Here is a 57,671-nt window from a genome sequence, read left to right on the forward strand (position 1 = left end):
CCGAAATGTCTTTAAGAGACCTTATTAAAGACAAAACCGGGAAAACCGGGACAGTTTCACCCGAAATGTCCTTCATCACCCTTATGAAGGACAATACCACTATAAAAACATCCTATACCAAATGAAAAGCGCACGTTCACCGGGCGCTTCTGCTTTTTTTACTATTATACCCCATTTTAATAAGAAAAAAGAAGGTCGCTGATTTTATCGGTTAGGCGTTTTTCGGTGAAGTAGGCGTGCAGGAGTTCGTTTTCATCTAATTGACCTTTTTCCCTGCCGCCAGCTTCGACAATAATCGGATGTTTGCAGCCGCGCTGGAATTTTTCCAAAACGTGGATGAGCAAATCCTGTTCATCGGCCTGAATCGGTTTCAGTGCTCGCAGGCCTGACTTCTTCCCATAATAGCGCTCCAATAAAAACCTCATAAAGATAAAGCGGCGCTGCTTCCATTCGTGGTAAAGCGAGAAATATAAGAAGGCAATCACGACCCAGACATTTATATGCGTTGGTGCGGCCAGTAAAATAATCAGTGAAAAAAGAAGCAGGCTAAAAAACGAAATGATCAGTGTCAGCCGGTGTGCATTCGGAAAGGAATTTTTTAATGAGAGCAGTAAGAAAACCAGTTTGCCGCCATCAAGCGGCCACACCGGAAAAAGATTAAATACAAAAATCATCACGTTATAGCTTATAAATAATCGAAATAAATCTTCCGGGATCAAGTGAAGGGAAAATAAGCCGTATGCTAACGACACCATCCACACATGCTGGAGCGGCCCGGCAATAACGACAATCGTTTCCTCCCTTAAGGGGCGATTGCCGTGCTCATCCATTTCAGCAACGCCGCCAAATGGCAGAAGGGTAATTTTTTTGATTCTCCATGAAAAAAAAGAAGCCGCAGCAGCATGCCCCATTTCATGAATAAAAATAATGCCAAGTAATAAACTTACTTCAAGAAAATGTGCGGTTGCAATCGACAGTGCCATGATGATCCACAGCAAAGGATGAATAGAAATGAGTCTAAGTAACTGGATAGCTCTATTCAAAGCGAATCACCTGAATCGGATCGATGAAATTATCGTCTTTTTTAATCGCAAAATAATACTTGCCTTTCGTCTTATCATCACCTGTAGACGTGGAAACCGTGCCGACTACTGTTCTTTTTTCAATATATTCCCATAATTTGACCTTAATTTCATCCAAATTTCCGTACCACGTTTCCGTTGAATCGGAATGCTGAACGATGACGGTTTTCCCCAAGCCCTCCTTAACCCCGGCAAAGCTGACATTTCCGCCATTAATCGCCTGGACCGCAGCCCCTTTACTCGTCTCAATCATGATGCCTTGACCGTTTTTCTCAAAATTTTCAAGAATTTTCCCCATTGCCGGTACAGAAAAATTCGGCTTTTCGACCGTCGCTTTTTTTCCTGTTTTATCCTCTTCCGAAAACGGAAGCAACGCCAATGGTTTACCAAACTTGCCTTCGTACCATTCTGAAACGACAGTAAACTTAAAATCCTTGTTCATTGTGCCCGTGATGAAATCCCTTGCCGGTTTCAAGGTCGCAGAATGATTACGAAACAACAGAGCCACCATTAAAAACAACAGAACCGAAGCCAATATTTTGAAAAAGAAGACCTCTTTTTTAAATAATGGATGTCCCTCATCCCCGCCAGAGTTTCCGGAAGGAGCAATATAATTATAGCCGTATTTTTCATCATCACCAGGCCAAGCAATCTGCTTTTCTGGTGTTTTTGCTGCCGAACCCGGACCCTGCTCTTTTTTCCGCTTTGCGATTCGTCGCCGTATTTCCTCCGGTGTAGACCGCGCCATCCCCATCAACCCTTTTCCCACTTTTTGTACAAGTTTATGAAGGGGGTTCAAAGAGTATGCCTTTAAAATAAAAACAGCCTGTCCACGAATCAGTGGGCAGGCTAATCAATTAACGAACACCAAAAAACTTTTTAATTTTAGCAAAGACGTTCTTGTTTGTGTCTTCTAGCGGTTGAAGGGGGATGGATTCACCGAGAATCCTTCGGGCAATATTGCGATAAGCAATGGATGCTTTACTGTTTGGATTTAAGGCAATCGGTTCGCCGTGGTTGGAGGCTTTAATGACCTCTTCATCATCAGCAACAATGCCAACCAGTTCAATTGATAAATGCTGGGTTATTTCATCAATTTCAAGCATGTCGCCGCTTTTCATCATATGATTGCGAATTCGGTTGACAACCAATTTAGGGGCTTCCATATTCCTTTGTTTTTCAAGCAGGCCAATGATTCGGTCTGCATCGCGAACAGCAGAAACCTCCGGCGTTGTCACGACAATCGCCCGATCGGCGCCGGCCACCGCGTTCTGAAATCCTTGCTCGATACCAGCGGGGCAATCAATAATGATATAATCATAGTCTTGTTTCAATTCCGTGATTAATTCCTTCATTTGCTCCGGCTTCACAGCTGATTTATCAACGGTTTGGGCAGCTGGCAGTAAGTATAATAAACCATCAAAACGTTTGTCCTTAACCAAGGCTTGATGAATTTTGCATCTTTTTTCAATTACGTCAACAAGGTCATAAATAATTCTATTTTCGAGTCCCATTACAACATCTAAGTTTCGAAGGCCGATGTCTGTATCCACTAAGCAGACTTTTTTCCCTTGGAGGGCCAGCGACGTACCAATATTAGCGGAAGTTGTGGTTTTCCCAACGCCGCCCTTCCCAGATGTAATTACGATTGCTTCTCCCACCTTATTGTCCCCCTTCTAATCTTGTCAAATTAGGCCTTAATCGAATTAAAACTTGCAATCTATCAATGACGATGTGACGGTTCTCATCTATGTAAGCACATTCCATTTCTTGTTTTTCATTGCTTTGAACGGATTCTGGCTCTCTATTTAAGTAATCACTAATCCGCAGTTGGGACGGTTTCATACTGGAAGCAGCAATTACAGCCTGTTCATTCCCAAAGCAGCCGGCATGGGCCATTCCCTTTAACACGCCCATAATAAAAATGTTTCCACCGGCAATCACTGTTCCACCCGGATTGACATCGCCTATTAACAGGATATCACCAGGAACTTCAAGCACCTGGCCCGAACGAACGATTCTCGAAACCGTGATCACTTCCGTATCAGCCCTTAATGCCTTCGCTTCTTCCTTTGTGATGACATTCGAGATAATTTCATCAACAACTAAATTTTTCTTTTGTCGAATTAAGCTTTTTAGCTCTTCCTGCAAATTCACGGGTAAATAACGATTGCCGATTTCCACTTTAACAGAGATGATATGGTGCTCATCCTGCGTCTTTAAGTCGGCTGAAAGCTTTTGATCCAATTCCCTTTTTAGTTCCTCATAAGAACATCTATCATCAAGATGAAGGACAAGACCTTCCTTCGTTCCTTTTATTGTAACATTTTGCCGTTTTTTCATGGAGAAAATTCACCTCATAATTAAGCAAGCAAGTTCGGAACAACCAAACCTACTAGAAATTGCATGCCCTCATGCTCCCTTCCGAATCGGAAGTACAAACTATTCTTTTTAAAAAATTCGACACGATGCGTCCATTCTCCTCTTTTTTTAAAAAAATCTCATTCTACTCTAAGTGCCTCGGCATGTTTTTCAAATAGCCTTTTTAATGGGTAGCCGGCAATGATGATAAAGGCTGCGTTTAAGATCAAGGTTGGGTAAAACCGCAAATTAATAAAGCTCATGAAATCAACGTTTGTAACATGTATTAAATGATTCATTTCATAAACACCCACCTCTAATAGGGCAATGCCAAAAATGGAGACGAGAAAGGCAATGATCATATTTGTCTGCAAGATTTGCATGATTTTCGAAACAAGATAGGAAATAAATGGATAAACAAATAGGTAAATGCCAATAATTTCGACATAAACAATGTCAAATAATAGTCCGAAAATGGCCGCATAAATTATTCCCTGCTTCTTGCCGACAAAAATCGTAAGAAAGAGAATCGCAGCAAATAGAAAGTGCGGCACTAAGATTCGATTGCGGCCAAAAACATTTTCGGGTAAATATTGCACAAAAAGACTTTCTAATAAAAACAAGAATAGAAACAAAAGAGGAAGAAGGAACTTTTTCACGATCCCTCCTCCTTCCCATCCGTTAAATCTGTTATATCCGGATCCCGCATGATTTTTTTCGTGACCATTACATTTTTAATATCATAAAAATCTGCCCCGGGTTTGATAAGTGCCGTCAGATTCAACCCATACTGGTCCGGTTTAACCTCGACCACTTTTCCAATTAATAATCCTTCAGGAAAAATACCGCCTAACCCTGAGGTTATCACCGTTTGTCCCTTTTCAATTTCCGCACCTGCTGGAATTGCCTTGACCATTAGTAATTTTTTCTCTTTATCATAGCCCTCAACAAGACCATACACTTTGGTTTTGCCTTGGACAATGGCGGAAATCCGATTCTTCGGGTCGGTTGCGCTTAGAAGCTGCACGGTTGAGCTGAATTTATTTACACTTTTTACTTTTCCAATTAGGCCGTTTGCTGTCACAACCGCCATATTTTTCTTTAGTCCGTTTAAACTGCCTTTGTCGATAATAATCATTTCATGCCAACGATCAGGATTCCTGCCAATTACGGTAGCTGGCAGTGGTTCAAAATCTCTCAGGGTCTTTTCTTCATCGAGAACCGCACGCAATTCTTCATTGTCTTTTTTCAGCGCTTGAACCTGTGATTCAAGACTGACCAGATTGTCAAGCCGCGATTTTAATTCCTTATTCTCATTATATGTATTTTGCAAGTCCTGGAGATTTTCAAAAAAGCCTGCAATATAGTTAGAAGGCTTTGAAACCAGGGATTGAACCCAGCCGGTCGTATCTTTAACAAATTGCTCCGGCCAGGATAGTTTACTTCTCTCCCTTAAAGAAAACCCAATCAATGCCACGAGAACAATAATGCTGACAAGCAAAATAATCAGACGTTTATTCAAAAAGAACTGTGGCATGATTATACACCTCTATTTTTTCTAATCTATAAGATTGTTTTGGATAATGTTCTTTTCTTATTATCGCGAATCCTTCGCTTTGTTTTTAAATAAATGAATATGGTCGAGTGCCTTGCCGGTTCCGATTGCTACGCAATCAAGCGGATTTTCGGCAATTAGTACAGGCATTCTTGTTTCTTCGCTTATCACCTTGTCCAAATTGCGCAGTAGCGCGCCTCCGCCTGTTAAGACAATACCACGGTCCATAATATCGGCGGCAAGTTCCGGTGGTGTCTTTTCCAAGGTATTCTTAACGGCTTCAACAATTGCATAGACGGTGTCATTTAAGGCGGTCGAAATCTCTTTTGCCGTTATTTCAATCGTTTTTGGCAGACCTGTTAATAAATCACGGCCGCGAATTTCCATATTTTCGATGCCATCAGGTGTACCGGCAGATCCAACTTCCACTTTAATGGTTTCTGCCGTCCGCTCACCAATCATCAAATTATAATTTTTACGAATATATGAAATAATGGAATCATCCATCTCATCGCCAGCTACACGAATGGATTGGCTTGTGACAATTCCCCCTAAGGAAATAATCGCCACTTCAGTCGTTCCGCCGCCGACATCAACGACCATACTGCCGGTTGGCTCCCAGACTGGAAGGTTGGCGCCGATAGCTGCTGCAAATGGCTCTTCAATCGTATAGGCATCTTTCGCCCCCGCTTGCCTTGTAGCATCAATTACGGCTCGTTCCTCTACCGCCGTTATCCCAGATGGCACACAAACCATGACATATGGCTTTCCAGAAAATGGGTTATTACTTCGTTGAGCTTGGCGGATATGGTGCTTCATCATCAATGCCGTCGTTTCAAAGTCAGCAATGACGCCATCCTTCATTGGCCGCATCGCGACAACATTCCCCGGGGTCCGTCCAATCATATTTTTTGCGTCGTTCCCAACAGCGACGATACTCTTAGTATCAGTCTGCATTGCCACAACCGATGGCTCTCGTAAAACAATGCCTTTTCCTTTAACATAAACGAGGGTATTTGCTGTCCCCAAGTCAATCCCGAGATCTCTAGATCTAATTCCAAACATAGTGTTGTATCTCCCTTTCTTTCTGATACGAAATGCAAAAACTCCATTAGTCAGGTCATTTACCTTTTATATCATGTCTGTTTTCCTATTATTTATATAGCAATTTCAAAAACAATCCTAAAAAATCATAACTAATATTATATAGAAACGTCAAATAAAAACATAGTGTCATAAATACCCTTTTTCCTTCAAGCTGACAAACTTATTTTCGCCGATTATCAGATGGTCGAGCAGATCGATGCCAATTATTTTCCCGCATTCTACCAAGCGCTTGGTAACCTCAATATCTTCCCTGCTCGGTGCAGGGTCGCCGCTTGGATGATTATGCACCGCGATAACGGAGGCCGCTGAGCGTTTCAATGCTTCGCGGAATACCTCCCTTGGGTGGACAATCGAGGCGTTCAGGCTCCCAATGAAAACCGTTTGTTTATGAATGACCTGGTTCTTCGTGTTTAAATAGAGGCAGACAAAATGCTCCTGCGATAAAAAACGCATATCGTTCATGAGATACTTCGCTCCGTCTTCAGGGGAGCGGATAACATAACGGTCATTATAGGAAAGATTAGAAATCCTGCGGCCAATTTCGACAGCAGCAAGAATTTGAATCGCCTTAGCCGAGCCAATTCCTTTAATCTCAGTCATTTCTTCTAACGTAGCCGCCTTTAACATCCTTAGCCCTTCAAAATGGGTCAGCAGACGATTCGATAATTGCAGGACCGATTCGTCTTTTGTACCTGTTCGCAGCAGGATGGCAACCAGTTCATGATTCGATAAGCTTTGCGGACCATTCTGGATAAATCGTTCTCTCGGCCTTTCGTCTTGAGGGAAATCACGGATCATTAATGTATTTGTGGACACTCTTTTTCCTCCCTTATTAGCTGGGAGCTAATGAACTTTGAAAAAATGTTAATACGGCAACTGGTAACCCGCCTGTCTCAATTCCCTAATGGTCCTTGCAACCGGCAGACCGACAACCGCAAAATAGTCTCCATTTATTTTTTTGACAAGCATACTGCCAAGCTGTTGAATCCCATATGCCCCAGCTTTATCAAACGGTTCGCCGCTTTTCACATATGCACGTATCTCTTCGTCCGTCAACTCCCAAAACCAAACTTCAGTTTTTTCGTAAAACGTAGTCGAACTAGTTGGAGACACAATTGAAACACCTGTGAACACATCGTGCTGACTTCCTGAAAGAGTTGTTAACATCCTAATGGCTTCGGCCTCATCGCTTGGCTTTCCTAAGATTTGGTTATTCGCAACGACAATCGTGTCTGAACCAATCACAAAGGCATTCCTGTTGTCTTTAAAAACCGCCTGTGCTTTCCGATTGGCTAACTCCATCACTACTTCCTCGGGGGAGAGAGCGGGATCAAAACTTTCATCAACTTCACTGCTAATCATCGCGAATGTTAAGTGGAGATTTTCTAGAAGTTCTTTGCGCCGTGGAGATGAAGAGGCTAAAATGAGGTTCTGCATTCAATCACCTTACCTTTATTCTTATCATTTGGGAGATACAAGTTAATCGTATCAGAAATTGTAGAATCAAACAATTTTTATATGATTAAAGTTTGATGAAATTTGTAAATTTATGCGGTAATTACCTTTTAATACCCGTGTAAAAAGCCTGCCTCGTTTTCAGGCAGGCCTTATTTCCCAGAAAATATCGAGTTATGTCGTTTAAACCGAAAAGTAAAAGGACAGGAAGTTTAATAAGTGCTGCTGGGCTTCTGTTAGGTTTTTGATGTCTTTAGATTTTTGGAACTCCTTGAGCTTTGCATCCGCATTTGTTAATTCTGCCTGAAGCGTCTTAACCTTCTCGTTTTTAATCGTGCTACCCTTCAATTGTTCCTTTAAGGGTGCTAGTGCTTTGATGGATTCTTCAGAGATTTCCTTGCTGACAAGAGCGTTTGCTGCAGCAGCGGATAACGTCTGATAGATGCCAGGTACCGCTTCGAGAAAACTCTTTTCCTTTTCAGTGATATCTGAAAATTTCTTTTCGTCTAATAATAACGGCTTGGCAAATGCACCCTCAACGCCATTTTCTTTATTTTGGCTAGCCAGCGTTTTGGCTGCTTCAATCGAATCGGCGACACCAAGAAATATATATTGTTTTCCAGTTATTTCAATTACCTGTGACGGAATCCCTTTTGAAACCAGCCCATCAGAAACATCCTTGGCACCCTCTTTTGAGGTATAGTAACCCCCTTGGATAACAAAGGTAGTTAATTGATTGATGGTCAATGAGGTTGTCTTACCGGCGGCTATTTTGTTGTCGTTGCCGTTTGCTTCAACTGACTTCGGTGGTTCAGTTGCTGCCTTTTCGCTTGGTCCCATTAGCTTTAGCATAATACCGCCTAGCGTAAGACCAATAAGGATGGCAAAAATTGCCGAGATCAAAATCGACCCAACTGGCTGTCGATCCTTCTTTTTAAAATTTGATGAAAAGGATGTCAGTTTTTTGGAGCCGCTTTTTTTCGTCTTTTTTGCGCTGCCAATGTTAAATTCCTCGATATCTTTTTCTGCGGATTCCGGAATAATCCAGTCAAAGCTTTCATCGACAGGTTCCTGGGCAGCTGCTGTCTCCAAAAATCCATCCGTTTCCGGCCGCTCCGGATTTATTTTTATTACTTTCGTAAATGGTTCACTGATGGCTTCCGGCTCACTCTTTTGCAGTTCTTTCTGAATTATTTTGTCTTCAACATTCAATTTGATTTTAATTGTATGGCCTTTTTTAGGCTTGTCCACTAATCGTACCCCTTTCCCAAACGATGCGTAATTGGTTTCATCCTAACATAATCGCAAAAAAAAATAACAAGACTTTTGTCGTCTTGTTATCGAATGCTTTCGTCAAATTATTTGTTCCTTCGCCATGAACGCAAACTAAGGCTGTGTCTGTGCCGTTGGTGCAAACTGCGATAATGGATTCGCTTTACCTGCTGGTGCCGGGGCATCGATTTTCGGCAGCTCGGCCTTCAGGTCAGCTAATTCTGGTAAATAGTATGCAGAAATAGTAAGGCTGTAGCTAATCGGCTGATCTTCTTGATCAAGGCTAGTAATTTCTTGGCCGCCTGAATAAGTGATCGCCTCAACCACGACAATCCGTTTTAACGATTCCAGGGTTTCGATGAATTTCTCCAAATCCTCATAGGTCGGCGATTCCACACTCAACTGAACGGTTAGCTTTTTCATACCAACAGGTGCCGTTGGTGCCGGTTGCTGATCCCCGTTGCTTTCATTTGCTGCATTTGGGTCTGCAGAAGTGTTTTGGGCAGCATTTGCGTCTGCTGTGGGGTTTTGAGCTCCATCTGAGTTTTGCGGATTAGCTTGATCCCCTGAAGCTGCTTCAGCATCCTTACTAAAACTGATTGATTTAATTGCACTATTAGAGACGTTTTCTGCCTTTTCTAAGTCTAAAATAAACTGTTCCTGAAGCGGTTCAACAGGAACCTTTTTCTGTAGTTCTCTTGTATCTTCAGCAGAAGCGGTTGTGTTGTCTGCCTTTTTTTGACTAATAATATCTAACAGCTTTTGTTCCGACGATAATTCTTGCTGTTTAATGGCCAGGTCTGATTTCAATGGAGTTAGGAAAAAGAACTGAGCATAGACGATGAGTACCACTAACAAAAGAATGCAGGCTCCAACAATAAGTTGGTCTCTCTTGGAGAAACGAAGCTTCATGATCCCTTCACTCCTTCCCCATCCTTCTTGCCCTGTTGTAAAATTTTCTTAACTTCTTCCTTGTTAAAGTTAATTTCAAATTGCCCTGTATAACGAGGTAGATAGTTACTTGTTTGACTTTTTGAGGCAGCCGCTGAACTATTGCTTACCGTGTTTTGATTGGTAGTCGTACTCGTTGTGTTATTCTGATTCAATGCTGTATCTGTTGCTGAATTGTTTTGATTATCAACAGTTGTTGTTGAATCTGTTGTTGGCGGATTAGTAGCACTTGTTGTTGGACTGGATGTATTATCTTGGCTATTTGAAGCTGCTGTGTTGCTAGCAGCATTAGTGTCAGTTTCAGTATTCGTTTCTGCGGCTGCTAATGAATTCAGGCTTGCTTCCTCAATCCATTTCGAGTGATTAAGGCTATTTAAGAAGTAGGCTGCCTCTCGGGCACTGTCAAATTGAACGGTAAGGGTAACAGCTCCTGATTCTGTATAGCCAAAGGATTGGATAAAACCGCGCTCAGGCAGCAATGAGGTTAGATGCTGCATGACCGGCACTGTTTGGATGGGATCATTTGCCCATTCAATCGCGCCCTTTAGTTGGCTGACAGAGCTTGAAGATATAACCGTTTCGTTATTTTGCTGTTCTTTCTCGGCAATCTTTTTTGTCGTCGAAATTTGCCGATCTAAAGAAGTCAACTCATCTTTAACAGATTGAGTCTGCCAAAAATAGAAACCGCCTATTACTAAAAATACGGCTAGCAAACTGGATAACGTAATGATAAAGGCAAATTTTTTCGGTTCTTTTTGCGGAAGCAGGTTAATTTCTACTAACATCATTGCACCTCTTTTAAAGCGAGACCTAAAGATAGCAATAAATTAGCCGGTACGCTTCCTGTTTTTCCTTGTAAATCTGAATGAAGTGAAAGCAATTCAATCGGAACCTCAAAGCGCTCATTCATTTCTTCAGCAACGGCTTTGAGCATTGGATGGTCCCCAGTTAATAAAAACTTGGTAATATCATGTTTCTCATTGCTCAATGAATAACGATAAAAATCCAGTAATTTCGTTAATTCTTTAAAAATTTCTTCAAACTGAATCACCAATTCATCTGTTTCACCTTTATATTTACAGACCATCATTCCCGAACTATCCCGCCCTATTTCCCATTGATTTAGCTCAAACGGTAAGGCAAACGGACGCATGACAACAGGGACAACTCCCTCAAAAATACACAAATTCACGCTGGTCAAATCAAATTGAATCGTAAACAGATTTTCATTTGCATCGCCTTGACCGAGCGTATGGTATAAACGATAGAGTGCCAGCGGAGAAATATCCGCAGCCACTGGATGCAGCTTCAGACTCGAAAATAAATCCGCATATTCCATGACAAATTGCTCTGGAGCAGCAAATAGTAGCAGCTCCTTTGTCTTTCCATTATCCGTTAGTGGATAAAAATCAAATATCGGTTCTTCAAATGGTAAATGAATGCTGGCACCAAGCTCCAAATAAAGATAGCCCTTCATTTCATCATCCTGGATTTCAGTTGGAACAGATACCTTTCGGATAATGACTAATTGATCGGGTACGACAAAGCGAATCGAGCGCCGCTGAATCTTCCACTCGTCAATACACTCATCCAAGATATTCGCTAAGGAATCGATATCAGCAATTTTGCCGTCAACAATGATTCCAGGCGGCAAAAAGCGTTCGCCCCATTTTTGTGCCTGTGGCGGGTTTGCCTGCTTTAATTCAACACAACGAATCGAGTGGTCATTTAGCACTAGGTTGATTATTCGGTTTTTAGAGTTAAAGAGGGAAAAAGCCATTTAAATAACCCCTTAGTTAAAATCCGTGATTAAGAAAACGTACGTATAGGTCGATGAGTTCCGGTCCCCAATAATATGCTGACAAGGTTCCCGCGGCAATAAATGGTCCAAATGGAATCGGCTGCCGCTTTTTAACGATTCTAAAAAGCTGTGCCAGTCCGCCAAGTACGGCGCCGTATAGGGTTGATAAGAAGAACGATAATAACACTAGCTTAAATCCTAAGACAAAGCCGAGTAAGCCATAAAGTTTAACATCCCCGCCACCCATGCCGCCTTTACTGACAATAGCAATGAGTAATAGCAGTGTGAAACCTGTTGCTGCCCCTACAAGGCTGTCCCACCAGGGGTTCAGCGGCCAAACAATACGCTCCAATAAAAAAATCCCTGCAAACCAAATCAGAATTTTATCAGGGATGAGCATATAGTGAATATCCGAAACAACGATAATCATAAACATCGAAACTAGCGTTAATGCTACAACTAACTCCCCTGACCAGCCAACTACATAGGATGATGTTACAAAAAGTATACCAGTAAGCAATTCCATAATTGGATAGATAGGAGAAATCCGCGACTTACAGCCGCGGCATTTTCCCCTTTGAAACATATATGAAACCACTGGGATGAGTTCTATTGGTGTTAATTGATGCCCGCAGGATGGACAAGCGGATCTTGGTGAAACAATTGATTTCTTTAAAGGGACCCGGAGGCCTACAACGTTGAAAAAGGAACCTAAAGTAATTCCATATAAAAATAGTATAATATACACCATCAGTTTTACTTATTTATTACACTATCTCTATTTAAATCCTTTATTGCAACTGCTTCATGATTAGCATCTTGTACTCCTCTATCAGCATTAATGAGTTTTACTTTAGTTGCTTTACCATCTGTAACTTCAACAAATGAACCTGCTGGTGCACCTTTAAGTGCAAGAACTTGAGTTAAACTTTTAGCATTTCCTCTTGTATATCCCTTGGTAGTTTTATCAGGGTCTTTAACATCATCAAGAAAATTTGCTGCTTCTAAATATTCTAATGTTAAATAAACTGTTCCAGTCTGAAGTTGTGGTTCGGTAGTAACAGCAAGTTTTGCGGAATTTACCATTTGTTCTGCATTTGCAACATGAGCATCCTTTTTTGAGTTATCAATAATTTTTCCAATACTAGGAATTGCAATTGCTGCAATAATCCCCAAAATAACAATAACTGCGAGCAATTCAATCAAAGTTAACCCGCGTTGATCTTTAAGTTTCTTTTTTAACATTTGAAACATAATTCCATCTCCTCAATGGTTCTATGAACCTAGTAATATTTTCTCTTTTAGTATACAGTAATTTACAAGGTAAATAAAAGTGTATTTTAGGTATATTGTCACTTTTCATCAACTTTTTTGTTTTTTTGCCGTTTTATTGGTTATGTTGTTGAAATTGGTTGAACATATCGAACATAGGTACCATAATTGCTGTAACTATTGTACCAACAAGTCCTGCTAAAACAACAATCATTAATGGTTCAATCAATGATTTTAGTCTATCAGTTCCTGTTTCGACTTCTTTTTCATAGAACTCGGCAATTTTTGAAAGCATTGCGTCAAGTGCGCCTGTTTCCTCCCCAATCGCAATCATTTGTGTAACAAGCGGTGGGAAGGCCCAGTGTTTTTGCATCGGTTCCGTCATTGAACGTCCTTTTTCAAGGGAATCTCGTGATTCTCGTATCACTCGGGCGAGAACTTCATTTTCGACTACCTTTTCGACAATCGCCATTGCTTGAAGAATCGGGACAGAGCTGGAAAATAAAGAACTAAGGGTTCGCATCATTCGAGCCAGGGCTGCTTTTTGCAGTAAGTTTCCAAAAATAGGCATCCTTAATAACATATAATCTAAATAGTATTTAGATTGACTGTTACTCTTAAGATAAGTAATGAACACTACAATTGCAATAATAAATATAGCGACAAGCCACCAAAATGATTGCATAAAACCACTTGCTGCAAGGACAAACCTTGTAATTGCCGGCAGTTGACCGCCCAAATCAGCAAACATCGTGACAAATGTTGGAACAACGGCAACTAACAAAAAGATAACAACCGCGATTGCTATAATTCCCACTACAGTAGGATATGCCAGGGCAGATACGATTTTTTGTTTAGTATAATGCTGTTTTTCAAAGTGTTCAGCCAAGCGGTCAAGTGTCTCATCTAAATTACCGCTGACTTCTCCTGCTTTGACCATATTAATAAACATCGGTGTGAATATTTTCTTATGCTTAGCCACTGCATCAGAAAGAGGATTACCTTCCCGTAATTCTTGTTCAACGTCAAGTAATGCCTTCTTCAACGCTTTACTATCTGTTTGAACTGCAAGAATCGCTGTTGCTTCGACAACCGTTACTCCTGCTTTGATTAACGTCGAAAATTGTCTTAAATAAATGACAAAATGCTGCAGCTTCACTGGATTTCCTAGTGAGATATCCTTAGTCATCAAGGTCTCAGGAATCTCCGTCATTTCAATTACACGAATTCCTTCTTCCTTAAGCTTGACCATTGCTTCTCGCTTAGAACCTGCATTTACGGTGCCCTGCCGTTTTCCTTTTCGGTCTCTTCCAGCATATTTAAATCTAGCCATTCATCAACATCTTTTCTTGTAAATATTGCACTGCCGATTCCTTTTGAATGATATTTCGATCAATAAGATCTCGAATACTCATTTCAAGCGTATGCATCCCTTGGGCTCGGGACGTTTGCATCGTACTCTGAATTTGGTGGACTTTTTCATTTCTTATCAAGTTAGCGATTGCAGCATTGTTTACCAAAATTTCTGTGGCTGCTTTTCTGCCTTTTTTATCAGCAGTTGGAAATAAACGTTGCGAAATAACCCCAACTAGGACTGAGGCCAACTGGATACGAATTTGCGGCTGTTGACCCGATGGGAAGACATCGATTATTCGGTTAATAGTTGTTGGTGCACTAGATGTATGAAGTGTTCCTAGAACAAGGTGCCCTGTTTCAGCTGCTGTAATTGCAATCGACATCGTTTCTAAATCGCGCATCTCACCGACAAGAATAACATCAGGGTCCTGTCGAAGTGCCGCCTTTAAGCCGCTTGCATAATTATTTGTATCAAATCCAACTTCCCTTTGATCAATTACCGAGTGACCGTGTCGGTGGAGATATTCGATTGGATCTTCTAAGGTAATAATATGCTTCCTCATCGTTCGATTCATATAATCAATCATCGACGCGAGTGTAGTTGATTTCCCGCTACCCGTTGGGCCTGTGACAAGAATTAGACCCTGCGGCTTCTCCACAAGCTTGGAGACGATGTCAGGCAAATCTAGGTCCTCAATAGATGGAACTTTTGAAGCAACTACCCTAAGGGCTATTGAAACGCTTTTCCGTTGATGGTACGAATTGACACGGAAGCGCGAACTACCCGGTACACCATATGAAAAGTCAAGTTCGCCTTTTTCCTTAAATAAATCCCACATACTTTCTGGAATAATTGCTTTTGCCATTTCTTCAGTATCGGTTGGCAATAGTTTATCAGTTCCATACCTTCGTAAATCACCGTTTATGCGTAGGACCGGAGGAACTCCAACAGTTAAATGTACATCCGAAGCTTTATATTCAATAGCTGCTTTCAAAATTGCATCAATTTTTTCTTTCATACCCTAATACTCCTACTCCAGAGTCGCTACTCTTAATACTTCTTCAGTGGTTGTTAACCCTTGTTTTATTTTCAATAATCCATCGTCAATTAAAAAGATGGTTTTATTTTTAGTTGCTATTTCCTTTAGTTTTTGAAAAGATTCGTCATTCATCAATGCTCGGCTCATCTCATCATTGATAACGAGCACTTCATGAAGGGCAATCCTGCCTTTATAGCCCGACATGTTACAGGAAGAACAGCCCTTCCCCCGTGAAATTTGTTCAATTTTCATTCCACGCCTAGCAAAAATTTCTAGCTCTCGTTTTGATGGTTCTTGAATCTCTAGACAATCACGGCACACTTTTCGAACAAGCCGCTGTGACACAATACCGCTTAAGGAGGCTGCTAGTAAAAACGGTTCTACTCCCATATCAATCAGCCTTGTAACAGTCCCAATTGAATCATTTGTATGAAGGGTGCTTAATACTAGGTGGCCGGTTAAGGAAGCGCGGATTGCCACTTCAGCCGTTTCTTTATCGCGTATTTCTCCGACCATAATAATATTCGGATCTTGACGGAGAATTGACCTTAATCCAGCGGCAAAGGTCATCCCGACATTCGTATTCACTTGAATTTGATTAATCCCTTCCAATTGGTATTCGACAGGATCTTCAATTGTTATGATATTGACGGCTTCATTATTTAACTTGTTAAGTGCTGCATAAAGGGTTGAAGATTTACCTGAACCTGTTGGCCCGGTAATAAGCAAAATGCCCGTTGGCTTTTCAATCATTTCATTAAAACGTTTCATATTAAGGGCATTAAATCCAAGTTTACTTAAATCATTTAATGTTGATCCCATATCAAGAAGACGCATTACGATCTTTTCCCCGTAAACAGTCGGCAGCGTGGAGACACGGAGATCAACTGGGTGAAATTCAAGATTTAGTTTAATCCGTCCATCCTGTGGAATTCTGTGCTCGGTAATATCGAGATTAGACATGATTTTAATTCTTGCTGTTAGAACGCCTTGCATGTGGCTGGGCAGAATACGCTCAACACGTAGAACTCCATCCACTCGGTACCGGACGACAACTTTCGTTTCCTGCGGATCAATATGAATATCGCTGGCCCTTTGAATGACAGCATTTGACAAAATCTGATTCACAAGGCGGACAATCGGTGAATCTAGATCAGTTACATCGTCTGTCCGCCCCTTTTCATTTTTCTGTAATTCATCAAGCAGCTCAGCAAAACCATCATCGACATCATAGTATTTATTAATCGATCGCAGGATATCATCTTTTGTAGCAATTGCCGGTTCAATTTGAAATCCCGTTGATAAACGAAGATCATCAATGACAATGAAATCCATCGGATTAGCCATTGCGACGAATAGCTTATTGCCCTCTTTTTTCAACGGAATAATTAGGTTTCTTCTCGCTGCTTCTTTAGAGATGAGTGAAAAAAGATTCGTTTCAAATGGATAATGAAAAAGACTGATATGTGGGACTCCAAGCTGATGTTCCAGCACTTCAATCAACTGATGTTCGGTAATGTATCCACGGTCCAATAGAGCTTCACCAAGTTTTTGATTCGTACTCTTCTTTTCAAGTGTTGCTTGAAGCTGTTCAACTGTTATGAGACCCTCTTCAATTAACAAATCTCCAAGTTTTTTTCGCATTTGCTTCATTCTACACTCCTACCATTATTTTGGTTGTTCATTTGGTTTTCCCCAAAGATTGCTATCATCCTGTTGAACCTCATCAGAATTTGTTGATGTTTTGTTTCCAATTGAATTGGAATCATCATTGGACTGACTATTATTTTCAGTATCGACTATACTACCGGACGTATCAGAAGTTTGCGGCGTCCCCTGTTCGTATCTCGCTAGGGCCTGAACTATCACTTGGTATATTGGTGGATAATAGTCCTCTGAGATTAATTCACTTTTAATGAACTGGTTTCCTTGATATATTTCCCTGTAAACCTTGACAATTTGACCGTCTGCACCTTTTGCCTGGATTTTTGTTTTTCCAGGGAGAAGCTGTGGACTATATTGTACAATCGTCTTAGGCTTTAATGATTGTTCATCTTTTTTGTTGATTTTATAATTATTTAGAAACTCTTCACCCTTTAAGATAACCCTTAACTTGTCGTTCTCTAATTGAAGTTCAAGAAAATATTTCGCCTTTTTTGGATTTGCTATGACAAAATCGACTTGTTCATTTTGGTTAACTTTTGCTTCAAAGCCCAATGGCGCATAATCCGGGAGCGAACTACTAATGTTTCTTTCTACAATCGAAAAGTCAGAAGGTAAAATGGCTTGATATATTCCAGTAGCAATAATATTTAATGAAGATGAATCCCCGACCTTGTGTTTTTTTGCAAAATCTAGCAATGAAAAGGTGGATTCTTCTTTGATTTCAATTGTTGGATTATTCTCAATGATAGTTGCTAAATCATCTGGAACTTCCTTCATTGTTACAATTGCATCACTTATAATAGTATCCTTCTTTGTTTGATTTGTAAGTAAGAAATCATTATAAAGGTTAAATGATTGTTCACCAGATTCGAAAAGTGAAGCTTGTGTATTTAAACTAGTCGTAAGCTTTTCTAAATCAAAAGTACTGGTTTCTAGTTGCGGGAAGAGAATTTGTAATTGTTCTTTTACCTGTGATTTAGTAACAATAATACTAACAGGACTTTTTTGTCCTTCCTTTAAGGAATCAATCGTTTGCTTTGAATCTAAATGGAAATGGTTTAAATCGAGTGGAGAAGTGATTTCTCCATATTTTAGTTCAATCGAGGTATTCTTAAGCCAGTCAACATACTTTTCCTCCAACATACTAATGGCTTCACCTTTTGTTTTCCCAGAAACATCTAATGGACCGATTGTTGTTCCAACTGAGTACTTTCCATCAACATTTGTTATTTTTTCAAATGCTTTTGCCCCAAAGTGGGAGAAACTAAATATTAATGCCGTACTTACAAAAATAACAATAAATAACTTTATGATTTGTTGATTTTTGCCCAAATGATCTGCCTCCCTTCAAATTACTTTTGTAAGGTTATCATTTTCTTCGATTTATTTTCTTCTTGAACATCATCATGACCCGTCGCCACTTCTTTTGGTGCAAAGAGAAAATCGAAAGTAGGATCAGATAACTGCGCATTTTCCTTTGTACTAATATCGTCAAATGATTGCTCTTCTTCATCTATTGATGAAAAAACATCGATTTCTTCAAGCCAATCGATATCCACCTTTTCTTCATCTAGCAAACTCTTAATGTCAGTTGAATGACCAATTTCAGGCTTTAAAACTTCCTTCTGTTCTTCTAAATCATTTTCTAGATCCCGTTCTAATAAAAATGAAATATCCTGATCAGTATCTGCAAATTGTTCCCTTTCTAGGCTTATACCAAGTTGACTATTTTCTATCACATTTGTGACAGATGGTTGAACTAATTCTAATTCAGTTAATTCTAGTGACTTATTACTTTTTTCTATGACTACTTTGGAATCGTAAACGGGAATATCAAATTTATTGGTTAGCTCATCTTCAAACGAAGGAATTTCTTTAAAGATCAGTTTTCCCAATTGCTTTTCCATAAAGTATGCAGTAAAGAAAATGAGTGCAACCAGCATTATGACGGTTTCCCACAACGGGATAGCTATAACCGCTGCAAGTCCTCCTAGTGCAAGCACAAAACTAGCCAAAACGATGAATAACTTCCCTTTTACAGTCATTCCTAGAGGTAAAAAGGAAACAATCAAAATAAGAACAAGCATAGAACTAATGGCCAATATTATCGGTAGCATCCATTCACTCCCTCTCTAATTCGTTCATTTATACTATTAAACTACATTATTTTTACTTTATATTATTTTTTGCTCTTTTCTACAAAAATTAGACAAAATCCTCCTACTAAATATTGTATAATACTATTAAGTAATTTAAAAGAAGATGAACATGAAAATTTGGGAGATTCTCTACAATAAAATTGATAACAGCGATAAAATCAGAATTTATTATGTCCTAAACCTAAAACAATGACAAATCTTATTCCCTTACTACACCTTATTTAGATTGACATTTTTCAATCATTAGAAATTTATTATATTTTGAAAGAAGGCGAAGAAAAGATTATGTGTAAATTACTAAAAAATCAACAAGGTCTAACTTTAATAGAGGTTTTAGTGTCTATCACTCTATTAGGAATAGTCCTGACTACTTTCTTATCTTTCTTTAATCAAGCTTACTCTTATACAAAAAAAAATCAGGATAAAACTGTGGGAATAAATGTAGCAAGGAATGTTTTATATTATATGGAACAGCAGGATTACAATCGTTTTCAGGCACAATACTTTCCAGGTAAAAATCCTCCCAAAAAAGTACAACTAACAACTGAAAATTGTAAGGATTCTGCTTTTGAATCCGTAGCAGTTTGCGAAGGGTTCTTTTCATCCACTATCAATAATGTAAACTATTCCGCTATCGTAACGTTAACAAGCGATGTTAAATTGGATAATAATCAAGTATCGCATGATTTAACCATGTATTTAACCGGTGTTGAAGTTGAAGTAAAATGGGGAAATCAAACTGCTACAGTAAGGGGTTTAATAAAAAAATGATGAAGCTAATTTCTTCTAATAGAGGAATGACCCTGGTTGAAGTTTTAGCCACTCTAGTAATTATGAGCATTTTATCTGGTATCATCTATAGCGTTTTTGTAACAGGCTTAAAGCTCTATCAAAAAATTGGAATCGAAGGCCATTTAAGGGATGATGCTGATTATGTAGCAACAATGATTCTTAATGAAATGTACAACAGCCCACCGAATTATATATTACCATATGAAAATAATGATACCGGGGCAAAGGGCATCCAAATGGTAAGATACAAGCCAAAAAATGTCGAAGGTTTTATTGTAGAGGATTCTACTGAAATTGAAGATAATACATTAATTTATCAAGAAAACCAAAAATTTTTTATTGAGAAACTAAATGAAAAAAATCAATCGATAGAAAAAACAGAAATACAAACAGTAAGAGTTAAAAACACTACCGTTACAGATGGAGTCAATTCTGAAACTTCTTCCATTTCAATTGGTTCGTGCAGTTTACCAGATTCAAGCGGAAAATGCAGGCATGGCAGAATTTCATTAAATTTAGTCATTGAAGATAGTAATCAAGGTCCCAATAGTGTCATAAAAACAAAACCCTTAATCTTAAATAGTACATTTGGCTTCTAAAAGGAGTGATTAGATGATAAAAAATGAAAAAGGCTCTACTCTTCTAGTTGTTCTGTTGATGATTTTAGTCTTCACAATATTAGGATTGACAATCTTATCCGCTAGTATTGGTGGGGCTAAACGAACGGAGATTAGAAAAGAAAGTATTGTCGAAAATCTAGACGCCATAAGAACTCTCAATGAGGCAGCCGCCTACATTAAAAAAACAATTAAACTTGAATATACACCTGAGATGTCTATTGAAGACTACAACCAAATGATAACAGATAAAATTCTAAATAATCCATTAGATTATCAAATAACAAATGATAGACCAGATTTAAAGGATTTCACAAGAGTACTATTGGTTAGTAGCAAAGCTCCAAACGGTCAAAGTTACAGTCAAACAGTCTATATTACACCGATGCCAAGCTTTCTAAAATATGCGATTGGATCACGGGATGTTTTAACCATCAACGGTTCTCTTTATTTAAAAGAAGGAAATATTTATGCGAATAATAAAATTGAAATTAGTAATCAAGCAAGATATGTATATAATAACGTTTCAAAAACAGTGAATACTACCTTTCCTTCAGTATTTAATAAAGACAGTAATTTTCTTTTTCTTGAAAACGAGAATATCAATTTTTGCAATAATAAATGCTATGATGGATCAACTAAAAATACTTTTTTACCACTGGAAATAAGTAAGATAAATCAAGTTTTTGATCCAACGGCTCCCACCTATTCAAAGGAAAATACAGAGTTTGTTGAGGTAGATATTATCAAAACCTTTATTGAAAAGCTGAAAAACAGTGGTATTATTGATCCTAGCCTTAATACCTCCAATATGTCGAACAAAAAATTATTAGAACTAGTAGCTTCTTCTATAGGTACTTTTAATGAAGGGAATAATGCTGTACAGATTCTCAAATCTTTTAATAAGATTGAAGGTAACTCATCTGCAAAGAGTTACTTATATAATAGTAATGCCTTTATAGATACAAACAACCTAACCATTGATAAATCAAAATGGCTGGTCATTAATGGAGATGCCTATTTTGAAAATATCGGAAATGAAAAAATGAACGTTTCTGCTAATATACTTGTCACTGGTAATGTAAGCATAAAAGGAAAGATTGCTTTTAATTCAACCATGTATGTATTGGGCAATACAGAAATCAATAATGTTGATATATCTGGATTAGATTCTGGCGAGCTAATATTAATGACTCAGAGAAACTTAGAAATTGCCAGATTGAATAAATTTCAGAATCCGGATAGTTCCAATCTTGACCATGTAGATTCCATTAAAGCATTTCTATATACAAATTCAGATGCTGTGGTTTATGCAATAGGATCTTATATTAATATTGATGGTGGACTTTTTGCACATGGAAATTTAGAGGTGAATGCGTTTCGTGGAACGGTACCGGGTGCTGACAGTACGGATTTAACATTTGTATCAAAGAGTGATGAAAAGGCTTCCCGACTAATAATTAAAAATAATAAAAAGCTTTTTATTAATCAAGCACAAGGTCTTCCAAAAGTAGATCAACTGGAAGTATTAACTGATTTAATGAAAAAAAACTAAGCTAAAGCCGATAAGGAATCATCCTTATCGGCTATTTTAGTAACTTGATAATTTCTTCATGATTCCAGTGCAAGGCATATTCTAATGCCGTTTTTCCTTCACTACTTTTCAATGATGGATCAGCCCCGTTATTTAGCAACATTTTTACTATGTCTGTATATCCATATTCTGCTGCTATAATCAAGGCAGTTTTACCCACGGCATTTTTATCATTAAGCCCTTCTTTACTTTCAAGAAGAAGATTGTCAACGATGTCTTTTCTTCCATTCATCGCTGCACTGTAGAATATATTATTTCCCTCATTGTCTTTATCTAAATTTTCATTATGATATTGATATAAAAGTTGGACTGCCTCTAAATTTCCAGCCTTTGCAGCAATCAATAACGGTGTTTCTTTTGCCTTATTTCTTCCTGTTGGCTCACTTCCAAGACCGATAATATACTTTATTATTTCTGGGTGACCTTTCAATGCAGCTATATGTAATGTCGTGTTACCTAATTCATTAGTGGCATTGATGTTATTTAATTTATTCTTGCTTGCGATTTTTAATAATGTCTTATAAGAATTTAGTTCCTTTTGATATTCTGGACCTTCTTCAGATACTTGGTAATCATACATATTGGCGACAATTTGCACAAATAAGGGTGTGGAAGATTTATCGTTAATTTTGGCACCATTTTCCAATAGAAGAATAGCTGATTCTAGTGAACGATCATTCAACGCTGTTTCAAACGGTGTAAAGCCTTCGTTTGAGATAAAATTAAGTGGGTATTTATTTTTGATAAATTTGTTGATTTTATTTGTATCATTATTATCAATCGCACTGATGATATCATTTTGCTTCTCTTCCTCTGATTTTCCTTGAAACCATCCAGCTTTATTGATGAGCAGAATGGCGAACACGATCACTAATATGATTCCGATAAGAACTAGCCATTTTGTCTTTTTCACTTTGAGGGCTCCTTTTTAGGGGTGGAATGCTGAGAAGCCATAACAACTGTTATGGCTTCTCACTATTCAATTAATATTTGTCATTATCTCCAGCACCAGTACCTGGTTCAATAACATTTACCTTTAATATTGCTGAATACGGTTTACCGTTTTCATCTTGAACCGTGATAGTAATACTAGCCTTCCCTATACGTTTCGCTAAAATATTTCCATTTGAATCAACATCCAGAATATACGTATCGGATGAATCAAGTGTAATTCCATCTTTTATATTCGTTGCATCTCCAGGATGGTATACGAGGAAGTTTTTAATATTTTTACTATTATCACCCTTGGTAATATCGATTTCAGGTGGGCTTGTCTCAATACCAGTCAATGGAGAGCCAACAACAACTGTGACTGTTGTTTTTGCTCTGCCGTCATCCGCCGCTGAAATTTCAATAGTAGCTGTACCTGTTGATTTCCCGATGACCTTACCATTTTCTAACATTTGAACGATAGAAGGATTAAGTGATCTCCAAATTAAATTTTTATTAGTAGCATTCTCAGGCTCTATTTTTACTCCAAAAATAAATTCTTCAAATTTATTTAACTTTTTGAAGCTTGGATCAACGATAATTTCGCTAACAAGAATATTATTAACCGTTAATCTAGCACTTTTGCTGATAACATCCCCATTGGAATTTATTCCACTAACCCTTAGTTTCGTTGTACCAGGTTTAAGAGCTGTAAGTTTAAATTTATCTTTATCAATGGAGGCTAAGCTTGGTTCATCAAGGACAATGGAGAGACCATATTTAGCATCAGCAGGCGTGATGGTTATTGGCAAGTCCTTCGTGTCCCCAACATTCATCGTGATATCATTTACGAGAATATTTTCAACAGCAATCCTAACTGTAACATATGTGGAAGCAACTTTTACATTACCAAAGACATCTGTTACTCTAACATTAACGTACCCATCTCCTAAATCCTTTGCAGTAACTACTCCCGAATCTGCGTCAATGGTAAATATTGAATTATTTGTTACCGACCACTTAATTTCCTTTATTCCAACGTTTTCCGGAAGAACTTTCAAATCAAGGGCAAAGTTTTTTGGCATCCCTTTATTTAATACCACATTTTCAGGCATTTGAATACTAGTGACTTCATAATCTGATCGTACTGTAACAGTATTAAATTGAAGTTCTTTCGTACTATTATCAATATCCTTATAAGTAAGTTTTGCATTATTAAAGATAAACTGACCTTTGGTTTTTGGAATTACAGAAATCGCAAAATTTACCGGCGAAGCTATATACTTATCACCAATCTTTTTATAGGTGATCGAAGCTAGATTGCCAGTGACTGTGTATCCAGTTGATAAATTACCTGTTTTAGTAAAGTCACTTGATAATGGTAATACAAGCTCAATATTTGGAGGAAATGTTTCGGTATAGGTTACATTTGATAATATTGCATTGGAACCTAACGTTTGCGCAGCGACACCACTTATTTCCTTAGGGTTAATAGCATAATTTAGCTTAATATCCTTATTTACAGGAATAATTTCATTTGTCGATGCACTTCTACTTACCTCAAGATTTGCGTTGATCTTGACCATGGCAAGGTTCAACACTTTTTCTGATTTTGCTCCACTTTTATCTGTCGCTTCAATTCTTAAAATTGCATTTCCACCGTTTGGCATACCATGGTCAATTGATTGAACAATTGTAGAGCCATTTGTCACATTATCCTGTGAATACACCTGTTTTTCATTTAAAAAAACCTTTGTTGAAACAAATTTGTCCTTTAAATCAAAATCCTGGATATTATAAGACAATTCAATTTTTTGATGTGCAGGAATTTTATCGCCGTTTCCTGGTGTATTGACTGTAATTACAGGAGCGTGATTGGATCCTAAGAAAGCTCGATACATGGTGTTAACAAATAGTCGTTGTTCGTCATCAGGGAAATTACTATTGGTATGTCCTGTCCCTGAATATGTGATGTTCCCCTTAGAATAAGTATAATAGTGATTCCAACTATCGTTTATATCACGACTACTTCCAGTTATATTATACCAAGGTGTAACATCAGAGTCTTCTAAATCTAAGGTATAGTACTGATTATGAGTAGTATTTATCGCAATATTTGAGCCCAATTGATAGGGGTATTTTGTTATTAATCCTTCATTAACCTTAATCGTTGTTTTGGAAGTATTGGGCGCATTTAAGCCAAGATTCGTTTGCGGGGGCTTCTGACCCGTATCATTCATAAAATTAGTTACCCAATTGTTACCTGAATCATATATCGTATCATGTGTGAATAATATACTTTGCTTCGTATCTATAAATTTTCTTACTGATCCAACAGCATTCACATTAATAGCCGCTTTGTTGTACTCGTCTTTAAATCCAAAAACAAGCATATCGTATTTTCCATTAATGTTTTCATGTGAATATGTAGCATTCGCTTCTGTTTTGCTCTTATTGAATTGTGCCATATCCGTCACATCAATGTTAATTTGATACTTATCAGTACTTAGATACTTTTGATTCATATTAGTTTCGGTTTTTAGACTACTTCCGTCATTACTTCCACTTTGGACCTGTAGAACATTAACCACTACCTGTTGATCTGTAAAATTGATTGTTCCCTTTTGATAATCCTTCAGATTTGTTCCTATATCAGTAACTTCAAGCTTCCAATTTCGAATCCCACTATAGCCTCTTGGCAATACATAACTAATCGAATCGGTGGTATTCGTTATTTGCTTTTCAAGAACTATTTCTGACGGATCATATCTATCATTGAAATCCGAATCAATAAATAAACTAGCAAGCAAATTCTTAGACTGGATATTGGTAAGCATTTTTATAGTAAATTGAAGATTGTCACCTGGCTTATATTCTTGGCTTAATTCTGATGGTTTAGCAGTTAAATCAAATCTTGGGCGCAATAAGTACTTATTCCCGTTAATAAAACTGTTTAATGCTGTTGCTGCGTTTGCATGATTGCTAGTATAAAATAGCACATTTTCTTTCGCAGAAAACTTACCATTAAATTGTGTCTGAAGGTTTCCACCATTTTTTATACTGGTATTTCCAAGTATAACTGGCTGTCCCTTATTAATAAAATCTTTTATAATTTCGTCTGCTTTTAACTTAGAAATATCATTCATTATATTCGTTGTGGCATGGGCGGATGTACGGTTATTCCCATTTTCTGCAAGCAATTGAGGTACAGTCTTAGTAGAGTAGGCACCTCCATCTGGGATCGCTATGATATCATATTTCCCAGCAAGTTCCTCTCTAGAAGCGACAAATTTCTTCATCGTTACCGTTTCAACAGAATAATTGTTGTTCCCGCTATCTAATATGGTTTTAGTTAATTTTGAAGAACCAACATCCACAATCTCTAACACTTTGAGATTAGGTTTTGGTGGAGTATCTGCTTTCACATAGGACGTCTGAATTACAGAACCGAATAAAAGAAATACCACTGAAATTGTTGAAAAAAAACGTTTCATTTATTATCCCCCCTCTTACTTCCTCATTAATCTATCTTATCTGTCAATTTTCTATGTCTTTTTTACTATTATAGCAAATTTCCTAGCAATAACTACAGAATAAATTATGAAATTAATATTCTTCCTTATTAAAAAAGGACAATAAAAAGGCAAAAACCCTATTCCAGATTTTTGCCTTTTATTTTACATATTCCGCGACCCGATTCCTCCCAGCCCTTTTCGCCCCCACATAAAGAGCTCGATCGGCGTGGCGAATCAATGCAAGTGCATCTTCGGCGTCCTCTGGTGCGGTTGCGACTCCAATCGAAGCGGTAATCCTCACCTGCTGCTGTTTTTGATCTAACGACTGCTGAAGGGTAAACGGCCAGTTCGCAACTGACTGCCTAATGTGCTCAGCCATTTGATAGGCTTCTTCCTTTGAGGTATCGGGTAATAGCACGACGAATTCCTCGCCTCCGTATCGAGCCACAGTCCCGCGGGCGCCTACCAGCTTACTCACTCTGTTTGCTAGCTCGATAAGGATTTCATTACCGCTTTGGTGGCCATAGGTGTCGTTTACCTCTTTAAAATGGTCGATATCAAGGATGATTAATGAGAGCGTCTCGCGTTCGAAGCCAGTCATTTTCTCAAACTCTTCAGTTAACATGTTCTCAAAATAGCGGTAATTATATAATTTTGTTAACGCGCAGCGTTCACTTTGCCTTTTGGTTTGTTCATAATGCCTGGCGTTTTCCATAGCAACGGCAAAATGGGAGCAGAGGATATCGATTATCATATGCTGAAATTTTTCATAGGCCCGCTTCTTCTTTGACGCCAGTAATAATACGCCAGTTACTTTTTTACTGCTTACGATTGGGACGCAAAGAATACTTTCGACATCGCTCGGGATATAGCCGCTGACAAGACCTCGCCACTCCATCTTTGCAGAGAATAGAAAAGCTTTCCGTTTCGCCCAAACCATACCGCTAATACCTTCGTTCTTTTTCAATGGTTTGACGTCATTGGCCATTACAGTACCGCTTTCAATCCGGCGAATTAATTTAAGCTCGTCTCCTGAGACTTCAAGGATATAGGCATAATCAACAGGCAGCATTTCACTAAGCTTCTGAATAAACAAGTGAATGACATCGTTAACATTCAGGCGTTCGGCTAATTGATGACCAATTTCCGCGGCCTTTTGTAAGTATGCGTTTATCTTTTGACTTGAATAGTAAAGATTAAACACTATGGACAAACTTACAAATGGAATTCCGACAAACACGATAGCTAGTATTCCCACCTGTTTGTATAAAATGTACAGCATAATCCCAATCGGCAACGTGATTAACGTGGTAATCGTTTCGACAAAGAAGTCCTTGCCAAAATAGGACTCTTTCCTTTTATAAATAAAAAAGAGATTAAAAGAAATGATGATTTGATTTAATAGATAACTTAACACGGCATAGACAACAGCCAGCATAAGTGCATGCCTATCGTGAGACAAGCTAGAACCCGTTTCGCCGCCAATTAAGAAATAAATAATCCCGCTGACAAAAGAAACAATAAAGAACATAATTAAATTCAGCGGCAGACGAAATAGTTGACCATTTTTCAGGATCCTAAGTCGTACAAGTAAACTAATAACCGCTGCCTGGGCAAAGAGGATTTCGACGAATAAGCCGAATTTTAAAAAGGTCGCAAGTGCCACCCATTGAATGAGAAAGATAAACATATCATTGATGACAATTGGCATCGACGCAACAGCTAGTGTTAACAGTAAAAACGCCAAAATATCTACCCAATTGCCGGTGAAGTGAGGGGGATAATGGATATAGGTATACCATAAACCGGCTGGAACCAGCAAAAACCAAACTAGAAAAATTGTTTTTTGCACTTGTGGCTTGACAGGCATTTGACTCTCCCCCTCCTTCTAATCCGTTGTGGCGGCGCTCCGCCCTTTTTCGAAATCATTTATCGTTAATTCAAGATAATCTAATATTATCAAAAAATAGGCGGCTTGTCATAGAGAAATCGTCTTATTTTTCAAATATTTACATAAATGAGGTTTAACCTCCGAAATAAAATAGAGAGAACCGGTAATTACTACCATGTCTTTCGTATCTATGTTATAAATTTCTTCTAACAAATAGCTCTTCCAGTTGTCGACCGCCAGTTTGTTCGCTGATTGGCTGATTTGCAGCAAATCCTCGGCATTTGCGGCGCGGGGAAAATCAAAGCTGACAAACGTGATTTGATGAGCAATTTTGTCGAGCTTGGCGATCATTTTGTCGAGCTTTTTGTCCTTTAAGGCCGCAAACACAATCTGGATGTGACGATCCGGGTAACGGGTTGATAGTTCTTGGACTAGGGCTGTAACGCCTTCGTCATTATGGGCCCCATCAATGATGACCAGCGGGTCTTGCGAGAGAATTTCAAATCGCCCCGGCCAGTAGGCCTTTTTTAACCCATCTCGGATTGCTTGGCTGCTAATCGTGAACAAGCCTTTTTGATCTAAAAATTGGGCTGCATTAACCGCGAGTGCCGCATTTTCTGTTTGATGCTGGCCCATCATTCTGATTTCAAGCTCGCTCATGGTTTGTGTTTCCGTTTGTAATGTGAATGCTTCCCCTTTTTCAAGCGATTCATGAGCACTAATGGAAAACTCCTGATTTAAGCGGAAAATAGGTGCGGTCTTTTGAGCCGCCTGCTCGATAATTACGTTTAGTGCACCAGGATGTTTGACGGCGGTAAAAACGGGGGTATTATCCTTAATGATTCCCGCTTTTTCAAAAGCGATTTCCTCGTAGGTGTTACCGAGGATGTTCGTGTGATCAAGACCAATATTGGTGATAATCGAAGCTAGCGGATGAAGGATATTGGTGGAATCGAACCGCCCGCCTAAACCTACCTCAAAAATAACGATGTCGACCTTGCTGTTGTTGGCAAAATAATCGAAGGCCATCGCGGTAATGACTTCGAATTCAGTTGGACCGCCAAGCTCTGTTTCCTCCAATTCATCCGCCAATGGACGAATGACATTGGCAAGCTTTAGCAACTCCTCATCTGTAATCGGTTTTCCGTTGACACTTATACGCTCGTTAAACTGCTCGATATATGGCGAGGTAAAGGTTCCAACTGTATAGCCTGACGCTTCGAGAATCGAACGTAGAAAAGTAACCGTTGAGCCTTTTCCATTTGTTCCGCCGATATGGACGGTTTTTATCTTTGTTTCTGGATTGCCAAGCCTGGACATCATCCATTCCATTCGTTTTAATCCTGGTTTAATGCCTAGTCGTAAGCGAGCATGAATCCATTCCAGGGCTTCTTTATAGGTTGAAAACATTTAGTACCGCCCCTTCCGTATTATTTATTGATTCGCTGATAAAAGTTGTAAATTCGCTAATAAATTTCAAAATTCGCTGATAAAATATGCATATTCGCTAATAAACTTCAGAAATTCGCTGATAAAAGTTGTAGATTTCCCGATAAACTACAGAAAACCGCCGAAAAATGACAGTCACCTGTGAAAATGAACCGTCCCGACGGAGTTTTGATCGTTTTTTCAAAAGATTTTCATAAAGGCGAGACGAATCCATGTTGGATTCGCCTCAAACTTTCTGTTTATCCTCTTAATTCGTTAATCCGTGCTTCCACAATGCTTCTTTTTTCGGAATAGTCCTTTTCCTTTGCACGTTCTTCAGCAACAACACTCTCCGGTGCTTTCTTCATGAAGCCTTGATTGCTTAATTTCTTTTGAACCCTGTCTACTTCTTTATTTAATCGTTCGTATTCTTTTTCAAGACGGGCAATTTCTTCATCGATGTTGATCAAGCCTTCGAGTGGAAGGAAGATTTCTAAGCCGGTTAAAACGGCGGTCATCGCTTTTTCCGGCGATTGAATGTCTGTCCCCATTTGTAATTCTTCCGGGTTACAGAAACGTTCGATATAGCTGCGGTTGTTCTCGACAGCTTTCAGAACCTGTTCATCCTTCGCTTTCACGAGCATTTTGATTTTCTTGCTCATTGGTGTGTTTACTTCAGCACGAATATTTCGTACAGACCGGATCATCTCCATGAGCAGCTTCATTTCACCGGCTGCTTCGTCATCTGAAAACGCAGGATTTACTTCCGGCCATTTCGCTTCGGTAATCGACACGCCATCGTGCGGCAGGTTTTGCCAAATTTCCTCAGTGATGAATGGCATGAACGGATGTAATAAACGCATCGTATTGTCTAACACGTAAGCAAGAATCGAACGAGTCGTTTTCTTTGCCGCTTCATCTTCACCGTATAACGGCAGCTTCGCCATTTCGATATACCAATCACAGAAATCATCCCAGATAAAGTTGTAAAGGGCACGGCCTACTTCGCCGAATTCATAGCGCTCAGAAAGTTTCGTCACATGCTCAATTGTTTCATTTAAGCGTGTTAAAATCCACTTATCGGCGACAGACTTTTCACCGCTGAAATCAATTTCCTCGTACGTCATCCCATCCATATTCATTAACGCGAAACGGGAGGCATTCCAAATTTTATTGGCAAAATTCCAGGTTGCTTCTACCTTTTCGGTGCTAAAACGTAAATCCTGACCTGGTGAGCTTCCTGTTGATAGGAAATATCGTAAGGCATCGGCCCCATATTTGTCGATGACATCCATTGGGTCAACACCATTGCCAAGTGATTTACTCATCTTGCGCCCTTGCTCGTCACGAACGAGACCATGGATTAGAACATCTTTAAATGGACGTTCGCCTGTAAACTCAATGCTTTGGAAAATCATTCTCGATACCCAGAAGAAAATGATATCGTAGCCAGTAACAAGTGCGCCTATTGGGAAGTAGCGTTTAAAATCTGCTGCTTCTTTGTTTGGCCAGCCCATTGTTGAAAAAGGCCAAAGTGCTGAACTGAACCATGTATCTAACACATCATTGTCCTGCTCCCAATTTTCAATGTCTGCAGGCGGCTCGTGATCAACGTGTACTTCACCTGTTTCTTTGTGGTACCATGCCGGGATGCGATGGCCCCACCAAAGCTGTCTCGAAATACACCAATCACGGATATTTTCCATCCAGCGCAAGTAGGTTTTTTCAAAACGATCTGGAACGAAATTTACCTTATTTTCTTTTGCTTGAAGGGCAATGGCTTCATTGGCAAGCGGCTGCATTTTTACGAACCATTGGGTTGAAAGGTACGGTTCAACAACAGCGCCGCTTCGTTCAGAGTGGCCAACAGAATGCAAATGGTCTTCAATTTTGAATAGAACGCCTAATTCTTGCAGGTCTTTGACAATTTGCTTACGGCACTCAAAACGGTCTAAGCCTTGGTATTTACCTGCCTTTTCATTCATCGAGCCGTCTTCGTTCATCACGAGAATGCGCTCAAGGTTATGACGGTTGCCGATTTCAAAATCGTTCGGGTCATGGGCTGGCGTGATTTTAACAGCACCTGAACCAAATTCCATATCAACATAATCGTCGCCAACGATTGTGATTTCCCGGCCAACGATTGGCAGAATTACCGTTTTGCCGATTAAATGCTTGTAACGGTCATCTTCCGGATGAACAGCAACAGCTGAATCACCAAGCATTGTTTCTGGACGGGTTGTCGCGATTTCAATGAAACCAGAGCCATCTGCCAGCGGATATTTCATATGATAAAAAGCACCTTGAACGTCTTTGTAGATTACTTCGATATCGGATAGAGCTGTTTTTGTCGACGGATCCCAGTTAATAATATACTCGCCGCGGTATATCAGACCTTTTTTATAAAGGGTTACAAAAACCTCGCGAACGGCATCAGATAAGCCTTCGTCAAGGGTGAAACGCTCACGGCTGTAGTCGAGCCCTAAACCCAGCTTTGACCACTGCGCCCGGATGTGGGAAGCATATTCTTCCTTCCACTTCCACGTTTCCTCGACGAATTTCTCTCTGCCTAGGTCGTAGCGGCTTTTGCCTTCACTGCGCAGTTTTCCTTCAACCTTTGCCTGGGTAGCGATTCCGGCGTGATCCATTCCCGGGAGCCAAAGAACGTCATAGCCCTGCATCCGTTTCATCCTTGTGATAATATCCTGCAAGGTTGTATCCCACGCATGACCTAAATGAAGTTTTCCGGTTACATTCGGCGGCGGGATTACGATGGTGTACGGCTGTTTGCCCTCATCGTCTTTTGCTTCAAAAAACTTACCTTGGAGCCACCAATCATAACGTCCTTTTTCAATCGATTGCGGATCGTATTTAGTTGGCATCGTTAGTTCTTTTGTTTCCATTTACTATTCCTCCTTTTTTCTCCATTAAAAAAACCCCACTCGTCATAAAAGGACGAATGGAGTTTGCTTCGCGGTACCACCTTTTTTCCAATCAAGAAAGATGATTGGCTCTTAAAAAAGGATAACGGATTTGATCCGTCTTCAACTAATAGGATTTGTGACATCCGTTCGCAGAAGAAGCTCATGGGTGACCTTCCGACCGTTCCTCTTAGGAAATCTTTCAGCTATTGATTTCCCTCTCTTGAAGCAGGCTGACATCGTACTCTTCCCTGTCTTTGCTTACGCTAATTAAATTATATAGTTATACTACGAAAAATAAGGCTTGACGTCAATCATGATTACCAAATTTCTTTTAATTTATACGATATGTTATTTTTCAGGGGAATTTATAAATGTTTCGAATATATATAAACAAATGCCAGATTTGAATGGGGAGGTTTTTTAAGTGAGGGGAAATTTCCAAAAATACAAACACCGTCCCTGGTTTAGAACGTTTCGGAGATTTTGCGGACAATTGATTCTGCCTTTTATTATTTTTCAATTCATTCGAACGATGTTTTTACCAACCGTCTTTGATGTTTTATTATTGTCATTCTTTATCGTTATCGCCATTACGATCTATTTCGAAATTATTTAAGGAGCCCATTATGCAGTTAATCACTCTGCTGCTGGGCTCCTTCTTTTGCATACTGCTGCTGAGCTTCGATTTCCGTCATGCGCATAACGACATACTCCGAATTTTTTAAATGCCAATAGTGCTGCTGGAGTTTGCGGACAAATTTCAGCTCATTTCTTGGACGTTGTTTTCGAAAGTAGCTTTCTGCGACTTGGATCACTGGAATCGGATAGGCTAAATAGCTGTAGAATAATAATTTCTCATCTTCTTTAAATGGAAAGTATTTATAGTAATGATAGACCCAGTCAAGGGCCGTATCACTTCGTTTTAGGCTCGTATTTAAGGCGCGTGATAAATACGGGAGGAGATCATGAATAGGTGAACCGTAACGGGCATTTTCGAAATTGATAAAAAAACCGTACCCGCGATCATCAAAGAGAAAATGCTCAGACGATAATTTCCCGTGGGTAATAACCATGCGGGCCTTTTCAAGTTCTTTCGTTTTCTCATACCAGTCTTCAAATTTAGCCTTCGAATAGCGCAGTGCCTGGCTTATTTCGGTATAATACATGCAGTATAACAACTCGAATGGCGACATATACGTCTTTTTTTCACATTCATCGATGAAGCCATCGAGGAATTCCTGATGTTTATCCATTTGCTCTATCGTCTTTTCATAGTGCTCTGTTCGTTCTTCGTTGCTCACCGTGATTTCTTTGGCGGAAAGCGTATGAAGCCGGGCTAATTCCCGGAATAACTGCTGGTTTTTATGCTCGCGGTCTTCCTTATAATCATTCGACATCCATGGCATCAGATAATAGAGATTATTCTCGTGTAAGACTGCATACCTGCCGTCCATTGTCGGATAAATTGGGACAATCCGATTAAAGCCCTTCTGGTAAAGCAGATGAACGTGGCGAATGAAATCCGTACCAATTGTCGGCGCGATTTTTTTCAGGGCAAACGTTCCTTTATTGGAATAGATCTTTTGGACACCACCGTAATCTTCGACAAAATAGGGCTCAACAAGATAATCTTTTAAAATAGGATGAATTGCTTCTAGTCGATTCATTTCACTCATCAGATTTCTACTCTCCTTAAACAGGCCAGAAGTGTGATTAAAAAGGAAGGTGAGCAGGTCAAAGAAACCCGCTCATCTTCTTTTCTAAAAAGTTATTTTTTTGCAAGCGTCGCTGGAATGTATAAAACCTGACCCTCAAAAACATCCTGATTGAGTTCCAGATTATTAACCCTGAGGAGATTTGGAACCGTTACATCATAACGGTCGGCCAGTCCATCAAGGGTATCACCCTTTTGAACGATACATACCTTTACTTTCACTTGGCCTGAGCTTTCATCCTTGCGAGCAAAAAACTCTGTCAACGACATGCTCTTCTTTTTAGTCAGCTTCTTCTTTACCTTTTTAATGATGTCATCAGATGAGGATGAGCTTTCTTCCACAATTGTAACGTCATCTTCGAAGTGCGTATTTGGGATGGACTCTTGTTCAAAGGTTACTTCCTGGTCATGATGGCTGCTTTCACTTCTCGCCTCCTGAAGGTTCCATAATGGCTCGAAGTCTTCTTCCTCATTCACTTCCTGAGGCTGATAGTTGAAGGTTGGGAACTTAGGTAAAACCTCCACACTCTCTTCTTCCTGTTGCTTTCTCGCCTCGACCTCAAATAAGAAGTTTTCTTCATAGGCGCTTTGAACTGTTTCTTGTTCAACAAAGACTTCTTCCTCAGCCGCAAGCGTTTCGGTGCGGTGAAGAACCTCGTATTCCGGCTCCTCTTCTTCTTGTTGCTGCTGTTGTTCAGTTCCGTAAAGGCCGCTGATTGTCAGCTCTGCTGAAAGCTTCAAACAGCTGCGCTCCGGCAGGGAATAATCAAAGGATTCAACGAGGACATCGATATCGTAAATACTTTGAATCCGATTATTCGGAATCGTAATGTCGACTGGGAAACGGTGGGAAAATTCACAGCTTCCTTCCTCTCGTTCTGCCACCCTTTCAACAAACTTTTGCGAGGCAAAGCCTTCATCCTCGCTTTCATCGCTAGCTTCGTAACTTTTATATTCGCCGGTGAGTTCCAGCGAACCACGTATGGTTACGTACTGATCGTTTTCTTGGATGGTGATGTCCGGGTCTAGGGAAATCGAAACAAGTTCTTCGACTTCCTGTCCTTTTCTAAACCACAACGACTCCTCCAAAGAAAATCGCAGGCACGATTGATTCTCCTGGGACAAAGCGACTCCTCCTTTCGTTTCCTTCACGCAAAATCACTATGTCACTTACACTCTATGTGGAACTATTTTTATTTATGATAAAAAAGTGTATGGGGATGGGTGATTCTTCTGATTCGGGGTGGATTCCGCCAAACTGCTTTTCACCCCCGCAAACTAGGTAAATTTAAAAGCCAGTCCGCGGACTGGCTTAGGTCAAATTGTATTTTGATTTATAGGGCACCATCCATGTTGGATGATAGCGGTGAATCCAAGACCATTTGGTATATATCCCTCATAATATTTCCTATTTCAGTAGTCTTAGATCGTGAATTCATTAAGATAACAATTTGCGTTTGATCTTTATCTTTATAATAGGCGTGCATCGAATACCATCCACCCAATACCCCGATACTGAAATAATAATTTTTATCAAAATCATTATAAACACCAAGCGCATACTTGGAGTGCGTCCCTGAAGGGGTAGTCATTTGCACAAGACTATTTTTTGAAATAAGTTCACCATTTAGCAATGCTTGATCAAATTGTGCCATGTCATAAGCGGTTGTATAAATATCCCCACATCCAAATAAGACATAGGGATTAAGAGAATTAGTCGGCTTGTCTTTATCATCTTGTTTCATATAGCCCACCGATGAATAGGGAACAGGATTTTCATGTGTAAAAAATCCTGTTTCCTTTAGAGAAATCTTATTAAAAATATTTTCCTGGATAAATTGATGAAGTGAAATCTCAGAAGTTTTTTCCACGATATATCCTAGAATCATATAGTTTGCATCGAGGTAATCCCATTTTTCACCTGGTTGGAATTTTATTGGTGCTTTTTCAATTTCCTGAACTAAATTTAACGGTGTTTTATCACTTTTCTGCCAGTTTGGTGACCGTATTCCCGAAGTATGAGTTAATAGATGATACAATTTTATTTTATCCCCATTTGGAAAGTTAGCAATATATTTTGAGACCGGATCCTGAATATTTAATAGCTGCCTTTCTTGAAGCATCATAATACTAGTTGAAACGAAGATTTTGGTAATCGATCCGATTGGATAGGTGGTTGAAGCTGTATTCAATGACTTTTCCTCGATATTTGCATACCCTGCACCTTCGTTAAAAAGGATATGTTTTCCCCTTACAACAGCGAAAGTACCGCTTAAGCTATTGGTATTTAAATACTCTCTAATTTTCTGCTGCAGCATTTCTTCATTCTTTTGCGCAAGAGCCGCCTTCTCTTTTTCGCTTTCTTCTTTAATTATACTGGGATCCTTTTTTCCAATCGGTATTTTGTCTTTATTTTTCGGGCTTTCATTTATATTATGAAAATCTTTAGTTGCACTTTCTTTATTTGGAGGGGTGGAATTTTCACAACCGCCCATATAAAAAACAAGAACAACAACTAATAAGAAAACAACGAGATTTTTAACTTTCATCTAGCCTTCCACTCCATCTTCCATTTATCGACAATTTCCATTTCTCCCGTATTTTATAGCATATTGGTATACTTTACAACTATAATTTTTGTAAATAAAAAGCACACTCGAGGAGTGTGCTTTTTTGCTTATTTTAATTTTGAGAAGGCAACTTCTGCTGCCTGAATTGTTTTTTCAATATCTGCATCAGAGTGCTCAGTTGATAAGAACAATCCCTCAAACTGGGATGGCGGCAAGAATACTCCTTGGTTAGCCATTTCCCGATAGTACGCAGCAAAGAATTCCAAATTAGAGTGCTTCGCAATGTCATAGTTGATAACTTCCTCATTAGTAAAGAAGAAGCCAATCATCGAACCAGCACGGTTAAAGGTAATTGGAATCCCATATTTTTTAGCTGCTGCCTCAAACCCTTTTTGAAGCAAGTCGCCTTTACGGATAAATTCCTCGTAGTGCTCTGGAGTTAATTGACCTAATGTTTCAAGGCCTGCCGTCATCGCTAATGGGTTTCCTGAAAGGGTACCCGCTTGATAAATCGGACCGCTTGGAGCGATTTGCTGCATGATTTCCGCTTTACCGCCGTATGCACCAACAGGAAGTCCGCCGCCGATTACTTTACCGAGGCAGGTAATGTCAGGTGTAACATTGAAATAGCCTTGTGCACAATTGTAGCCGACACGGAAGCCAGTCATAACTTCATCAAAAATCAGCAAAGATCCGTTTGCCGAAGTTAGCTCACGCAGGCCTTCTAAGAAGCCTGGAAGCGGTGGGACAAGTCCCATATTACCGGCAACAGGTTCAACAATGATACAAGCGATATCTTCGCCAAATTGTTCGAAGGCAAATTTTACACTCTCAAGGTTATTGTAAGGAACCGTTATCGTATTTGAGGCTACCCCCTCTGGCACCCCAGGGCTGTCAGGCAAGCCAAGTGTAGCCACGCCAGAACCGGCCTTAATCAATAAGGAATCGCCGTGGCCATGGTAGCAGCCTTCGAATTTCAAAATCTTGTTACGGCCGGTATAGCCGCGGGCTAAACGGAGTGCGCTCATTGTTGCTTCGGTTCCGGAGTTGACCATCCGTACTACTTCAATCGACGGCACGCGTTCAATGACAAGCTGGGCTAATTTATTTTCTAATAAGGTTGGAGCTCCAAAGCTTGTCCCTTGTTCTGCTGTTTTTTTCAACGCTTCGACAACACGGTCGTTAGAGTGGCCTAAAATGAGCGGACCCCATGAAAGGACATAATCAATATATTCGTTGCCATCGATATCATAGATTTTTGACCCTTTGCCTCTTTCCATAAAAATCGGACTCATATCAACGGATTTAAAGGCACGAACTGGGCTGTTCACGCCGCCGGGCATTAGGTTTTGGGCTTCTTTAAATGCTTCAATCGATTTTGTATACGAACGCATTCTATTCCCTCTTTTCAAATAAAGTTTATTCGTCTTCTTTTAACCAGCGAATGGCATCTTTTGCCGCGTAGGTAATGATTAAATCTGCACCGGCGCGCTTCATACCGATAAGCATTTCAAGCACGGTCTTTTTCTCATCAATCCAGCCGTTTAGTGCAGCTGCTTTAACCATTGAATATTCACCACTGACGTTGTAGACAACGACTGGTAAATTGAAGTTATTTTTCACATCACGAACAATATCAAGATAAGGCATTCCAGGCTTAATGATTAAAAAATCTGCCCCTTCTGCGACATCGGATTCTGCTTCTCTGAATGCTTCCATGCGGTTTGCCGGATCCATTTGATAGGTCTTGCGATCGCCAAACTGCGGTGCGCCCTCTGCAGCTTCACGGAAAGGTCCGTAAAATGCTGATGCGTATTTTACAGCATAAGACATAATCGGTATTTCGGTAAACCCAGCTTCATCTAATCCGGCGCGAATTGCCGCCACGAAGCCATCCATCATGTTAGATGGTGCGATAATGTCTGCTCCAGCTTTCGCCTGTGCCACTGCTGTTTTTACGAGTAGTTCTAGCGATTGGTCGTTGAGGATCTGCTCACCCTTCACCACTCCGCAGTGACCGTGGTCTGTATACTCACAGAGGCATGTATCGGCAACAATGATGATTTCCGGAAATTTTTCTTTAATGAAACGGGTCGCTTCCTGAACGATGCCATGATCATGATATGCCTGCTCGCCGCATGCATCCTTTGTTTTCGGAATGCCAAACAGCAGGACCGACTTAATCCCATGTGCGACGATATCTTCCATCTCCGCTTGAAGGTGATCCAGCGATACTTGGAAAACGCCAGGCATCGACGAAACTTCGTTACGGACGTTTTCACCTTCATAGATAAATAGCGGATAAATGAAATCCTCCGCTCTTAAATGATTCTCTCTGACAAGTGCGCGCATATTGGCACTTGAACGCAGTTTGCGATGACGTGAAAATTGAAGTTCCATTATATAAATACCCCCCGAAAAAAATTACCTTATTTGTTGAGCGCCGTTTTACTGGCGATAACGCAACTTACTGGCGGATAACACACGTTTACTGGCGGTTACCACCGTTTTACTAGCTTAATTGCACCACAAAACTTGCGGCAACGCCACTCAAACCCCAGTTTCCTCTAAATAACCTATCAAGCTGTTAATCATTTCTGCCACGGTGTATTCCTCAGGAGAAGCATGAACCGACAATCCATACGCATGTAATTTCTTCTCCGTCACAGGTCCGATGCAGCCGATTACACAGTTTCGCAACTGCTCGTCCAATCGATACTCCTTCACAACTTCCATGAGATGATCGACCGTTGATGGACTTGTAAACGTCAGGATATCAAGCTGTTTGTCAGCCAGCATCCCCGCGAGCTTCACTCGGCTCTCTTCCGGCATGTACGTTTCATATATGACGACCTCATCAACTACGGCACCAACAGAAGACAAGGAGCTGGCGATATATTCGCGGGCTAGATTCCCCTTCGGAAGAAAAACCCGGGTACCGCTTTCCACAAACGGCAAAAACTCCTCAACAAATACTTCCGCTACATATGCCGATGGGACAAACTCTGCATGAAGCCCCCGTTCCTGCAAGACCTCTGCCGTCTTTTTCCCGATCACAGCAATTTTTGGAAAATCCAGACCTGCCTCTTCATAAAAAGAAAAGAAGGTTTCAACCGTGACATTGCTCGTAAAAATAATCCAGTCATATGTATCAAGGACCTTCAGTATTTCTTGAAGACGCTCGTTTTTCTCAAGCGGACGAAAGGCAATCAAAGGGATTTCAATCGGAATCCCTCCAAACCTTTCAACAAGCTTGGAGAAGGATCCCGCTTGACCTTCCCCTCTCGGAACAAGAACCTTTTTATCAAGCAAGGGCAAGGGTTTTAGCATTAACCCTCGAGCTCCCGTTTGACCTTGTCAATCAGATCCTTGGCTCCCCTTTTAATTAAAAGTTCTGCAGCCTGGACGCCGAGCTCTTCCGGATTTTGACCTCTTAGTTCTTCCTTGAAGATTTCATGGCCTTCAGGCGAAGCAACTAAAACATTTAAGACCACATCATCGTTATCTTCAACACGGGCAAAACCAGCTATTGGTACCTGGCAGCCGCCCTCCATTTTTTGCAGGAAGGCGCGCTCGGCACGAACGGCTCTTTCTGTTTTTTTGCAGGTGAATTTTTCAAACAGCTCTAGTAGTTCTTTATCGTCTTCACGGCATTCAATCGATAACGCCCCTTGGCCAACGGCAGGAATACAAAGTTCGGCATCCAAAAATTCAGTTACCACTTCAGACGCCCAGCCAAGGCGAGAAAGACCTGCGGCTGCTAAAATAATGGCATCGTATTCCTCAGACTCTAATTTTGCTAATCTTGTATCGACATTGCCGCGGATCCATTTAATCTCTAAATCCGGGCGCTGCGCTAACAGCTGGGCACTGCGGCGCAGGCTGCTCGTACCGATAATCGCACCTGGTTTCAAATCGTTTAATTTCACATGACCTCTTGAAATAAGGGCATCGCGGTGGTCTTCGCGGAAAGGAATACAGCCGATAGTAAGACCCTCCGGCAATACGGCCGGCATATCTTTCATACTATGAACAGCCATATCAATCTCTTTATTAAGCATCGCCTGCTCAATTTCCTTTACAAACAAACCTTTACCACCCACCTTCGATAGGGTAACATCCAGGATTTGGTCGCCTTTTGTAACAATTTCTTTCACTTCAAATTCGAAGGATGGATCAAGCTTCCTCAGCTGGTCCATTACCCAATTTGTTTGTGTTAATGCCAACTTGCTTCGTCTGGAACCTACAATAATTTTTCGCATGATTGCCTCCTAGGTTTTATGCGTACCATAAATGAAATGATGATAATTGACCAAATAAGAAAAAGTTAATGATTACGATTAAAAAAGACGCTGTGTTCCAAATCGCTAATTTTCTGCCAGGCAGGTTTTTCACAATGCGCAGATATAGGAAAATGCTATAAGCCGTCAGCAATAGAAACGAGCCGATGATTTTCATATCATACCAAGGCATTCCCGGCACCATTAGAAACGCCCACTGCAGACCGAGAATAAGGCTCAGGAGCAGCATGGGAACGCCGATAACCGCCAATATGTAGGATAATCTTTCTAACTTCTCTAAATCGGCGAGCCTTATTAGCCTGGTTCCCCATTTTTTTCTCTTTAATAAATCGTACTGAAGCAGATATAATGTCGAAAAGACAAACGACAATGAAAAGGCTCCGTAAGAGAGAATCGCCATGGTGATATGGATTAACAGCAGTTCAGACACAAGCTGTTTCGCCATGACATGCGAATGGTATTGCATTGGAGCAAAGGTATGAATCGCCATAACGATAAAGCCGAGTATATTCGTAAAAAAAACGATAAAATCGACCCGCAATAACCGATTTATCCCAAGTGACAATGTGACCAATACCCAAGCATAAAAATAGAGTCCCTCAAAGATTGTTAACACAGGGAATCTGCCTGTTCTTATCATATAGGAAGATAGAAAAACGGTTTGCAGAATCCATACAAATGCAAGTAACCAGAAGGCAATGCGGTTTGCCTTCCGGTTATGGTGTAGGAAATCAAAGAAATAAAGCAATACACTGAAGGCGTATACGACTACTGTTAATTCATGAATTCTTGTCATGAAGACTTCGAACATAGACGGGCCCCCCTCTATGACCGAAAGGAAGCCTGAACTTCTTGAACCGGCATGTGATAGGTTTCGGCTGCTTTCGAATGTTGTTCCTGGGCCTGCTCTTCAATATTAAATATTTTCATAAATAAACCCATCACCTGATCGGCATCAGGTCTCGCAGCCAACTCTTTCGCCTGTAAAATCGGATCCTTCAAGAGCTGGTTGATGATGCTCTTTGTATGTTTATTTAACACTTTCATATCCCGGTCCGTTAAGTTTGGCAGTTTGCGCTCCAAGCTATCCATTGTTTCCGCCTGAATGGCCAAAGCCTTTTCCCTAAGAGCGGAAATAACCGGAACCACACCGAGCATTCCAAGCCACTGGTTAAAGTCCACGATTTCTTTTTCAATCATGAGCCCGATTTTTTCAGCTGCTTTCTTCCGCTCTTGCAGATTGGCCTGGACAATTCCTTCTAAATCGTCAATATCGTATAAAAAGACGTTTTCAAGCTCGGCTATTCTTGGATCCAAGTCGCGCGGTACGGCAATATCGACCATAAATAACGGTTTGCCCTTGCGCTTCTTTTCAACCTTTGCCATCATTTCTTTTGAAATGACAAAGTCCTTTGCACCAGTTGAGCTGATTAAGATATCGGCTTCTACCAATGACTTTTCCAATTCAGCTGCTGTTCTTGCTTCACCATTAAAACGGCTCGCCAGCACCTTTGCCTTATCATACGTCCGATTGATGACTGTTACTTTTTTCACGCCATTACCGTGCAAGTTTTGGGCTGCGAGTTCACCCATTTTTCCCGCTCCAAAAATCAACACATGCTTTCCAGCAAGGGAACCGAAGATTTTCTTCGCCAGTTCCACAGCCGCATAGCTGACAGAAACGGCATTTGCGCCAATCTCTGTTTCCGAGTGACCTCTTTTCGCCAGGGTGATGGCTTGTTTAAACAAGTGGTTAAACACAGAACCAGTGGTTTCTTCCTTTTGAGCTGACATAAAGCTCGTCCGTACCTGTCCAAGGATTTGCGTTTCCCCTAAAACCATGGAGTTCAAGCCGCAAGTCACATTGAATAAATGTTCTACCGCACCATCGTCTTCGTAAACAAATAAAAATGGCGAAAACTCTTGCTGTTCTATTCCGAACCATTCGGACAGAAATTCTTTCATATAATAGCGGCCAGTGTGGAGCTGGTCGACAACCGCATAAATTTCCGTTCGATTACACGTAGACAAGATGATATTTTCCAGGATGCTTTTTTTGGAGTTTAACTTCTTAATGGCATCCACAAGATCGGCTTCATTAAAGGTCAACCGCTCACGGATTTCTACAGGGGCAGTTTTATAATTAAGACCGAGTACTAATATGTGCATATGTTTTGGACACCCCCACTAAATAATACAGTTTCAACTAGTAAGATTATATCACGAGCTATTTCTACTTTTACCCGTTAAATGTGAACAGAAAACGAATCTATTGTGGTAATATTAGAAATTGAATAGGATATGTTTAAATACTTCCCTATGTACAGTAACAAAAAAACAGATATGATTCAAGTGAACCTTACTGGAAGCGGTGTTTAGCGATGAAAAACCAGCGAATATTCCCTGGAATTATCCTGATTGGATTTGGTGGATATTTTTTATTACAGCAAGCAGGAATAAATTTTTTTCAACAAATTTCGACGTGGCCGACCCTGATCATCATTATTGGCGCCGCTTTTTTAGGGCAGGGGTATTTGGCCAAGGATTACGAGGCCATTCTTCCCGGGGTCATCATGGCTGGTTTTGGCCTTCAATACGATCTTGCCGACCGTGTGTCGTTTTGGCCGACTAATCATATCGGTATGTTAATCTTGATTATTTCAATCGGATGTTTTCTTCGGTTTCAAAAGACCGGCACTGGCTTGTTTCAGGCTTTTCTCTTTCTCATTCTATCAGTCATGCTGCTATTTTATGATAAAATTGCCGGATACTTTGGTTTGCTCCAAAACGGAATGAGCTTCATCTGGAAATTTTGGCCCGCGCTGTTAATCGTTGTTGGTATCTATTTTCTACTAAAAAAGAAAAAATAACCGCCGAGCGCATGCGCCCGGCGTTTTTTTTTACATATAGCTTTCTAGAATCGACCACGCCTTATCTTTTCCTTCACCTGTTTCAGAGGAGAAGACGATAATATGGTCGCCCGCATCAAAGTCTAATGTCTCTTTTGTTACCTTTAAATGTTTTTGCCACTTTCCCTTAGGAATCTTATCCGCCTTCGTTGCAATGATGATGCAGGGGATGTCGTAATGCTTTAAAAATTCATACATCATCACATCGTCTGCGCTCGGCGGATGGCGCAAATCAACAATCAAAACAGCGGCTTTTAACTGCTCGCGAGTCGTAAAATAAGTCTCTATCATCTTTCCCCATGCGGCCCGCTCCGTCTTTGAAACCTTTGCATATCCATACCCCGGGACATCAACAAAGTGAAGCACTTCATTAATAAGAAAGAAGTTTAACGTTTGTGTTTTACCGGGCTTGGAAGAAATCCGCGCTAAGCCTTTCCGGTTAAGCATCTTATTGATAAAAGAAGACTTGCCGACATTTGAGCGCCCAGCAAGCGCAAATTCGGGCAACGCTGTTTCCGGGTACTGTTCCGGTTTAACCGCACTTATTACAATATCTGAACTAACTACCTTCATTCTGTTCCACCTTCTAAAAGCGCATGCTTTAAAACTTCATCTAAATGGGTTACCGGGACAAATTCCAATTCGTTACGGACACTTTCCGGTATGTCATCAATGTCCATTTCATTGTCTTTCGGAAGAATAACCTTCGTCAGACCTGCTCGATGGGCACTAAGTGTTTTCTCTTTTAAGCCGCCAATTGGGAGCACTCTGCCTCGTAACGTAATCTCGCCTGTCATTCCTACCTCGCGCCGGATTGGTCTGCCTGTTAAAGCTGAAACCAGTGCCGTAGCCATGGTAATACCGGCTGAAGGACCGTCCTTCGGAACTGCACCTTCGGGGACGTGAATATGGATATCATATTTTTCATGAAAATTTTCTTCAATCCCCAATTCTTTAGCCTTCGAACGAATGTAGCTAAAAGCTGCCTGCGCTGATTCTTTCATAACATCACCGAGTTTACCGGTTAGAACAAGCTTCCCTTTGCCCGGTGAGAGCGATACCTCAATTTGAAGGGTGTCACCGCCAACGGTTGTATAAGCTAGACCTGTTGCAACCCCAACTTGGTCTTCCGCCTCCGCCATTCCATAGCGGAACCTCGGTTTCCCTAAAAACTCTTCCAGATTCTTTTCAGTGATGATGACACGTTTCTTCTCACCTGCGACAATGATTTTTGCCGTTTTCCGGCAGATGGTTGCCATTTGACGTTCTAAGCTTCGAACACCGGCTTCCCGTGTGTAATAGCGGACGACTTTTAAGATGGCATCATCGCGGACTTGTAGAATTCCTTTTGTAAGTCCATTTTCTGCGATTTGCTTTGGAAGCAAATGATCGCGGCAAATATGAACTTTCTCAAGCTCCGTATAGCCGGCGATGGTGATGATTTCCATTCTGTCTAACAGCGGAGCAGGGATGGTCGCCAGATTATTAGCGGTCGCAATGAACATGACTTTTGATAAATCATATGTTTCTTCTATATAATGGTCGCTAAAATTACGATTCTGTTCGGGGTCCAGGACCTCAAGCATAGCACTTGATGGATCCCCGCGGAAATCGCTCGACATTTTATCGATTTCGTCTAACAAAAAGACGGGGTTAATCGTTCCCGCTTTTTTCATTCCTTGAATGATGCGGCCGGGCATTGCCCCGACATAGGTTCTGCGATGACCACGAATTTCGGACTCATCGCGAACACCGCCAAGTGAAATCCGGACAAAGTGGCGGTTTAACGATGTGGCGATCGAACGCGCAAGGCTTGTTTTCCCAACACCTGGAGGTCCGGCAAGACAAAGAATCGGCCCTTTTAGGGAATTGGTCAGCTTTTGAACAGCTAAATATTCAAGTACCCGTTCCTTTACTTTTTCAAGGCCGTAATGATCTTGATTTAAAATCTTTTCTGCACGGTTAATATTAATATCATCCTCAGTCTTTTTTGACCACGGAATGGAAATCAGCCATTCAATATAGTTGCGAATGACAGCACTTTCTGCGGAACTTGTCGGCACCTTTTCATAGCGGTCGAGCTCCTTAAGTGCTGCTTGAAGAGCATGTTCAGGCATCCCTGTCTGCCCAATTTTTTTCGTGAGTTCAGCGATTTCGCCTGTTTTGCCTTCTTTATCGCCTAATTCCTTCTGGATCGCCTTCATTTGTTCACGCAAATAATATTCTTTTTGTGTTCTTTCCATTGAGCGCTTGACACGCTGACCAATTTTCTTTTCCAGATTAAGAACTTCTTTTTCGTTGTGAATCGTGTCAATTACACGGTTTACCCTTTGTTTGACATCAATTGTCTCAAGGATTTCTTGCTTTTCCTTTAGCTTGATAGGCAGGTGGGAAGCGATAATATCCGCCATTCTGCCTGGTTCCTCAATGTCGGTAACGGAGGCATACGTTTCTGCCGAGATTTTTTTCGATAATTTTATGTATTGTTCGAAATAATCAAGCATTGTTCTCATCAAGGCTTGGTCTTCGACATCCTTTGTATCCGAATCCTCAAAGGTGACAATCCGGACGGAGTAATAATCTTCTCCATCATAAATTGAGACAATTTCCGCTCTGTTTAGACCTTCAACTAGTACTCTAATCGTGCCGTTTGGCAGTTTTAGCATTTGCTTAACCTTAGTTAACGTTCCCAGCTTGTATAAGTCCTCTTCAGTCGGCTCATCAATTGAGACATCTTTTTGAGTTGTTAAGAATATTAAATGGTCACCTACCATTGCTTTTTCGAGTGCCTGCACCGATCTTTCACGACCAACATCTAAATGAAGCACCATTGTCGGATAGACAAGCAATCCCCGAAGCGGCAGGAGGGGGACGGTCAATTCGTTTTTATTCGCCAAAATACTGCACCTCCATCTACAAATCAATTTCTACTTTCGTTGTTGATTAGTCTTTGTACAATTCTATCTTATTTGTTTTTAAGTGTCTATTTTTAGGGTGAATCGCATTCACTTTTTCAATATAACTTTATTTTCCCCAACTAATCAGATTTCTTCCTTGGCACGAAAAAACTCCGGTTTGTTTGTATGAAAACAAACCGAAGTTTTTGATTAAATCGTTTCTTTTTTTGAAAAATCAATTGAGGCGGTAATCGCTTCTTTTTTCGCGAAGTCAATCGAGGCCGGGATGGCTTCTTTTTTCGGATAGGCATTCACCAGCGCCAGTTCAAATACTTCATGTAAACGGGTAACTGGAACTATCTGGATGCCATCAATTTCATTCAAGATGGTTTGCATATTTTCTTCCGGAATGATCACTATTTTGGCGCCTGCCTTTCGTGCCGCCTTCACCTTCGGATAAACGCCGCCGATTGGTTTGACATTTCCATGGATACTGATTTCCCCCGTCATTGCTACCGTGTTATCAATTGGGATTTTATAAATGGCCGAATAAATCCCTGTCGCCATCGCAATTCCCGCTGATGGGCCGTCTATCGGAACCCCGCCTGGAAAATTAACGTGGATATCATAATCGTTTGCCGGCACACCCATCGAGCGTAAAACGGTAATGACATTTTCAATTGACCCGCGCGCCATGCTTTTTCGACGAATCGATTTCCCCTGACCGCCAATGCTTTCTTCCTCGACGATACCAGTAATATTGATGGATCCCTTATCCTTGGCCGGGATTACGGTCACTTCAATTTCGAGCAAGGCACCGGAATTCGGCCCATAAACAGCTAGTCCATTCACAAGACCCACGTGAGAAATTTCATTTATTTTTCTTTCCATCCGCGGCGTCATCTGGCTGGAATGGATCACCCACTCAATATCTTCGTCCTTGATATATGTGCGGTCTTCCGTAATGGCAAGTCCGGCAGCAATTTGAATCATATTAACCGTCTCACGGCCATTTCGCGCATATGTAGACAGCGTATTCACACCTGTTTCATTTATTTGCAGATTTACTTTTTCAGCCGCCTTTTTTGCCACAATCACAATTTCTTCCTGTGTTAAATCCCTAAAGAACACCTCCATACAACGGGAACGAATGGCCGGTGGAATTTCGCTGGGAGTCCTTGTAGTTGCCCCAATCAAGCGGAAGTCGGCAGGCAGGCCATTTTTAAAAATATCATGGATATGTGTTGGGATTTGATTATTTTCCTCGTGATAATAGGCACTTTCGAGGAAAACCTTGCGATCCTCTAATACTTTTAGCAGCTTGTTCATTTGAATCGGGTGCAATTCGCCAATTTCATCGATAAAAAGCACACCGCCATGCGCGTTGGTGACTGCTCCCTGTTTCGGCTGTGGAATCCCCGCTTGCCCCATCGCTCCTGCCCCTTGATAAATCGGGTCATGAACAGAGCCAATTAACGGGTCGGCAATCCCTCTTTCATCGAATCGTGCGGTTGTCGCGTCTAATTCGATAAAAACAGAGGCGGGTTTAAAGGGTGATTTCTGATTCTTTTTTGCTTCTTCTAATACAAGGCGGGCAGCTGCTGTTTTCCCGATGCCCGGCGGTCCATAAATAATTACATGCTGTGGATTCGGTCCGCATAGCGCTGCTTTTAATGATTTGATGCCATCCTCTTGACCTACAATATCCTTAAAGCTTGTAGGGCGAACTTTCTCTGCTAATGGTTCAGTTAATGAAATCGATCTCATTTTGCGAAGCTGCTCCATTTCCTTACGGGATTCCCGATCAATGGATACTTTTTGCGTCCGCTGGTTTCTTAGCATATTCCAAAAATACAGCCCAATAATAACTCCGAAAAATAGCTGTATAAATAAGGCAATCCCCGTCCAACTCATACATTTCCCTCCTGCACTTCTTACTCAATATATATTAATAAGTATTTCCTGCAGATTGGCGGAATAAACCACAAAATGTAAAACAAATTCCGTCGGGGGAATTGGGTTCTGGGTGTTTTTACTACATTATGGGTAACTTTCTGGTGGGTTTTAGTGAGGATTTTCTTGTTTGGCTACTTTTCGAAGGGTTTTGGCTATTTTTTAAGTGGTTTTGGCTATTTTTTAAGTGGTTTTGGCTAATTTTCAAGGGGTTTTGGCTAATTATACATTTATTGGAAAAATAAATGCGCGTTTTCATGTGGGTTTGTCTATTTTCCAAAGGGCTTTGTCTATTTTTTGACTGGTTTTGTCTATTTTCCAAAGGGTTTTGTCTATTTTCCAAGGGGTTTTGTCTATTTAGACATTTAATGGAAAAAAACGCATTTTCATGTGGGTTTTGTCTATTTAGACACTTCCTAGAAAAAACCATACAAAAAAAAGACCCAGCCAATAGACCAGGTCCTGTACAGATTAAGCTGATTTTTCTTCGATAACGGTTCCGTCTTCCAAAACAAGCTTCGGAATACTGTTTTCGATTACGGTATCCTTTGTAATGATACACTTTGAAATATCATCGCGTGATGGAAGGTCGAACATGACATCAAGCATGATTCCTTCAATAATTGAACGTAGACCACGGGCACCCGTTTTGCGTTCAATTGCTTTTTTAGCGATTTCAGTCAATGCGTCTTCTTCAAACTCCAGCTCAACATTATCGATTTCAAGCATTTTTTGATATTGTTTAACAAGCGCATTTTTTGGCTTTGTTAAAATTTCAATTAATGCCGCTTCGTCTAGCTGCTCAAGGCTGGCAATAACCGGAAGACGACCGATAAACTCTGGAATTAAGCCAAAACGGAGTAAATCCTCAGGCAATACCTTTGAAAGAAGCTCTTTTTGGCCAATTTCCTGTTGCTTTGGACCAGAACCAAAACCAATTACTTTTTGGCCTAAGCGGCGCTTGATAATCGGCTCAATCCCGTCAAATGCACCACCGCAAATAAATAAAATATTCGTTGTGTCGATTTGGATAAATTCTTGATGCGGGTGTTTTCTGCCCCCTTGTGGCGGTACACTTGCCACTGTGCCTTCAAGAATTTTTAATAATGCCTGCTGAACGCCTTCACCGGAAACATCCCTTGTAATTGAAGGATTTTCAGATTTTCGGGCAATTTTATCAATTTCATCAATATAAATAATCCCTTTTTCTGCTTTTTCCACATCATAATCAGCCGCTTGAATCAATTTTAATAAAATGTTTTCAACGTCTTCGCCGACATAGCCTGCTTCAGTAAGTGATGTAGCATCAGCGATTGCGAATGGTACATTCAAAATACGCGCCAATGTTTGCGCCAATAAAGTCTTCCCACTACCTGTTGGTCCAATCATACAAATATTACTCTTTGAAAGCTCAACGTCATCAATTTTGCTGTTGGAATTGATGCGCTTGTAGTGGTTGTAGACCGCAACAGACAGCGATTTTTTCGCCTGATCCTGGCCGATAACATATTCATTGAGAATTTCACAGATTTCTTTTGGTTTTGGAACATCTTTAAATTCTACTTCTTCTTCTGTCCCTAGTTCTTCCTCAACAATTTCTGTGCAAAGCTCGATACATTCATCACAGATATAAACGCCCGGCCCTGCAACTAATTTCCGAACTTGATCTTGTGTTTTTCCACAGAAAGAACACTTTAATTGTCCTTTTTCATCATTAAATTTAAACAAACCTTTCACCCCTTAAAACATGTTAAAACCATATTTAAACCCCGAGAATTACACAAACAAAACCGAGTTTTTATTAATTATTCAATGGTATGTATTTTGCATTGTAACACATGATGCCAATGGACTGGAAATAAAAAGCTTACACGATTATGTTTTCTTTTTTTTATTTTGTTTGTGCAACTCAATTAAAAAACTATGTACTCATTAATCTTAACCATTATATTTAAAAATAAATCTTAAAGCCGTATGGAAATTATTTATTCGCCTTTGAGGGAACGTTTTCCTGCTTGTTAAAAAGGTTTCCCTCTCCTTATTATAATATGTAATTTGAAAAATGTATAAAACAAGGCACGATTAAAATCGCGCCCTGCCATATTGATCTAATTATTTCTTGTTTTCAACAAGAAAGTCTATTGCTTTTTTAAGTTGAAGGTCTGCTTTAATACCTTCTAAACCGCCAAGTGCTTGTTTAATGTTGTCAACAGTCATGTTGTACATGCCAGCCATTTTCTCAAGCTCGGAGTTTACCTCTTCGTCAGATACTTCAAGGTTTTCCGCTTTAGCAATCGCTTCTAATGTTAAGTTGATTTTCACGCGATTTACAGCTTCTTCCTTCATTTGCTCACGTAAGGCTTTTTCGTCTTGACCTGAGAATTGGAAGTATAGCTCAAGGTTCATACCTTGCATTTGTAAGCGTTGTTCGAATTCTTGAAGCATACGGTTAACTTCTGTTTCAACCATTACTTCTGGAACTTCTACTTCAGCGTTTGCTGCAGCTGACTCAACAACTGTATCGCGAAGGTGGTGCTCTGCTTCATGCTTTTTGCCGTCTTCTAAACGAGTTCTGATTTTTTCTTTAAGCGCATCTAATGTTTCAACTTCTTCGTCAACATCTTTTGCAAACTCGTCATCTAATTCTGGAAGTTCTTTTCCTTTAATTTCATGAACGGTTACTTTGAAAACTGCTGGCTTACCAGCAAGTTCAGCCGCATGGTATTCTTCAGGGAATGTTACTTCCACGTCTTTAGATTCGCCAGCTGCTACACCTACAAGCTGCTCTTCAAAGCCAGGGATGAAAGAACCTGAACCTAGTTCTAATGTGTGGTTCTCAGCTTGTCCGCCTTCGAATGCTTCGCCATTAACGAATCCTTCAAAATCAAGAACTACTGTATCACCATTTTCGGCAGTGCCTTCTTCTTTAATAACAAGCTCTGCTTGACGCTCTTGAAGAGTTTTTAATTCGTTAGCTACATCTTCTTCGGTAACAGTTGTATCGAATGCTTCTACTTCAATACCTTTGTATTCGCCTAATTTCACTTCAGGCTTAACCTGAACAGTTGCTTTAAAGATAAGCTCTTTGCCTTTTTCCATTTGCTCGATGTCGATATCAGGACGGTCTACAGGCTCGATCCCTGTTTCGTCAATTGCATTTCCATATGCTTCAGGAAGAAGAATATCTAATGCATCCTGATAAAGCGATTCTACACCAAAGCGTTTTTCAAACATTCCGCGAGGCATTTTCCCCTTACGAAAGCCTGGAACACTTACTTGCTTAACAACCTTTTGGAATGCCGCGTCTAGACCTTCGCTAACTTTGTCGGCACTTACTTCAACTGTAAGAACGCCGCGGTTTCCTTCTAACTTTTCCCATTTTGCTGTCATACCTATTTTCCCTCCAACAATCTATTCTCATATCATTCGTAACGAATTAGAGTAGGAAAATGTCTTGTTCATCAAGCCATTTTTCCATTTTTTTAAATGTAAAATATATTTTTTACACAATGCAACCCCTACATTATATCATAGGTTTGTTTTCTTTCAACAGCAAAGGCTATATATTAGGATAAGAAATTTTCTCGATTTCCTCTATTTTAACAACCGCCTGCCCTATTTCTTTTGGGTGAACAGAGTATTCCTTCGCCATTTCTCCTATTTTCGGTTCCAAACCAAGGTATTCTTCTGCAAGTAATTGAAAAGCACCAGCCCATGCAGCGGGGCTTTCCGGTTCTAGCGTGAAAGGATAGCTAATAAAAAAAATCCGCTCTACCATTCCGATGGTATTGTCAAATAGAACCGGATTATTACTTTCTAAGTGAATTTCTAATAATTGCTTTACTTCTTTCATCCTGGGCTGTACCCTTACTTCCGGCAGTTTAGCAGGAATTACTTTTTCCTCCAGCGAGAATTTCCTGACCACTAGTTCTTTATCGATTTCCTGCTCTTTTAACAGTGTTAACAGGATCGTTTTGAGAAAGGGATGGCCATTGTCAGATTTTAAATAATTGGTAATTTCCGGGACATATGGGCGGATATTCTTCTCCGCCAAACCGGAAATAAGGAGCATTTGTTCATTTAAATTATTGTTTTCTAATAGATTTAACTTATTGAGATTACTTTCCTCTGGTTCTTCTTCACTGCCATCTTGAAGATGATTATCGGCCATCCGCTTGCTAAATTGGAGGATGGTTAAAAAATGGTCATGTTTATCCGGTGGAATCTCCTTTTCTTCTAATAAAACCTCAATCGTTTCAACAATTTCCTGGTATTCATGCAGTTGCATGAGGACGGTTAAATATAAATCCACCATTTGGAAATAGTCGCCAATACCTTTTAACAGCATTTCATTCGCAAGTTTTTTTGCTTTTTTAAAAGAACCTGCTTCAAAATAGGCAAGCACGAGTCCGACTAAAATGTCATCATTATCAGGATCCAGCACTTTAGCTTCTTCCAAAAGCGTAATCGCTTCGTTAAATTTTTTATTATGCAGGCTCTCTAAACCCTTATCTGTTAATCTCTTTTCCATTCCTGGGAAAAAGATCAGATTGTCGATTCTTTTGGCTTGCTGCCTTTTTTTCATAAAAATCCGCCCTTTGGCTTGTCGTTGAAAAATAGTTTAGCATAAATGGAACATAAAAAAAACTCACTATAAAAGTGAGTTAAATGTTTTTGGTATGTAGTATGGCGTCCCAGGAGAGATTCGAACTCCCGACCGTACGCTTAGAAGGCGTATGCTCTATCCGGCTGAGCTACTGGGACGTAATGATGTAATCAACGACAAGATTTATTATATTACCCTAGTATTAAAAAGTCAACAGGTTTTTTTGTGATTTTTTAAAAGAAGTAGGGGGAAGCGATTTCCCCCATCACTTTGGTAACACAAATTCTCGCGCCAATTCCGTCATTTCCCGCCCATTCGCTTCAAATACGGACATTTTTATTTTTTCCCCAAGCAAATCAAGGATCACATATGTTTTTTCGATACGCTCACGCGGCATACGGATGCTCCCTGGATTTAAAAATAAGGTACCATCGATTACTTCCGCCCCGAGCACATGCGAGTGCCCAAAGCAGACGATATCGGCTTTTACTTCCTGGGCCTTATATTTTAACTTCATCAGCGAAGATTTTACAGAATAGCGATGTCCATGTGTAACCAGGAACTTACGCCCCGCAACCTCAGATATTGTCTCCAATGGAAATCCTCCGCCGAAGTCACAATTTCCCAAGACCGTTAAAAAATCAGAAATTGCTTGATCGTCCGGTGACAGCTCTGAATCACCGCAATGAATCATTAATTCCACTTCGCCTTTATGGCGCTCTCTTAGGACCTCAAGCTCCTTCGTCAATCCATGGCTATCGCTGACGATTAACACCTTGCTCATGACTGTCCGGCTCTCTCTAAAACGGAATCAAGCACCACATCCAGTTTCTTAAGCGCATTTGCACGGTGGCTGATTTTATTTTTTTCATCTGAAGATAGTTCAGCCATCGCTGCACCTTGTTCCGGCACATAGAAGACCGGATCATAGCCAAATCCATTTGAGCCTCTTCGTTCTTCAAGAATCCGGCCTTCACAGGTGCCTGACACCGTAATCGTTTCCTGCCCCGGAACGGCGACCGCTAACGCACAGTAGAAACGCGCTGTCCTCTCCACTTCCGGAACGTCTTTCAATTCGGACAGGACTTTATCGGTATTGTTTTGATCGTTTTTCGGTTCGCCCGCATAACGTGCTGAGTAGATTCCCGGCCTTCCTTCAAGTGCGTCCACCATCAGACCGGAATCGTCACCAATCACCATTTTATTAAGTGCTTTTGAGACAGCCTCCGCTTTCAAAATCGCATTTTCCTCGAAGGTTGAACCCGTTTCTTCCACATCAGGGATTTCCGGAAAATCAAGCAATGTCCGGACCACGATTCCCCTGCTGGCAAAAATATGCTCAAATTCCCGAGCTTTTCCTGGATTTTTAGTAGCAATAATAACTTCTTTCATCGTAATCGCCTCTTATTTCTTTCTTCTGCTATCGATTTTTTGGGTTATTTCCTCACCAAGGGCTGCTTTTTGTTGTTCAAATAATTCCACGATTCCCTCTTGTGCCGCATGTAATAGTTCCTGTAGCTGATCATAGGAAAACGTTGCTTCTTCACCTGTTCCTTGCAATTCAACAAATTCGCCATTTCCAGTCATGACCACATTCATATCAACTTGAGCCTTGGAATCTTCGGCATAGTTTAAGTCTAAAACAGTTTGGCTATTTTGCAAAATTCCAACACTTGTTGCGGCTAAATAATCCGTTATTGGGAACTTTGAAAATGACTTTTTCGATGCAAATGAATTTAACGCGAGCGCCATCGCGACAAATGCACCGGTAATAGACGCTGTTCTCGTTCCACCGTCGGCTTGAATGACATCACAATCGATCCAAACTGTTTTTTCGCCAAGTGCTCCAAGATCGACAATTGCTCTCAGTGCCCGGCCAATTAAGCGCTGGATTTCCATTGTTCTTCCTGATACTTTCCCTTTAGAAGATTCACGAATGTTTCTCGTTTCTGTTGCTCGCGGGAGCATCGAGTACTCAGCAGTAATCCAGCCTTTGCCTTCCCCCCTCATAAAATGCGGAACTCGATCTTCGATGCTGGCAGTGCAGATCACCCTCGTATTTCCTACAGAAATAAGGACAGAGCCTTCAGGGTGCATTAAATAATTGGTTTCAATATGTATCGGCCGCAGCTGCAACGGCTCTCTTCCATCAACTCGCACAAAAATTTCCTCCTTCAATTGGTCTTTTTTTAAAATTGGTATTACACCAAGCAGATAATACCAAATAAAGAAGAGGCGGCATTCGAGCCAACCTCTTTCATGGTCACTATATAGTATAACAAAAATTATTTTTTAAAAACTACCTGTGTTGACTTTTTCTGGACGAGTTACCGGTTCGGACAGTTTTTTACCTTTATCATTTTTAATATCTGCTTTACCATCAACTTGGACGGCGACTTTTTCCACCCCATTTTGCTCAGTCAATGACAGTACAAGGGCATCCAATAGGGATTGGGAAATTTCTTTATCCTCCAAGCCGCCAAAGATATTCTTATTGAAGTTCAAGGTAACCGTGCCATCCGCATATTTCGGAGCCTCTAATAGCTTCACGTCAGACATAAATTCCGACACTAGGGGGGATTTTCCGCTCGGGCCTTTGATTAATTGATTAACAACCGCCACAAAGTTATCCTTTTCATTATTGTTTACACGGCGAGTAACCGGCACGAAGTAATAGGAGTTCTCTTCGCCGCCAACATAATAGACGGTCAACGGTTTTGTATTGGTAATATCAACCACATCGGTTGTATCCAAATTAATTCCGGTGGCCCTTGAGAGATGTTCACTGATAGGGGTTCCGTTGACTGGCATTTCAGTCAGTTCATGGCCATTCATTTTAAGCTTGACTGAATGAATATTATTAAATTGTGTCAGCGTCCAGGTGATCGATTGCAGGATTTTCATCTCATCTTCAGGCTGGTAGTTCTTAAATTCCTTCGAGAAGTCAACGGTAGCGACACCATCTTTACTTATATTAACAGTAGGTACTGTGTCCTCAGGCAGGACGGCTCGAAAATGATTCGGGAGCATGTTGCTGACGGCGCCGTTGGCTACTAAATATTCAAGCGCCTGTTTGGCGACTGAAGTGGTTTTCGGCAGATTCAAAGTTTGCGGTACAACATAGCCGTATTTATCAATAAGATAGAGTTCTGTTTTTACCGTGTTTTCAACCTGACCTTTTTCTTTTGCTGCCGTTTCCTTACTAGCTTTTTTATCTCCGACAGCCACGGTTTTTGGCGGATCAATTTTCTTCTTTGTTTCCCCGCCAAACAAGCCGCAGCCAGAAAGCATCACGGTTGAAGAAAGCACAGTCACACCCAGGATCTTTGCTTTATTTTTCGACACATAAATTCCCCCCCAAGACAGTTTGTACTATCATGTATACGAGCCCGGCGAAAAAATAGACCGCCTTCTGAAAGAAATTTTTTATGTTCTCTCTTCTCGAGGGGGATTGGTGGCACATTTGTGACCGCTGTGGCCTTTTTTCTTGGCGCACGGGCACAATTATTCTTTTTTGTGACCGTCGAGGCTCTTTTTCCCGGCGCACGGGCACAATTATTCTTTTTTGTGTCCGTCGAGGCCCTTTTTCTCGTATCACGGGCACAAAAAAAATCCCCTATCATGTTGATAGAGGAGCCACGTTATAGTTTAATTTTTTTCACATTATTAATCGGTATTCCGAGCCACTGTGAAGCGATTTTGGAAAATATTCTTCTGGAACCAGTCGTGTAAAATTCATGCTCCGGCTCTTCTTCACCAGTGTCGAGCAGCCCGTTATATTGAAGGATGGCACTAATCTCATGCGCCGTCTCATCACCAGAACTAATAACACTAACTTTTTCACCCATTACCTTATTTATAAGCGGCCCGAGTAATGGATAATGGGTGCAGCCTAAAATGAGTGTATCTAAATTTTGATTCTTTAGTGGCGTTAAGGCTTCCTCAACAATTCTT

50 protein-coding genes, 1 tRNA gene and 1 other annotated feature (1 of these 52 running past the window's edge) are annotated in these 57,671 nt (G+C 40.4%); of the genes, 5 read left to right on the top strand and 46 right to left on the bottom strand.

Features of this window, described 5'->3' with window-relative positions; translation table 11 throughout:
- Window positions 1-176: 176 nt before the first annotated feature.
- The 20 genes from BANVL01_RS04605 to BANVL01_RS04700 form a co-directional block, all read right to left on the bottom strand.
- Window positions 177-1,043, bottom strand: a complete 867-nt coding sequence (locus BANVL01_RS04605) for a M50 family metallopeptidase (protein ID WP_066090480.1) — start codon at window positions 1,041-1,043, stop codon at window positions 177-179.
- Window positions 1,036-1,830: a M23 family metallopeptidase gene (locus tag BANVL01_RS04610; RefSeq protein WP_172800875.1), complete on the bottom strand. Its 795-nt coding sequence runs from the start codon at window positions 1,828-1,830 to the stop codon at window positions 1,036-1,038. The genes BANVL01_RS04605 and BANVL01_RS04610 overlap by 8 nt, the downstream gene beginning before the upstream one ends.
- Window positions 1,831-1,939: 109 nt before the next feature.
- Window positions 1,940-2,743 (bottom strand): septum site-determining protein MinD, encoded by an 804-nt coding sequence (minD, locus tag BANVL01_RS04615; protein WP_066090486.1) that lies wholly within the window; start codon window positions 2,741-2,743, stop codon window positions 1,940-1,942.
- 1 nt (window position 2,744) lies between these two features.
- Window positions 2,745-3,425, bottom strand: a complete 681-nt coding sequence (gene minC / locus BANVL01_RS04620) for a septum site-determining protein MinC (protein ID WP_066090489.1) — start codon at window positions 3,423-3,425, stop codon at window positions 2,745-2,747.
- 158 nt (window positions 3,426-3,583) lie between these two features.
- The gene (gene mreD, locus BANVL01_RS04625; protein ID WP_066090493.1) at window positions 3,584-4,102 is read right to left on the bottom strand and encodes a rod shape-determining protein MreD; all 519 of its coding nucleotides are present in this window, start codon (window positions 4,100-4,102) and stop codon (window positions 3,584-3,586) included.
- Window positions 4,099-4,980: a rod shape-determining protein MreC gene (mreC, locus tag BANVL01_RS04630; RefSeq protein ID WP_066090496.1), complete on the bottom strand. Its 882-nt coding sequence runs from the start codon at window positions 4,978-4,980 to the stop codon at window positions 4,099-4,101. Before mreC ends, mreD begins: the two co-directional genes overlap by 4 nt.
- Before the next feature lie 60 nt (window positions 4,981-5,040).
- Window positions 5,041-6,063 (bottom strand): rod shape-determining protein, encoded by a 1,023-nt coding sequence (locus BANVL01_RS04635; protein WP_066090499.1) that lies wholly within the window; start codon window positions 6,061-6,063, stop codon window positions 5,041-5,043.
- Between the two features lie 168 nt (window positions 6,064-6,231).
- Window positions 6,232-6,921 carry a RadC family protein gene (gene radC, locus BANVL01_RS04640; protein WP_066090501.1) on the bottom strand — a complete coding sequence of 230 codons (690 nt, stop codon included), beginning with the start codon at window positions 6,919-6,921 and terminating at the stop codon, window positions 6,232-6,234.
- A gap of 48 nt (window positions 6,922-6,969) precedes the next feature.
- A complete protein-coding gene (locus BANVL01_RS04645) occupies window positions 6,970-7,542 on the bottom strand; it encodes a Maf family protein (RefSeq protein ID WP_066090504.1) in 573 nt (190 codons plus the stop codon).
- A 201-nt stretch (window positions 7,543-7,743) separates the two neighbouring features.
- Entirely contained in the window at window positions 7,744-8,811 is a 1,068-nt protein-coding gene (locus BANVL01_RS04650) for a hypothetical protein (RefSeq protein WP_066090507.1), read from the bottom strand.
- Between the two features lie 135 nt (window positions 8,812-8,946).
- A complete protein-coding gene (locus BANVL01_RS04655) occupies window positions 8,947-9,744 on the bottom strand; it encodes a hypothetical protein (protein WP_066090510.1) in 798 nt (265 codons plus the stop codon).
- Window positions 9,741-10,568, bottom strand: a complete 828-nt coding sequence (locus BANVL01_RS04660; protein ID WP_066090513.1) for a PilN domain-containing protein — start codon at window positions 10,566-10,568, stop codon at window positions 9,741-9,743. Before BANVL01_RS04660 ends, BANVL01_RS04655 begins: the two co-directional genes overlap by 4 nt.
- Window positions 10,568-11,563: a type IV pilus biogenesis protein PilM gene (gene pilM / locus BANVL01_RS04665; protein WP_066090516.1), complete on the bottom strand. Its 996-nt coding sequence runs from the start codon at window positions 11,561-11,563 to the stop codon at window positions 10,568-10,570. The genes BANVL01_RS04660 and pilM overlap by 1 nt, the downstream gene beginning before the upstream one ends.
- 16 nt (window positions 11,564-11,579) lie before the next feature.
- A complete protein-coding gene (locus BANVL01_RS04670) occupies window positions 11,580-12,335 on the bottom strand; it encodes a prepilin peptidase (RefSeq protein WP_066090518.1) in 756 nt (251 codons plus the stop codon).
- A gap of 5 nt (window positions 12,336-12,340) precedes the next feature.
- Window positions 12,341-12,838: a prepilin-type N-terminal cleavage/methylation domain-containing protein gene (locus BANVL01_RS04675; protein WP_342342322.1), complete on the bottom strand. Its 498-nt coding sequence runs from the start codon at window positions 12,836-12,838 to the stop codon at window positions 12,341-12,343.
- 133 nt (window positions 12,839-12,971) lie between these two features.
- On the bottom strand, window positions 12,972-14,189 hold the full coding sequence (locus BANVL01_RS04680; RefSeq protein WP_066090520.1) for a type II secretion system F family protein: 1,218 nt from the start codon (window positions 14,187-14,189) through the stop codon (window positions 12,972-12,974).
- Window positions 14,182-15,231: a type IV pilus twitching motility protein PilT gene (locus BANVL01_RS04685; protein ID WP_066090523.1), complete on the bottom strand. Its 1,050-nt coding sequence runs from the start codon at window positions 15,229-15,231 to the stop codon at window positions 14,182-14,184. The genes BANVL01_RS04680 and BANVL01_RS04685 overlap by 8 nt, the downstream gene beginning before the upstream one ends.
- A 12-nt stretch (window positions 15,232-15,243) precedes the next feature.
- Window positions 15,244-16,905 (bottom strand): GspE/PulE family protein, encoded by a 1,662-nt coding sequence (locus tag BANVL01_RS04690; protein ID WP_066090526.1) that lies wholly within the window; start codon window positions 16,903-16,905, stop codon window positions 15,244-15,246.
- Between the two features lie 15 nt (window positions 16,906-16,920).
- Window positions 16,921-18,249: a G5 domain-containing protein gene (locus BANVL01_RS04695; RefSeq protein WP_066090529.1), complete on the bottom strand. Its 1,329-nt coding sequence runs from the start codon at window positions 18,247-18,249 to the stop codon at window positions 16,921-16,923.
- A 20-nt stretch (window positions 18,250-18,269) separates the two neighbouring features.
- Window positions 18,270-19,034 (bottom strand): hypothetical protein, encoded by a 765-nt coding sequence (locus tag BANVL01_RS04700; protein ID WP_066090532.1) that lies wholly within the window; start codon window positions 19,032-19,034, stop codon window positions 18,270-18,272.
- Between the two features lie 303 nt (window positions 19,035-19,337).
- Between BANVL01_RS04700 and BANVL01_RS04705 the strand changes: the two genes are divergently transcribed.
- The 3 genes from BANVL01_RS04705 to BANVL01_RS04715 are packed head-to-tail and all read left to right on the top strand — an operon-like array spanning window position 19,338 to window position 22,040.
- Window positions 19,338-19,847: a type IV pilus modification PilV family protein gene (locus tag BANVL01_RS04705; protein WP_156482194.1), complete on the top strand. Its 510-nt coding sequence runs from the start codon at window positions 19,338-19,340 to the stop codon at window positions 19,845-19,847.
- Window positions 19,844-20,467 (top strand): PulJ/GspJ family protein, encoded by a 624-nt coding sequence (locus tag BANVL01_RS04710; protein WP_066090538.1) that lies wholly within the window; start codon window positions 19,844-19,846, stop codon window positions 20,465-20,467. The genes BANVL01_RS04705 and BANVL01_RS04710 overlap by 4 nt, the downstream gene beginning before the upstream one ends.
- A gap of 13 nt (window positions 20,468-20,480) precedes the next feature.
- A complete protein-coding gene (locus tag BANVL01_RS04715) occupies window positions 20,481-22,040 on the top strand; it encodes a hypothetical protein (protein ID WP_066090541.1) in 1,560 nt (519 codons plus the stop codon).
- Window positions 22,041-22,071: 31 nt separating this feature from the next.
- Here BANVL01_RS04715 and BANVL01_RS04720 read toward each other — a convergent pair whose 3' ends face one another.
- From BANVL01_RS04720 to BANVL01_RS04740, 5 genes are all read right to left on the bottom strand, one after another.
- Entirely contained in the window at window positions 22,072-22,992 is a 921-nt protein-coding gene (locus BANVL01_RS04720) for an ankyrin repeat domain-containing protein (RefSeq protein ID WP_066090544.1), read from the bottom strand.
- A 70-nt stretch (window positions 22,993-23,062) separates the two neighbouring features.
- Window positions 23,063-26,503, bottom strand: coding sequence for an Ig-like domain-containing protein (locus BANVL01_RS04725; protein ID WP_066090547.1), 3,441 nt, complete (start codon window positions 26,501-26,503; stop codon window positions 23,063-23,065).
- 178 nt (window positions 26,504-26,681) lie between these two features.
- Window positions 26,682-28,394 (bottom strand): sensor domain-containing diguanylate cyclase, encoded by a 1,713-nt coding sequence (locus BANVL01_RS04730; RefSeq protein ID WP_082804865.1) that lies wholly within the window; start codon window positions 28,392-28,394, stop codon window positions 26,682-26,684.
- A 108-nt stretch (window positions 28,395-28,502) separates the two neighbouring features.
- A complete protein-coding gene (locus BANVL01_RS04735) occupies window positions 28,503-29,825 on the bottom strand; it encodes a bifunctional folylpolyglutamate synthase/dihydrofolate synthase (RefSeq protein ID WP_066090550.1) in 1,323 nt (440 codons plus the stop codon).
- Window positions 29,826-30,103: 278 nt separating this feature from the next.
- Window positions 30,104-32,746: a valine--tRNA ligase gene (locus BANVL01_RS04740; protein ID WP_066090553.1), complete on the bottom strand. Its 2,643-nt coding sequence runs from the start codon at window positions 32,744-32,746 to the stop codon at window positions 30,104-30,106.
- A gap of 45 nt (window positions 32,747-32,791) precedes the next feature.
- Window positions 32,792-33,031: a binding site (T-box leader), on the bottom strand.
- Between the two features lie 160 nt (window positions 33,032-33,191).
- Between BANVL01_RS04740 and BANVL01_RS04745 the strand changes: the two genes are divergently transcribed.
- Entirely contained in the window at window positions 33,192-33,383 is a 192-nt protein-coding gene (locus BANVL01_RS04745) for a YszA family small membrane protein (RefSeq protein WP_024026830.1), read from the top strand.
- Window positions 33,384-33,399: 16 nt separating this feature from the next.
- On the opposite strand, the gene ysxE is transcribed toward BANVL01_RS04745, so the two are convergent.
- The 9 genes from ysxE to hemA form a co-directional block, all read right to left on the bottom strand.
- Window positions 33,400-34,443, bottom strand: coding sequence for a spore coat protein YsxE (ysxE, locus tag BANVL01_RS04750; RefSeq protein WP_066090556.1), 1,044 nt, complete (start codon window positions 34,441-34,443; stop codon window positions 33,400-33,402).
- Window positions 34,444-34,535: 92 nt separating this feature from the next.
- Complete coding sequence (gene spoVID / locus BANVL01_RS04755) at window positions 34,536-35,633, bottom strand: stage VI sporulation protein D (protein ID WP_268874909.1); 1,098 nt, start codon at window positions 35,631-35,633, stop codon at window positions 34,536-34,538.
- A 182-nt stretch (window positions 35,634-35,815) separates the two neighbouring features.
- Window positions 35,816-37,030, bottom strand: coding sequence for a serine hydrolase domain-containing protein (locus BANVL01_RS04760; RefSeq protein WP_066090562.1), 1,215 nt, complete (start codon window positions 37,028-37,030; stop codon window positions 35,816-35,818).
- A gap of 128 nt (window positions 37,031-37,158) precedes the next feature.
- A complete protein-coding gene (gene hemL / locus BANVL01_RS04765; protein ID WP_066090564.1) occupies window positions 37,159-38,445 on the bottom strand; it encodes a glutamate-1-semialdehyde 2,1-aminomutase in 1,287 nt (428 codons plus the stop codon).
- Between the two features lie 25 nt (window positions 38,446-38,470).
- On the bottom strand, window positions 38,471-39,451 hold the full coding sequence (hemB, locus tag BANVL01_RS04770; protein WP_066090567.1) for a porphobilinogen synthase: 981 nt from the start codon (window positions 39,449-39,451) through the stop codon (window positions 38,471-38,473).
- A 150-nt stretch (window positions 39,452-39,601) separates the two neighbouring features.
- Window positions 39,602-40,381: a uroporphyrinogen-III synthase gene (locus tag BANVL01_RS04775; RefSeq protein WP_066090571.1), complete on the bottom strand. Its 780-nt coding sequence runs from the start codon at window positions 40,379-40,381 to the stop codon at window positions 39,602-39,604.
- Window positions 40,381-41,313: a hydroxymethylbilane synthase gene (gene hemC / locus BANVL01_RS04780; protein ID WP_066090573.1), complete on the bottom strand. Its 933-nt coding sequence runs from the start codon at window positions 41,311-41,313 to the stop codon at window positions 40,381-40,383. Before hemC ends, BANVL01_RS04775 begins: the two co-directional genes overlap by 1 nt.
- A 16-nt stretch (window positions 41,314-41,329) precedes the next feature.
- Complete coding sequence (locus BANVL01_RS04785; protein WP_066090576.1) at window positions 41,330-42,163, bottom strand: cytochrome C assembly family protein; 834 nt, start codon at window positions 42,161-42,163, stop codon at window positions 41,330-41,332.
- Between the two features lie 14 nt (window positions 42,164-42,177).
- Window positions 42,178-43,521 carry a glutamyl-tRNA reductase gene (gene hemA, locus BANVL01_RS04790; protein WP_066090579.1) on the bottom strand — a complete coding sequence of 448 codons (1,344 nt, stop codon included), beginning with the start codon at window positions 43,519-43,521 and terminating at the stop codon, window positions 42,178-42,180.
- 212 nt (window positions 43,522-43,733) lie between these two features.
- On the opposite strand from hemA, the gene BANVL01_RS04795 reads away from it, so the two are divergent.
- Window positions 43,734-44,222, top strand: coding sequence for a LiaI-LiaF-like domain-containing protein (locus BANVL01_RS04795; RefSeq protein ID WP_066090582.1), 489 nt, complete (start codon window positions 43,734-43,736; stop codon window positions 44,220-44,222).
- 30 nt (window positions 44,223-44,252) lie between these two features.
- Here BANVL01_RS04795 and yihA read toward each other — a convergent pair whose 3' ends face one another.
- The 12 genes from yihA to racE all read right to left on the bottom strand — a co-directional run.
- Window positions 44,253-44,834 carry a ribosome biogenesis GTP-binding protein YihA/YsxC gene (yihA, locus tag BANVL01_RS04800; protein ID WP_066090585.1) on the bottom strand — a complete coding sequence of 194 codons (582 nt, stop codon included), beginning with the start codon at window positions 44,832-44,834 and terminating at the stop codon, window positions 44,253-44,255.
- Window positions 44,831-47,158, bottom strand: coding sequence for an endopeptidase La (lon, locus tag BANVL01_RS04805; RefSeq protein WP_066090587.1), 2,328 nt, complete (start codon window positions 47,156-47,158; stop codon window positions 44,831-44,833). The genes yihA and lon overlap by 4 nt, the downstream gene beginning before the upstream one ends.
- 210 nt (window positions 47,159-47,368) lie before the next feature.
- On the bottom strand, window positions 47,369-49,072 hold the full coding sequence (gene lonB / locus BANVL01_RS04810; protein ID WP_066090590.1) for an ATP-dependent protease LonB: 1,704 nt from the start codon (window positions 49,070-49,072) through the stop codon (window positions 47,369-47,371).
- Window positions 49,073-49,582: 510 nt separating this feature from the next.
- The gene (clpX, locus tag BANVL01_RS04815; protein WP_066090592.1) at window positions 49,583-50,839 is read right to left on the bottom strand and encodes an ATP-dependent protease ATP-binding subunit ClpX; all 1,257 of its coding nucleotides are present in this window, start codon (window positions 50,837-50,839) and stop codon (window positions 49,583-49,585) included.
- Between the two features lie 384 nt (window positions 50,840-51,223).
- Window positions 51,224-52,501, bottom strand: coding sequence for a trigger factor (tig, locus tag BANVL01_RS04820; protein ID WP_066090595.1), 1,278 nt, complete (start codon window positions 52,499-52,501; stop codon window positions 51,224-51,226).
- A gap of 169 nt (window positions 52,502-52,670) precedes the next feature.
- Window positions 52,671-53,696 carry a tetratricopeptide repeat protein gene (locus BANVL01_RS04825; RefSeq protein ID WP_066090598.1) on the bottom strand — a complete coding sequence of 342 codons (1,026 nt, stop codon included), beginning with the start codon at window positions 53,694-53,696 and terminating at the stop codon, window positions 52,671-52,673.
- A gap of 102 nt (window positions 53,697-53,798) precedes the next feature.
- A tRNA-Arg gene (locus tag BANVL01_RS04830) sits at window positions 53,799-53,875 on the bottom strand.
- Between the two features lie 107 nt (window positions 53,876-53,982).
- On the bottom strand, window positions 53,983-54,501 hold the full coding sequence (locus tag BANVL01_RS04835) for a metallophosphoesterase family protein (RefSeq protein ID WP_066090601.1): 519 nt from the start codon (window positions 54,499-54,501) through the stop codon (window positions 53,983-53,985).
- Window positions 54,498-55,109, bottom strand: coding sequence for an XTP/dITP diphosphatase (locus BANVL01_RS04840; RefSeq protein ID WP_066090604.1), 612 nt, complete (start codon window positions 55,107-55,109; stop codon window positions 54,498-54,500). Before BANVL01_RS04840 ends, BANVL01_RS04835 begins: the two co-directional genes overlap by 4 nt.
- Before the next feature lie 12 nt (window positions 55,110-55,121).
- A complete protein-coding gene (gene rph / locus BANVL01_RS04845) occupies window positions 55,122-55,877 on the bottom strand; it encodes a ribonuclease PH (protein WP_066090607.1) in 756 nt (251 codons plus the stop codon).
- A gap of 132 nt (window positions 55,878-56,009) precedes the next feature.
- Complete coding sequence (locus BANVL01_RS04850; RefSeq protein WP_066090610.1) at window positions 56,010-57,062, bottom strand: GerMN domain-containing protein; 1,053 nt, start codon at window positions 57,060-57,062, stop codon at window positions 56,010-56,012.
- Window positions 57,063-57,358: 296 nt separating this feature from the next.
- Window positions 57,359-57,671, bottom strand: the final stretch of a protein-coding gene (racE, locus tag BANVL01_RS04860; protein ID WP_066090616.1) for a glutamate racemase. It continues 482 nt past the right edge of the window; 313 of the gene's 795 nt are visible here — the last part of the coding sequence; its start codon lies off the right edge, out of view; the stop codon is at window positions 57,359-57,361.

It is taken from the genome of Neobacillus novalis NBRC 102450, assembly GCF_001591805.1.
Classification (GTDB): Bacteria; Bacillota; Bacilli; order Bacillales; family Cytobacillaceae; genus Neobacillus; species Neobacillus novalis.

Coding starts and splice junctions, on each gene's coding strand:
- BANVL01_RS04730 (WP_082804865.1), bottom strand. CDS start 28,394: ATGCCTGTCAAGCCACAAGTGCAAAAAACAATTTTTCTAGTTTGGTTT.
- lonB (WP_066090590.1), bottom strand. CDS start 49,072: ATGAGTTGGACGGGGATTGCCTTATTTATACAGCTATTTTTCGGAGTT.
- BANVL01_RS04840 (WP_066090604.1), bottom strand. CDS start 55,109: ATGAAAGAAGTTATTATTGCTACTAAAAATCCAGGAAAAGCTCGGGAA.
- BANVL01_RS04610 (WP_172800875.1), bottom strand. CDS start 1,830: ATGGCGCGGTCTACACCGGAGGAAATACGGCGACGAATCGCAAAGCGG.
- BANVL01_RS04725 (WP_066090547.1), bottom strand. CDS start 26,503: ATGAAACGTTTTTTTTCAACAATTTCAGTGGTATTTCTTTTATTCGGT.
- hemC (WP_066090573.1), bottom strand. CDS start 41,313: ATGCGAAAAATTATTGTAGGTTCCAGACGAAGCAAGTTGGCATTAACA.
- BANVL01_RS04785 (WP_066090576.1), bottom strand. CDS start 42,163: ATGTTCGAAGTCTTCATGACAAGAATTCATGAATTAACAGTAGTCGTA.
- BANVL01_RS04700 (WP_066090532.1), bottom strand. CDS start 19,034: ATGCTACCGATAATATTGGCCATTAGTTCTATGCTTGTTCTTATTTTG.
- BANVL01_RS04675 (WP_342342322.1), bottom strand. CDS start 12,838: ATGTTTCAAATGTTAAAAAAGAAACTTAAAGATCAACGCGGGTTAACT.
- pilM (WP_066090516.1), bottom strand. CDS start 11,563: ATGGCTTTTTCCCTCTTTAACTCTAAAAACCGAATAATCAACCTAGTG.
- BANVL01_RS04795 (WP_066090582.1), top strand. CDS start 43,734: ATGAAAAACCAGCGAATATTCCCTGGAATTATCCTGATTGGATTTGGT.
- BANVL01_RS04670 (WP_066090518.1), bottom strand. CDS start 12,335: ATGGTGTATATTATACTATTTTTATATGGAATTACTTTAGGTTCCTTT.
- BANVL01_RS04775 (WP_066090571.1), bottom strand. CDS start 40,381: ATGCTAAAACCCTTGCCCTTGCTTGATAAAAAGGTTCTTGTTCCGAGA.
- hemB (WP_066090567.1), bottom strand. CDS start 39,451: ATGGAACTTCAATTTTCACGTCATCGCAAACTGCGTTCAAGTGCCAAT.
- BANVL01_RS04660 (WP_066090513.1), bottom strand. CDS start 10,568: ATGTTAGTAGAAATTAACCTGCTTCCGCAAAAAGAACCGAAAAAATTT.
- hemA (WP_066090579.1), bottom strand. CDS start 43,521: ATGCACATATTAGTACTCGGTCTTAATTATAAAACTGCCCCTGTAGAA.
- BANVL01_RS04835 (WP_066090601.1), bottom strand. CDS start 54,501: ATGAGCAAGGTGTTAATCGTCAGCGATAGCCATGGATTGACGAAGGAG.
- BANVL01_RS04645 (WP_066090504.1), bottom strand. CDS start 7,542: ATGCAGAACCTCATTTTAGCCTCTTCATCTCCACGGCGCAAAGAACTT.
- BANVL01_RS04740 (WP_066090553.1), bottom strand. CDS start 32,746: ATGGAAACAAAAGAACTAACGATGCCAACTAAATACGATCCGCAATCG.
- BANVL01_RS04685 (WP_066090523.1), bottom strand. CDS start 15,231: ATGAAAGAAAAAATTGATGCAATTTTGAAAGCAGCTATTGAATATAAA.
- minC (WP_066090489.1), bottom strand. CDS start 3,425: ATGAAAAAACGGCAAAATGTTACAATAAAAGGAACGAAGGAAGGTCTT.
- BANVL01_RS04635 (WP_066090499.1), bottom strand. CDS start 6,063: ATGTTTGGAATTAGATCTAGAGATCTCGGGATTGACTTGGGGACAGCA.
- BANVL01_RS04735 (WP_066090550.1), bottom strand. CDS start 29,825: ATGTTTTCAACCTATAAAGAAGCCCTGGAATGGATTCATGCTCGCTTA.
- tig (WP_066090595.1), bottom strand. CDS start 52,501: ATGACAGCAAAATGGGAAAAGTTAGAAGGAAACCGCGGCGTTCTTACA.
- yihA (WP_066090585.1), bottom strand. CDS start 44,834: ATGAAGGTAGTTAGTTCAGATATTGTAATAAGTGCGGTTAAACCGGAA.
- hemL (WP_066090564.1), bottom strand. CDS start 38,445: ATGCGTTCGTATACAAAATCGATTGAAGCATTTAAAGAAGCCCAAAAC.
- BANVL01_RS04655 (WP_066090510.1), bottom strand. CDS start 9,744: ATGAAGCTTCGTTTCTCCAAGAGAGACCAACTTATTGTTGGAGCCTGC.
- BANVL01_RS04680 (WP_066090520.1), bottom strand. CDS start 14,189: ATGGCTAGATTTAAATATGCTGGAAGAGACCGAAAAGGAAAACGGCAG.
- BANVL01_RS04825 (WP_066090598.1), bottom strand. CDS start 53,696: ATGAAAAAAAGGCAGCAAGCCAAAAGAATCGACAATCTGATCTTTTTC.
- BANVL01_RS04710 (WP_066090538.1), top strand. CDS start 19,844: ATGATGAAGCTAATTTCTTCTAATAGAGGAATGACCCTGGTTGAAGTT.
- BANVL01_RS04760 (WP_066090562.1), bottom strand. CDS start 37,030: ATGAAAGTTAAAAATCTCGTTGTTTTCTTATTAGTTGTTGTTCTTGTT.
- ysxE (WP_066090556.1), bottom strand. CDS start 34,443: ATGAGTGAAATGAATCGACTAGAAGCAATTCATCCTATTTTAAAAGAT.
- BANVL01_RS04690 (WP_066090526.1), bottom strand. CDS start 16,905: ATGAAGCAAATGCGAAAAAAACTTGGAGATTTGTTAATTGAAGAGGGT.
- mreC (WP_066090496.1), bottom strand. CDS start 4,980: ATGCCACAGTTCTTTTTGAATAAACGTCTGATTATTTTGCTTGTCAGC.
- BANVL01_RS04715 (WP_066090541.1), top strand. CDS start 20,481: ATGATAAAAAATGAAAAAGGCTCTACTCTTCTAGTTGTTCTGTTGATG.